50 protein-coding genes, 2 tRNA genes and 2 pseudogenes (2 of these 54 running past the window's edge) are annotated in these 57,433 nt (G+C 55.4%); 28 read left to right on the top strand and 26 right to left on the bottom strand.

From position 1 onward, the window contains the following. Positions 1-97, top strand: partial view of a helix-turn-helix transcriptional regulator gene (locus tag HPDFL43_RS03250; protein ID WP_007195814.1) — the end only. The gene continues 215 nt to the left of window position 1, outside the view; only the last 97 of its 312 coding nucleotides appear in the window; its start codon lies off the left edge, out of view; the stop codon is at positions 95-97. A gap of 481 nt (positions 98-578) precedes the next feature. Then, positions 579-917: a hypothetical protein gene (locus HPDFL43_RS03245; protein ID WP_007195812.1), complete on the top strand. Its 339-nt coding sequence runs from the start codon at positions 579-581 to the stop codon at positions 915-917. Between the two features lie 15 nt (positions 918-932). Here the strand turns inward: HPDFL43_RS03245 and HPDFL43_RS03240 are convergent, their stop codons facing one another. Further along, positions 933-1,472: an antirestriction protein ArdA gene (locus HPDFL43_RS03240; protein ID WP_007195811.1), complete on the bottom strand. Its 540-nt coding sequence runs from the start codon at positions 1,470-1,472 to the stop codon at positions 933-935. Positions 1,473-1,992: 520 nt separating this feature from the next. On the opposite strand from HPDFL43_RS03240, the gene HPDFL43_RS03235 reads away from it, so the two are divergent. The 6 genes from HPDFL43_RS03235 (at position 1,993) to HPDFL43_RS21585 (ending at position 16,774) form a co-directional block, all read left to right on the top strand. After that, positions 1,993-3,213: a Druantia anti-phage system protein DruA gene (locus HPDFL43_RS03235; protein ID WP_040448996.1), complete on the top strand. Its 1,221-nt coding sequence runs from the start codon at positions 1,993-1,995 to the stop codon at positions 3,211-3,213. 6 nt (positions 3,214-3,219) lie between these two features. Beyond that, positions 3,220-6,078, top strand: a complete 2,859-nt coding sequence (locus HPDFL43_RS03230) for a hypothetical protein (RefSeq protein ID WP_007195808.1) — start codon at positions 3,220-3,222, stop codon at positions 6,076-6,078. Continuing rightward, positions 6,075-7,172: a hypothetical protein gene (locus HPDFL43_RS21590; protein ID WP_084594557.1), complete on the top strand. Its 1,098-nt coding sequence runs from the start codon at positions 6,075-6,077 to the stop codon at positions 7,170-7,172. Before HPDFL43_RS03230 ends, HPDFL43_RS21590 begins: the two co-directional genes overlap by 4 nt. Then, on the top strand, positions 7,172-12,718 hold the full coding sequence (locus HPDFL43_RS03215) for a DEAD/DEAH box helicase (RefSeq protein ID WP_007195804.1): 5,547 nt from the start codon (positions 7,172-7,174) through the stop codon (positions 12,716-12,718). The genes HPDFL43_RS21590 and HPDFL43_RS03215 overlap by 1 nt, the downstream gene beginning before the upstream one ends. Positions 12,719-12,799: 81 nt before the next feature. After that, positions 12,800-14,773: a DEAD/DEAH box helicase gene (locus HPDFL43_RS03210; protein WP_007195803.1), complete on the top strand. Its 1,974-nt coding sequence runs from the start codon at positions 12,800-12,802 to the stop codon at positions 14,771-14,773. A 294-nt stretch (positions 14,774-15,067) separates the two neighbouring features. Further along, positions 15,068-16,774 carry an SIR2 family protein gene (locus HPDFL43_RS21585; protein ID WP_084594556.1) on the top strand — a complete coding sequence of 569 codons (1,707 nt, stop codon included), beginning with the start codon at positions 15,068-15,070 and terminating at the stop codon, positions 16,772-16,774. Positions 16,775-16,828: 54 nt separating this feature from the next. On the opposite strand, the gene HPDFL43_RS03200 is transcribed toward HPDFL43_RS21585, so the two are convergent. After that, complete coding sequence (locus HPDFL43_RS03200) at positions 16,829-17,407, bottom strand: recombinase family protein (RefSeq protein ID WP_007195802.1); 579 nt, start codon at positions 17,405-17,407, stop codon at positions 16,829-16,831. A gap of 176 nt (positions 17,408-17,583) precedes the next feature. Between HPDFL43_RS03200 and HPDFL43_RS03195 the strand changes: the two genes are divergently transcribed. Then, on the top strand, positions 17,584-17,940 hold the full coding sequence (locus HPDFL43_RS03195) for a hypothetical protein (protein ID WP_007195801.1): 357 nt from the start codon (positions 17,584-17,586) through the stop codon (positions 17,938-17,940). A 3-nt stretch (positions 17,941-17,943) separates the two neighbouring features. Here HPDFL43_RS03195 and HPDFL43_RS03190 read toward each other — a convergent pair whose 3' ends face one another. Together HPDFL43_RS03190 and HPDFL43_RS03185 are read right to left on the bottom strand one after the other, a co-directional pair. After that, on the bottom strand, positions 17,944-18,687 hold the full coding sequence (locus HPDFL43_RS03190) for a hypothetical protein (protein ID WP_007195800.1): 744 nt from the start codon (positions 18,685-18,687) through the stop codon (positions 17,944-17,946). A gap of 89 nt (positions 18,688-18,776) precedes the next feature. Then, the gene (locus HPDFL43_RS03185; protein WP_007195799.1) at positions 18,777-20,321 is read right to left on the bottom strand and encodes a hypothetical protein; all 1,545 of its coding nucleotides are present in this window, start codon (positions 20,319-20,321) and stop codon (positions 18,777-18,779) included. A 140-nt stretch (positions 20,322-20,461) separates the two neighbouring features. On the opposite strand from HPDFL43_RS03185, the gene HPDFL43_RS22145 reads away from it, so the two are divergent. From HPDFL43_RS22145 to HPDFL43_RS22210, 10 genes and pseudogenes are all read left to right on the top strand, one after another. Further along, positions 20,462-21,157 (top strand): helix-turn-helix domain-containing protein, encoded by a 696-nt coding sequence (locus tag HPDFL43_RS22145; protein ID WP_007195798.1) that lies wholly within the window; start codon positions 20,462-20,464, stop codon positions 21,155-21,157. A gap of 198 nt (positions 21,158-21,355) precedes the next feature. Then, complete coding sequence (locus tag HPDFL43_RS03175) at positions 21,356-22,651, top strand: hypothetical protein (RefSeq protein WP_156970172.1); 1,296 nt, start codon at positions 21,356-21,358, stop codon at positions 22,649-22,651. 13 nt (positions 22,652-22,664) lie between these two features. Continuing rightward, complete coding sequence (locus tag HPDFL43_RS03170; protein WP_156970171.1) at positions 22,665-23,624, top strand: hypothetical protein; 960 nt, start codon at positions 22,665-22,667, stop codon at positions 23,622-23,624. Between the two features lie 47 nt (positions 23,625-23,671). Beyond that, positions 23,672-24,556 (top strand): type IV secretory system conjugative DNA transfer family protein, encoded by an 885-nt coding sequence (locus HPDFL43_RS03165; protein ID WP_040448992.1) that lies wholly within the window; start codon positions 23,672-23,674, stop codon positions 24,554-24,556. Positions 24,557-24,581: 25 nt separating this feature from the next. Then, complete coding sequence (locus tag HPDFL43_RS03160) at positions 24,582-25,001, top strand: type IV secretory system conjugative DNA transfer family protein (RefSeq protein WP_040448991.1); 420 nt, start codon at positions 24,582-24,584, stop codon at positions 24,999-25,001. A gap of 23 nt (positions 25,002-25,024) precedes the next feature. Continuing rightward, the gene (locus tag HPDFL43_RS03155; RefSeq protein ID WP_084594555.1) at positions 25,025-25,726 is read left to right on the top strand and encodes a TraM recognition domain-containing protein; all 702 of its coding nucleotides are present in this window, start codon (positions 25,025-25,027) and stop codon (positions 25,724-25,726) included. Continuing rightward, on the top strand, positions 25,726-26,229 hold the full coding sequence (locus HPDFL43_RS03150; RefSeq protein ID WP_156970170.1) for a hypothetical protein: 504 nt from the start codon (positions 25,726-25,728) through the stop codon (positions 26,227-26,229). Before HPDFL43_RS03155 ends, HPDFL43_RS03150 begins: the two co-directional genes overlap by 1 nt. A gap of 120 nt (positions 26,230-26,349) precedes the next feature. Then, a complete protein-coding gene (locus tag HPDFL43_RS21225) occupies positions 26,350-26,778 on the top strand; it encodes a hypothetical protein (protein WP_052093148.1) in 429 nt (142 codons plus the stop codon). 181 nt (positions 26,779-26,959) lie between these two features. Further along, on the top strand, positions 26,960-27,400 hold the full coding sequence (locus HPDFL43_RS03140; protein ID WP_007200111.1) for a hypothetical protein: 441 nt from the start codon (positions 26,960-26,962) through the stop codon (positions 27,398-27,400). Positions 27,401-27,486: 86 nt separating this feature from the next. Next, positions 27,487-27,822: pseudogene (locus HPDFL43_RS22210) on the top strand (recombinase family protein); the annotation flags it as partial. A 57-nt stretch (positions 27,823-27,879) separates the two neighbouring features. Here HPDFL43_RS22210 and HPDFL43_RS22205 read toward each other — a convergent pair. Further along, positions 27,880-28,206 carry a hypothetical protein gene (locus tag HPDFL43_RS22205; protein ID WP_040448990.1) on the bottom strand — a complete coding sequence of 109 codons (327 nt, stop codon included), beginning with the start codon at positions 28,204-28,206 and terminating at the stop codon, positions 27,880-27,882. Between HPDFL43_RS22205 and HPDFL43_RS22200 the strand changes: the two are divergent. Next, a pseudogene (locus HPDFL43_RS22200) lies at positions 28,120-28,410 on the top strand (recombinase zinc beta ribbon domain-containing protein); the annotation flags it as partial. The gene HPDFL43_RS22205 and the pseudogene HPDFL43_RS22200 overlap by 87 nt on opposite strands. Here the strand turns inward: HPDFL43_RS22200 and HPDFL43_RS22195 are convergent. From HPDFL43_RS22195 to HPDFL43_RS03080, 11 genes are all read right to left on the bottom strand, one after another. Continuing rightward, entirely contained in the window at positions 28,351-28,728 is a 378-nt protein-coding gene (locus HPDFL43_RS22195; RefSeq protein ID WP_245271091.1) for a hypothetical protein, read from the bottom strand. The pseudogene HPDFL43_RS22200 and the gene HPDFL43_RS22195 overlap by 60 nt on opposite strands. 229 nt (positions 28,729-28,957) lie before the next feature. Then, positions 28,958-29,033 (bottom strand) — tRNA-Phe (locus HPDFL43_RS03125). A gap of 150 nt (positions 29,034-29,183) precedes the next feature. Next, positions 29,184-29,387 (bottom strand): DNA gyrase inhibitor YacG, encoded by a 204-nt coding sequence (gene yacG, locus HPDFL43_RS03120; protein WP_007200109.1) that lies wholly within the window; start codon positions 29,385-29,387, stop codon positions 29,184-29,186. A gap of 1 nt (position 29,388) precedes the next feature. Next, positions 29,389-30,009, bottom strand: coding sequence for a Maf-like protein (locus HPDFL43_RS03115; RefSeq protein WP_007200108.1), 621 nt, complete (start codon positions 30,007-30,009; stop codon positions 29,389-29,391). 21 nt (positions 30,010-30,030) lie between these two features. Beyond that, positions 30,031-30,249 (bottom strand): translation initiation factor IF-1, encoded by a 219-nt coding sequence (gene infA, locus HPDFL43_RS03110; protein WP_004435948.1) that lies wholly within the window; start codon positions 30,247-30,249, stop codon positions 30,031-30,033. 111 nt (positions 30,250-30,360) lie between these two features. Further along, positions 30,361-30,816 carry an arsenate-mycothiol transferase ArsC gene (locus HPDFL43_RS03105; protein ID WP_007200107.1) on the bottom strand — a complete coding sequence of 152 codons (456 nt, stop codon included), beginning with the start codon at positions 30,814-30,816 and terminating at the stop codon, positions 30,361-30,363. Positions 30,817-30,819: 3 nt separating this feature from the next. Further along, positions 30,820-31,296: a UPF0262 family protein gene (locus tag HPDFL43_RS03100; RefSeq protein ID WP_007200106.1), complete on the bottom strand. Its 477-nt coding sequence runs from the start codon at positions 31,294-31,296 to the stop codon at positions 30,820-30,822. Between the two features lie 8 nt (positions 31,297-31,304). Beyond that, positions 31,305-32,609 carry a histidinol dehydrogenase gene (gene hisD / locus HPDFL43_RS03095; protein ID WP_040448988.1) on the bottom strand — a complete coding sequence of 435 codons (1,305 nt, stop codon included), beginning with the start codon at positions 32,607-32,609 and terminating at the stop codon, positions 31,305-31,307. A gap of 33 nt (positions 32,610-32,642) precedes the next feature. Further along, positions 32,643-33,077: a DUF2948 family protein gene (locus HPDFL43_RS03090; protein ID WP_007200104.1), complete on the bottom strand. Its 435-nt coding sequence runs from the start codon at positions 33,075-33,077 to the stop codon at positions 32,643-32,645. Between the two features lie 120 nt (positions 33,078-33,197). Next, positions 33,198-34,487, bottom strand: a complete 1,290-nt coding sequence (gene murA / locus HPDFL43_RS03085) for a UDP-N-acetylglucosamine 1-carboxyvinyltransferase (RefSeq protein ID WP_007200103.1) — start codon at positions 34,485-34,487, stop codon at positions 33,198-33,200. Positions 34,488-34,606: 119 nt separating this feature from the next. Then, entirely contained in the window at positions 34,607-34,822 is a 216-nt protein-coding gene (locus HPDFL43_RS03080; RefSeq protein WP_425348822.1) for a hypothetical protein, read from the bottom strand. A gap of 218 nt (positions 34,823-35,040) precedes the next feature. Between HPDFL43_RS03080 and HPDFL43_RS03075 the strand changes: the two genes are divergently transcribed. Together HPDFL43_RS03075 and HPDFL43_RS03070 are read left to right on the top strand one after the other, a co-directional pair. Then, positions 35,041-35,115 (top strand) — tRNA-Thr (locus HPDFL43_RS03075). Between the two features lie 92 nt (positions 35,116-35,207). Continuing rightward, positions 35,208-36,785, top strand: a complete 1,578-nt coding sequence (locus HPDFL43_RS03070; protein ID WP_084594554.1) for a tyrosine-type recombinase/integrase — start codon at positions 35,208-35,210, stop codon at positions 36,783-36,785. A 17-nt stretch (positions 36,786-36,802) separates the two neighbouring features. On the opposite strand, the gene HPDFL43_RS03065 is transcribed toward HPDFL43_RS03070, so the two are convergent. Beyond that, entirely contained in the window at positions 36,803-37,570 is a 768-nt protein-coding gene (locus HPDFL43_RS03065) for a helix-turn-helix domain-containing protein (RefSeq protein WP_156970169.1), read from the bottom strand. Positions 37,571-37,760: 190 nt separating this feature from the next. On the opposite strand from HPDFL43_RS03065, the gene HPDFL43_RS03060 reads away from it, so the two are divergent. Then, positions 37,761-38,159 carry a hypothetical protein gene (locus HPDFL43_RS03060; RefSeq protein WP_007200099.1) on the top strand — a complete coding sequence of 133 codons (399 nt, stop codon included), beginning with the start codon at positions 37,761-37,763 and terminating at the stop codon, positions 38,157-38,159. Between the two features lie 753 nt (positions 38,160-38,912). On the opposite strand, the gene HPDFL43_RS03055 is transcribed toward HPDFL43_RS03060, so the two are convergent. After that, positions 38,913-39,746, bottom strand: a complete 834-nt coding sequence (locus HPDFL43_RS03055; RefSeq protein ID WP_007200098.1) for a protein NO VEIN domain-containing protein — start codon at positions 39,744-39,746, stop codon at positions 38,913-38,915. A gap of 300 nt (positions 39,747-40,046) precedes the next feature. Between HPDFL43_RS03055 and HPDFL43_RS03050 the strand changes: the two genes are divergently transcribed. Genes HPDFL43_RS03050 through HPDFL43_RS03035 form a run of 4 tightly spaced genes read left to right on the top strand, consistent with a single transcriptional unit; the run spans position 40,047 to position 46,569 of the window. Next, positions 40,047-41,537: a type I restriction-modification system subunit M gene (locus tag HPDFL43_RS03050; RefSeq protein ID WP_007200096.1), complete on the top strand. Its 1,491-nt coding sequence runs from the start codon at positions 40,047-40,049 to the stop codon at positions 41,535-41,537. Then, positions 41,527-42,801, top strand: coding sequence for a restriction endonuclease subunit S (locus HPDFL43_RS21215; RefSeq protein ID WP_007200095.1), 1,275 nt, complete (start codon positions 41,527-41,529; stop codon positions 42,799-42,801). The genes HPDFL43_RS03050 and HPDFL43_RS21215 overlap by 11 nt, the downstream gene beginning before the upstream one ends. Positions 42,802-42,808: 7 nt before the next feature. Next, the gene (locus HPDFL43_RS03040; RefSeq protein WP_007200094.1) at positions 42,809-45,823 is read left to right on the top strand and encodes a type I restriction endonuclease subunit R; all 3,015 of its coding nucleotides are present in this window, start codon (positions 42,809-42,811) and stop codon (positions 45,821-45,823) included. Between the two features lie 2 nt (positions 45,824-45,825). After that, on the top strand, positions 45,826-46,569 hold the full coding sequence (locus HPDFL43_RS03035; protein WP_007200093.1) for a M48 family metallopeptidase: 744 nt from the start codon (positions 45,826-45,828) through the stop codon (positions 46,567-46,569). 280 nt (positions 46,570-46,849) lie between these two features. Here HPDFL43_RS03035 and HPDFL43_RS03030 read toward each other — a convergent pair whose 3' ends face one another. The 8 genes from HPDFL43_RS03030 to mscL form a co-directional block, all read right to left on the bottom strand. After that, positions 46,850-48,085 carry a hypothetical protein gene (locus HPDFL43_RS03030; protein ID WP_007200092.1) on the bottom strand — a complete coding sequence of 412 codons (1,236 nt, stop codon included), beginning with the start codon at positions 48,083-48,085 and terminating at the stop codon, positions 46,850-46,852. A 366-nt stretch (positions 48,086-48,451) separates the two neighbouring features. After that, entirely contained in the window at positions 48,452-49,312 is an 861-nt protein-coding gene (locus tag HPDFL43_RS21210) for a DUF3102 domain-containing protein (RefSeq protein ID WP_007200091.1), read from the bottom strand. Between the two features lie 85 nt (positions 49,313-49,397). After that, complete coding sequence (locus HPDFL43_RS03020) at positions 49,398-49,898, bottom strand: hypothetical protein (protein ID WP_040448987.1); 501 nt, start codon at positions 49,896-49,898, stop codon at positions 49,398-49,400. Between the two features lie 379 nt (positions 49,899-50,277). Further along, positions 50,278-51,540 (bottom strand): type II toxin-antitoxin system HipA family toxin, encoded by a 1,263-nt coding sequence (locus HPDFL43_RS03015; protein ID WP_007200089.1) that lies wholly within the window; start codon positions 51,538-51,540, stop codon positions 50,278-50,280. After that, the gene (locus HPDFL43_RS03010; protein WP_007200088.1) at positions 51,537-51,770 is read right to left on the bottom strand and encodes a type II toxin-antitoxin system Y4mF family antitoxin; all 234 of its coding nucleotides are present in this window, start codon (positions 51,768-51,770) and stop codon (positions 51,537-51,539) included. Before HPDFL43_RS03010 ends, HPDFL43_RS03015 begins: the two co-directional genes overlap by 4 nt. Positions 51,771-52,631: 861 nt before the next feature. Beyond that, on the bottom strand, positions 52,632-53,624 hold the full coding sequence (gene galE / locus HPDFL43_RS03000) for a UDP-glucose 4-epimerase GalE (protein ID WP_007200086.1): 993 nt from the start codon (positions 53,622-53,624) through the stop codon (positions 52,632-52,634). A gap of 137 nt (positions 53,625-53,761) precedes the next feature. Continuing rightward, complete coding sequence (locus HPDFL43_RS02995; protein ID WP_007200085.1) at positions 53,762-54,928, bottom strand: pyridoxal phosphate-dependent aminotransferase; 1,167 nt, start codon at positions 54,926-54,928, stop codon at positions 53,762-53,764. Positions 54,929-55,139: 211 nt separating this feature from the next. After that, entirely contained in the window at positions 55,140-55,553 is a 414-nt protein-coding gene (gene mscL / locus HPDFL43_RS02990) for a large conductance mechanosensitive channel protein MscL (protein WP_007200084.1), read from the bottom strand. A gap of 216 nt (positions 55,554-55,769) precedes the next feature. On the opposite strand from mscL, the gene HPDFL43_RS02985 reads away from it, so the two are divergent. Next, positions 55,770-57,433, top strand: the start of a protein-coding gene (locus HPDFL43_RS02985) for a hybrid sensor histidine kinase/response regulator (RefSeq protein ID WP_007200082.1). The gene runs 1,837 nt beyond the window's last position; only the first 1,664 of its 3,501 coding nucleotides appear in the window; the start codon lies at positions 55,770-55,772; its stop codon lies beyond the right edge, outside the window.

Here is a 57,433-nt window from a genome sequence, read left to right as displayed (position 1 = left end):
TGTCTCTCCACGCTTGGCGACGCTGGAGGACTATGCGCGTGTGCTAGGATATTCCGTGACTGTTGGTTTCGAACCAGAGGTAGATCGGCAACAATAAGCAAACAGTGTTGATGTTTGCTTTTCTACGATGACTTCGCTATATTATTAGCCGATTAGTTGGGGTGCAAACGATATAAACTGCAGAGTTTTGTTATGTGGCTAAATAAATTAAAAATCTTTGTATTATGTATCGTCCTTTGTGGTTGCGTGACATCAAATACATGGAATTCAGTCTCTAAGAGACCCGTTTCTGATGCTGACCTAAAGTATGCAAGAGAAACAACTATAATCTGCACAAATCGAGCTTTTGCAAAATATGGCGACACGAGTTCAGAGAAACGGATTAGAACGACGGCGATAAGAGCCATTTCTGAATGCGAACCAGCGTTCGCTTTTCACGCAAATGAAATGGCTAGCAAAGTCTTGTTTGATCAAAATCAACAAAGATATATTGCACCAATCCCCAAAAGAATAAAAAACAAACTTATGCAAGAAATGCTAGCCGCCCTCCTTGAAGCATATAGCGTCGGAGATAAGATATGAAAAAAGTATTTGTATTTGGCTTTTCTTCATTTCTTTTTCTATCCAATACGCCTGGAGTTTATGCAGGAATCGGAGAGGAAGGCTATGAAGCCGTTGAAAGCGAAAACCAGCCAGTCACAGCTGAAGAATTGAGAAGGCTCGGCCCGGGTGGCGACCTGAATCAGGATGGCCCCAGGAACCCTGCAGAGCAGATAAGGGATTGGGTTAGAGATAGATTTGACGACGATGATGAGCCGGGGGATGTGCCGGATAACAGACCCGTGCCTCAGGAGCCCGAGAACCCGCCGGATTGGTTGGAGCCCTATCAGCCCAACGAGGTGCCCGAAGACTTGTAAGCCTGCATCTCAATGTTATCGGCTCCAGAACACATGAACGCACTCAACGCCGGTCTCGATGACCAGCACATCACTCATCGCCATGTCCCGCGCCATGGCGTCATAATCGATGTAATAGCGCAGAGATTCAGGGATCAAGACAGTTTCCTCTGTCAATTGCTCGGCGTATTCGGCGAGTGAGCGATATTCGCCGCAATAATCGTCCTCCAAGGCCGTTTCTGCCGCGTCGATGTCGCCATAATGCTTGAAGAGTTCTGCGCCCAGTTCGCCATGCTCGGCGATGAATGCCGCCAAAGCGGTAACCTCATCAATGCCTTGATATTCCGAGAGCGAAACACCATCGAAGCCTTCATAGTCGTGAATGGCGTATTCTTCGGCGTCTTCGATGGGTGAGGCTTTGAGCATCGCGGCGATTTCGCTGCGGATGTCGTCGGCGTCCTGATCGGCTTTGATCCAGCGCCCGTGCAAAATGCCGTTGTTATAAGCCGCCAGACAGGCAACATAAATCCGGATGTCGCTGTCATGTGTTGCTGTTTGAAATGCTGCGTGTGCCATGTGTTTTCCTTTCCGCTTAAATTGAAACAGGGGTGCGCATGCATCCCTGCCTCGTGGCGAACAGCGGGTGTGCAAACGGAAGGAAAAATCGACGCTGAGTGGAGCGGGCGCAGGGCGAGAGCCCGAGCCACGGTCAGTGTTCTATTTTTGCTGAAGTGCGCCCAGGGCAGCGCCCTAAGCTCAGGTCATGTGCTCAGCATCAAACGCGCAAGGGATGGACGCCGCATGGCCGAGACAGCGACGCTGGCTCGGTTCACGACAGCCCGGTTCCGCCGCAGGCGGGATGTGGACGAATTACGTTGCTTTACAATATCTGTTCCGGAAAACTGTTCCCTGACCAGCCAGGTAGAACGTTATTCATCAAGTTCGACCGACGCCAACGGCGAGACTTCATTGGAAATTACATTTCTCTTTTAATTTCAACATTGGTGTGTCATTTTTGATGTAAAATGAAAATATGAGAAGCGATGATGATCATGTTCTCTAATTCTTATATATTTAAGAGAATTATAATAAAAAAATGAATTCTGTTGTCACAATTAAATCAAGAGAAGCAATTCTAAAGCGTAAATTACGGCGTCATTTACACAGTATTGGATTTGCAAAAACAAAAAATGGAGAACTTATTTTCCAGGGAGAGGGAAAGGAGACCGTCCGTAATCTACACCGCGTCCAGCGCGAAGATCGTATAAAGGACAATAAAAATTTTCTTGAAGCAAGAGCGCCTAGACTTTTTCATCACTTTGCTGACGGAAAACATGTCGACCCATCTAGGATTTCTCCAGTTATTGAACGCGTCTCAACTGGAACGCAGCAAGGTGACTTGTTTCGTCTTGCATCACTTACTTGGTCTGTGCCGGTTTCAAATGGTTTCGGTAGGCGGCTGCGCTATCTTGTTTGGGATGAGAATAGCGGGAAGTTGATGGGACTGATTGCGATCGGCGATCCTGTTTTCAATCTTGCCGTTCGTGATAGGCTGATCGGCTGGACGTCCAAGGACCGAAGCGCAAGGCTGGTCAACATCATGGACGCCTATGTCCTTGGTGCAATACCTCCTTACAACCAATTGCTTGGCGGCAAGTTGGTGGCGTGTTTACTCCGAAGCCGTGAACTTTATGAAGATTTCAAGGCAGCCTATGGCGACACAACCGGAATAATATCTGGTGAAGGAAAGAAAGCGCGCCTGCTAGCGGTGACGACATCGTCTTCGATGGGTCGATCATCGGTGTATAACCGCGTGAAGCTCGACGGTGTCCAATATCTCGAATCAATTGGCTTCACCGGAGGATGGGGGCATTTTCATATCCCGGATTGCTTATTCGCAGAATTGCGCGATTATCTTCGAGATATTGATCATAGATATGCGGACCAGCACCGATTTGGTCAGGGCCCAAACTGGCGTATGCGGACAACCAGGGCGGCACTTGCGGAACTGGGCTTCAAAGAAGACATGCTTCGCCATGGCATCAAGCGCGAGGTATTCATCAGCCGACTCGCAGCGAACGCAGACGCAATTCTAAAATCAGGAACAGGCAAGCCCAATACAGATGCGCTTTTGTCGACCAAAGAGATTGCAGGGCTAGCAACAGAAAGATGGATGCAGCCGCGAGCGAAGCGACGGTCTGAATATCAAGACTGGACTGTTGAAGACTTAATGGGGCTCTTCGGAAGCCAAAGCCGCCAGATGCTATCCCGCCTTGAGCAACAAGGTTTTCACGAGAATTCCGCTGCGGTGATGTGATCTGATATGGGCGTTCCTCTCGATACATGGCAGGAACAAATGGAGGGCCACTTTTCGGACCTTAAGACAAGGCGCGACCGGACAGGATTTCCGATTTTCGCTTTGGAGCATGGCCTTTCAACAGGGAACCTAGAAGATATCGCCGGGAACTTGCGTCAGAATCTCATCCAAGGCGAGAGGATCGCGCCGCATTGGTTGCTTTGGACCATCTATGCAGCCGAGATGGGCTATTCCTACGAAGGAGGCGAATATTGGCAATCCTTCGAGGACGAGACTCCAGGTTGGGATTCTCGTGATCGCTACAAAATTTCTAGGTGTTTTAGGAAGTTCCAGGATTCGTACAACGGCGTCGCGCCGTCGGGACCGTGGGCTAAACACTTCAGTATCATTGCTTGGCCAATAACTCATGCTGTTCTTCCGCGTTTTCTCCAATGGCAGTTTGCGAGAACACTCTATGATCTACGTCATCGCCTTGCCCGACTAAGCGAAGTCGATCCTGGCACAATTGGTCGGCTCATAGCGTCCAATGCCTACCATGCCTCGACGCGGTTAGAGCAATTTCTCCAGCAGGAAGAGTTGGTCGGTCGTATTGTCCTTGCCCTTCTGCATCAAGACCAGGTTGAAGGAGAAAAACCACTTCTTCCTGCTACGTTGGACCGCATCGTCAGCGACCTTGAGCAGGCTGGGGACGCAAGAGCTTGGATCAAAGAAGCCAGCCGTGTCGTTTCGGATCGTTTCAAAGGTCTTGGTCGCGGAACTGACTCTCGAAATACAATTGCGAAAGGCGGGGCTACGCAGAGCGCCCCTCTGGATGTCCGCCCGATTATCCGCCCTGATCTTCGATTGCAGTATAAGGGAAAAGGAAGTTGGGATCTTCAGGTCGATATCCCGAGTTTCAGGGACGTTGGAGCACTCAATTCCGAGGTGCGCCAGTTTCTAAAACAGACGCGCTGCACCGTGAACGGGAGCCCAGGAAAAAAACCGCGAGGCTGGCTTCTTTCAGGACGTCGTCAGGCAGTGCTTCGAGATTGGCCTGATACTGACAAACCGATGGTCGCATTCGAAGCGAGTAATGGCACCGTCGATCACCTGCTCAGCAGCGAATGCCGCGTTAGTCCCGGCCCGGTTTGGCTCTTCCGGATCGGCAAGGATGGCCTGGCCAGAGAGATTGCAGGCCGCACCGTGCGGCCCGCTCATGATTATGTGATCGTGTCCAGAGAACCACTCGATTTTCCGTTCCCGGTCGAACAAAATTGCACAATCAACTGCGCCGGAATCCATGCCATTCATCTCAGTATTCCAGAGGCAATTCCTGAAGGATTGGCTCAAAAGCTATCGGCTTGGAAACTGGAAGTTGCGCGAACCATTCGGGTTTGGCCCGTGGGACTACCCGGTCGAAGATGGGACGGAGAAGGCCGCGGCGAATGGCTGACGACCGAAAGGCCCTGCCTCGGCATCGCTCCAGATCATAAGGTTGAGTCATTCGAGATTAGTCTAGACGGCATGCAAGCGCAAATAATTCAAGCCAGTGAACCTGGTCAGCCGAGTTTCATACAACTTCCGGAACTAACTTCCGGAACTCACTTTCTGAAAGTCAGTGCCCAAACAAAGAACAAGGAGGGAGCGGGTATCGCCTCGCATGAAGGATTTCTGGAGATCAGTGTTCGTGAACCCGAGCCCTGGGTCTCCGGCACTGCTCTTCATGCCGGACTGATTGTGACGCGCAATCCCTACGATGCAACGCTTGACGAGTTCTGGCAAAATGAGTTTGACCTCTCGGTGGCAGGACCGGAGGGGCGTCAAGTCACGCCGTATGTGTCGCTACACAACGCAGCCGAAGACGAGATATTCAGGCAGCAGGTGTGTGATGCTATCAATCTGCCCATCACGGCGGATGTCTGGAAGAAGCGTTTCAAAGACTTCATACAGCGCGAGAAATGTGAATGGCGCTATTTGGAAGCAGCATCTGGTATTCTTACATTAGATGGCGGCGAACTTGGTAACTGTGAGGTTCGTTTTGAAAACGAGGTGAAGCCTGTTCGGTGGGTGCTGCGCCACTGGGATGACGGCGTTTTCATTCGTCTTGTCGATGAAACAAATCAGGAAGAAATAGCGCCTGTCTGTAGATTTTTTGAAATGGAACTTCCCCGGAAAGGGCGACGAGTAAATGCAGAGAAGGCTTTGCGTGGCTTCAAAGTAGAGCCGCCCGGCGGATTATTTGCCGCGCAAATTGGAAAATCACGCGATTACGTTATAGTCAGTACAGGCTTATCGGGCTCACAGCTAGCCGGCCTTGGCGTCCAGCCCAGCCATGGCTCCATTTCGAGTGATCCAAAAGAGATTGTTAAACTGCTACGTGTCTTGAGATACTGGAAGAATGCTCGTGTTGCAGGTGATCTCGGCAACGCTCACCGATATCAAGTGATCAACACGTTGATGCAAGGTATCGTCGGCATCGTTGCAGGCTTTGATTGGGCGCGGGCGGAAGCCCGCTTAGTCGGAGCGCGTGAACCTCATGAAGCTCTTTCGCGACTTAGATCGCTAGTTAATCACAAGAGTGGCATGGCAAGCGTCATCATTAGAGATGCCTCCACGCAGACGGAAGGCCGAAAACAACTTATTGCTTGGTTTTCTAATTTGGCGAAGCGCTACCAGATCGCGGCCAACGATGACTCCTGTCAGTTTGCGATGGAGTTCGCTGGCCGACCTCATTCCCTTCCAACGCTCTATCCCACAGGTCTAGAAAATCATATCAGGGATGCAAAAACGAGCCAGACCCTCGTTCGAGCGGCAAGACTTGCGATCCTCTGCAATAGTTTAGCCGATGGCGGGGCCGGAAGACTTCTTAGGGAGACCGAGTCATGATCTCAGTCGTCACCCCTAAAAATATTTTGTGCTATTGTCGCTCGCTTCTGGAATTGCGGGGTGAAGACCACGGTATCAATGACAACTTTTTGGCAGCCATGCTCAGACGTACTGCCGGGTCTCTTTGTCCATGTTCGCGTGCTGTACTTCGCGCTGTTCTGGTAGAGAGTCTGGGCCATTTGGATGATGAGCCATCTACGCTGCCGACGCGAATTGAAGCACTTATTGATGACCTGATAGTCGTAGGCGATTTGCTCGAACTGACCGAGGTGACGACTGGAGAAGACGAAGCAAAGGGAACATGGGTTTTTGCAGCGCCGCCCTCTTTTGTTGAACGAAAGAGCGGCAACATCTTCCTGACCGGAATTGTTCCTGACCAAGATCGATGGCTGCCTGAAAACATCCGAAGTCGTATCTTCCTGTCGCGTGGAATACGATCCATCAGGCCGGACGATGGGGAAGACCTCGCCGTGAGGCTAGCTGGCGAAGGTCTCAGAAGATTACCGGAAAAAACGTGGCTCCGAGCGCCCAAGACGCTTCCATCGGAAAAAGCGCTCTCCAAAGCAAGTCAACAACTTGCCAAAAAACAACAATGCGCTCCGGTGCACGGGCTTGATATAATCGACCCGAAAACGAAACCGACTTATTACAAAGGGCGATGGACCTCCCTTAAGAATCACTCTGGTTTATTTGTCGCGCGACGTCCACAGGAGTTCGGTGCCCCCCTGTGGTGTTTGGTCGAAGCGGAGTCCGGCATGCTCAAGCGTGTCCTTGATCTGCCTTTCCGCGGGTATCGTTGGCGTGCGTGCGATGCTGCATGGCATCTGCAAATGGCAATAGACTGTGAACGCGGAGTGCCGCAGCGATATAAAGTCGATCATTGCGAAGATGGCATGTGTCGGCTGAGCTTTTACTCCCCAATTCCGCTTTGGGCGGAACGAAGACTTATGATCTTCGGCAGTAAATGCCGGGTCGAGAAAACGTTATTTTCCTATGAAATTCCGGTTGATGAAGCAGTCCAGGAAGAGGAGTTCTTGCAAGAGAACCTTTGGATTGTTCCCATTGATACTAATTCTGATATGATGAGCGCCTAATGCAAACAATCAAAAAAACTGTAGAAAGCCTACATGCTTCTCTCAAGGAATACATCGAGGCCACCTACCATATCAGCGCGCCATCCCTCATTGCGCAACGTCAATCGTTGTTAGATAAAGACGGCGTCATTCACCGCGTCCCTTTTCTTGAATCAACACCGAAATACCAATCGGGAAACAAATTCTCGGCAATGGCCGGGTTGCCAACCGCTGCACTAGAGTTGTTGGAGCGTCTGAGTACGCCAGAGAAGGATTTGCAGCGCCTTGTTTATGATCCGCCCTACATGCACCAAGGCGACTCACTGAAAGAATGCCTGATCAACGGTAAGAGCATTGTCATCATGACTGGAACGGGTTCGGGTAAGACTGAATCCTTCCTTCTGCCGATCCTCGGAAAATTTGCAAGAGAAGCTGAGGCGTATCCCAAAGTGTTCGCAGAACAAGCGGCAATGCGAGCGCTTGTCATGTATCCGATGAACGCACTCGTGAACGACCAACTTGGCCGACTACGGGCGATGCTGGGCGATCCGAGGCTGGTTGAGACCTTCAAGGGTTGGTGCGGAAGGCCGCCGAGATTTGCCCGGTACACAAGCCGGACGCCCTATGCCGGGGTTCGTACGGCGAGTAAGGATGGGCAGCGACTTAGTTCCTTTGGTGACTTCTATGTCGATGTGCTTCAGAGTGCTAAGAGTTCCGATCTTGAGAAGAGCAAGGAGGCAGGTGCACTTCTCACGGCACTCAAAGAAAGAGGAAAATGGCCAGCCAAACCAGACCTTGAGGCTTGGTTCGGTCAAAAAGGTAGCCGATGGGAAAGCAAGGGTAGTTTTGCTCGGGCTGTCACACTGCCAGACGACTCCGAACTCCTTACACGCCATGAAGTGCAGATTGCTCCGCCTGACCTTTTGGTCACGAACTACTCAATGCTCGAATACATGCTTATGCGGCCAATTGAGAGGCCAATCTTCGACAAAACTAAAGAGTGGCTTGAGAAGAACCCTGGCGAGACCTTCCTAGTCGTGCTTGATGAGGCTCACCTCTATCGTGGTGCTGCGGGTGCCGAAGTCGGGCTCTTGCTGAGAAGACTGCGGGACCGTCTTGGCATACCTGAGGAGCGACTTCAGGTCATTTGTGCGACTGCAAGTTTCGATGATCCGACTTATGCTCTCGAATTTGGCGCGCAACTCTCGGGTGTCCCTGCGAGTACCTTTGTTGCCGTAACAGGAACGCTCGACCTCAAATCAGATCATGATGCAGGGACGGATGCCGATGCGACCGCTCTCGCTGCAATTGACCTAAGAGCCTTCTATGAAGCGGAGACCGACGAAGCACGTCTGAGAAGTGTTGCATCACTTCTCGCATATCGTGGAGTTGATACTGAAGAACAGACGGAAAAGGCTCTTTATCAAGCACTTCGTGACTTCGGGCCTTTGGGAAGGCTTGTTAACGCAACCATGAAGGAGGCCATCCCGATAGCTGAACTTGGCGCGCTTATCTTCCCGGAAGGTGTTTCGGCAGATGTCACGGATCAGGCTGTCACAACCCTTCTGGCGCTAGGTAGTGTTGCAAGACCATCTTCGGGCCTTCCGGGGCTGTTGCCTTGCCGGGTTCATAACTTCTTTCGTGGATTGCCTGGCCTCTGGGTTTGTATGGACCCTGATTGCACCGAACTCGCAAATGAAGAACGCGGCGGCATCTGCGGGAAAATGTACTCCCAGCCTATGGACACCTGCGACTGCGGTGCGCGCGTCCTGGAACTATTCACATGCAGAAATTGCGGTACCGCGTATGGGCGGGCCTATACTGACGACATCGATGAGCCGCACGACCTTTGGTCAGAGCCGGGTAAGCCACAACGGATGGCAAGTGGAGAGAGCGCGCCGCTTGAGCCTATCGATTTGCTTCTAGAAGAATCCGCTCGTGAGGATGTCGCTGAGCCAGCGGATTACGACCTTGAGACAGGACAACTCAACCCAAATACAATTGGGCCGCGCACCAGAACAGTCTTCATCCGGCAAGGGCGCTTGGTTGACGCGGCAAGTAATGACGATGATGGCGGAAGCGCGCCGGAACCGCCCGGAAAGTTTGTTCCTTGCGCCGTTTGTGGCAAGACCGCTCGTTTTGGTCGAAGCTATGTTCAGGATCACCAGACCAAGGGCGATCAACCTTTCCAGGCGTTGCTGACACGTCAAATCCAGATTCAGCCACCTGGCCCCCAAGAGGCCACTCGTTTCGCACCTCTGCGTGGGCGCAAGGTACTTGCGTTCAGTGACTCCCGGCAAGTTGCGGCACGGCTGGCGCCCAACATTCAAATGTACTCGGAGCGAGACTCTCTTCGGCCACTGATCATCAGCGGATTCAAATGGCTACAGGACCAGGAATTATTGCGCCGACGTCTTGGGCTTGATGACCTATTTCTTGGTGTGCTTTTGGCATCGCAAAGGCTTAATGTTCGACTTCGGCCCGAGTTGCATGGGCACGAAAACTTTGATGCAGAGGATATCGTCGCGAAAGCAATCAATGAGGGCAATCTAGACGATCCAGTCGCTCTTTTGGACCTACTCGACGATGTGCATGCCAATAGTGCGCCTGAGGCTCTTTTGGGAAGTATGCTCACAACCCTTTCAGACCGCTTTTATGGGATGGAAGCGCTCGCACTGGCGTCGCTTTGCGAGAAGGACCGCCATCGCAAGAAGATCCTTGATCTACCACCTATTTCAAACCTCGCAGAGACTGACGAAGCGAAACTCGCCTTAGCAAGATTCTGGCTTCGTTGCTGGAACGGATTCAGCCTAGCAAAAATGCCAGGAACTTGGATCGACCGACCGGCCTCCGACGGCTACCGTGTGAGGTCGCGCAAAGAGAAGGCCAAGATCGAAGCTATCAATACCGTAATCACGGAGAAAGCTGCCCGGAAGCTATTCTGGGATCAATGGCATCCCGAACTCATCTCCACGTTCACAAAGTCCAAGGAAGGCGGGAACAGGTATCTCAACGGAAGCGAACTATCGTTACAGTTTGAGGGAGACTGGGTACATTGCACGAGTTGCAAGTCGGTCCATAGGCCAATACCCGGACATGATCGTTGCCTGGACTGTGGTAACCTTTCCGTGGACGCACTTGATCCAGATAGCGATCGCGTTTTCCTTGCCCGAAAAGGGTTTTACCGCAAACCTGTCACCGAGGCACTGCAAGAGCCGCCGCGACAACCAATGGCGCTGATCGCGGCGGAGCATACCGCGCAACTTAATGCTCCGCAGAACGAAGATGTGTTCTCTAAAGCAGAAGAACATGAACTGCTCTTTCAGGATATCGCGCTCGTGGGCAGCAGCCTCAGGTCTCGCTCTACAGCTATCGATATTCTCTCTAGTACAACGACGATGGAGGTTGGTATTGACCTTGGCGCTCTGACAGGCGTGGCGCTGAGGAACATGCCCCCTGGTCGTGCCAATTACCAGCAGCGTGCTGGACGTGCTGGTCGTCGTGGTAACGCCGTTGCGACGGTCTTGGCTTTTGGCAGCGCAGATAGCCATGACGAACATTATTTCTCGCGGCCAGATGAAATGATCCGCGGCAAAGTAATTGACCCGAAGCTGACACTGGATAACCCGGAGATTGCTCGGCGGCACATCCGTGCCTACCTTCTGCAAGGCTACCATCAGGATCGGTTGCCGACGGTTGACGCTAGCCAACCGCATGATCTTTTCTCTGTTCTTGGGAGCGTCTCGGCCTTCCGTATGCCGGACTCGGTGCTAAACCGCGATGATTTCGCGTCTTGGCTGATGGAGAATGAAGAATCGCTTCGCGGGCGGATTGCCTCTTGGCTGCCGACCGAACTCTCAGATGCAGATCGGACTGAATTACTCGGAGAATTTGTGGCGGACTGCCTGAAGGCTGTCGATGATGCGATTTCGTCGGACGCGACAAATGATGACGATAAAGATGGCGAAGGCGATGGGGGAGATGAGGAAGCTCCGGAGGAAGGGGAAGAGCGTCCGCAACAGGCCTCACAGCCCAATAAGCTTCTGGACCGTCTCCTCTATTGTGGGAAGCTGCCCCGCTACGCATTTCCTACGGACGTCGCGACATTCCACGTCTTTGACCGCGACCGTTCCTCACCCTTCCGCCACATCATGAAGTTTGCGCCATCACAGGGCTTGCCGATTGCGCTTTCGCAGTATGCTCCTGGCAAGCAGGTCTGGATTGCTGGCAAGTGCTATACCTCAGGTGCGATCTATTCTGTGATGAAGAATGATCTCGACGAGGCCTGGCAAGCCCGCAAGCTCTACATGCAATGCTCTGAGTGCGGGTACGCAAAGACCTACAAGCAAGGAGAGGTCGTTCGCCGTGATACATCGGACTGCGAAGCATGCGGCGAACCCTGCAGCTTCGGACCCGCGCGCTATTGGCTTCGGCCACTAGGTTTTGCTCATCCCGTCTTTGAAGAGGAAGTTACCTCACCTGATGAGATTCCGGAGACGAGCTATGCGACCCGAGCCAAGCTCACGATGGGGACGCCGCCGCGCGATGCAGCGGGATGGGTGCATGCCAATGACCGGATTCGCGGCCTGAGCACACGAGAACACCTTATGGTGTCTAACACCGGCCCTGAAGACGAAGGCTATACCTACTGCGTCAAATGTGGGCGTATCGAGTCCAGCACGACACCGAACCCCAGTCTTGCTGGTCCGCACCGCAAGCCTTTTCCGACCAAGGATGACGATCTGACGTGCAATGGTCTCAGTCCGACACGCCATCTTTTCCTCGGCACGGACTTTATCACAGATATTGGTCTCTTCTCGATGCGAGTGGAGAAACCCATCGAACTTCGGCCAGCGCATGACTCCACTAAAGTCGCACTTCGGACGGTTAGTGAGGCACTTGCGAAGGCGGCCTGTCAGTTGCTTGAAATCGAGCCTGGCGAACTAATGGCTGAGTTTCGACCTGCACTGACGACCAAGGGGAAGTCCGGAAAAGAAGTTGAAATTTTTCTTTACGACACACTGCCGGGCGGCGCTGGCTTCGCAAGCCAGATGGCGGAGCGTGGGCTTGAATTGTTCCAGAAGGCGCTGTCCATTCTCAAACACTGCCCTGAGAATTGCGATGGCTCGTGCTACCGATGCCTCCGCAGCTTTAAGAACAGGCTCGAACACAGGCTTCTTGACCGTCATGTCGGCGTCGAGCTTCTTGAGTACCTCTTGTCAGGCCAACAACCTGGCTTCAATCCACATCGGTTGAAGGCCTCCACTACGCTCTTGCTGAACGATCTCAAAAGACGCTGCGACGATGATATCTCCTTCGAGGCTGGAGCGAGCGTCACCTACGGCGAGGGCAAGACCATCGAAGTTCCTATTCTGGCTCAATCGGCAGGAAAATCGTTTGTTGTCGCTTTGTCAGGACCTCTGACGAGTGGCCACCCAACTGACGCAAACCTTGCTGACCTCAGAGATAACAGCACGAAATACCGCGTCATCGTCGAGAACGAGCTTGAAGTGCGCGGCAATCTTCCTTGGGTCAGTCGCAAAGTACTACAGCAGATTAGATCGTGAGAATTAAGATGGTCAGTCCTTTGCATTCTCGCTGTCATTCTCAAGAACGCCCGCCGGGCGCATTCGATTGCGTAGGTGCCGATGATTGAGATTGTTGGAGCAAACGAAGGACAGGAATATGAGGCGGCGGTTCACCTCCGAAAACTCATCCTCGCTGTATGGCCTGATCTGAGCCAAAATCCAGATGACCACGTCAAGCTCTTCGTGGGCCTAAAGCTCTATGGTCAAAAATACGAAGACATAGATGTCTTTGTTGTCGGCCATCTCTCAGAGCCCCGTGAGTTCGATGTGGAGATGAAATTCTACCCTCGGGATAACGATCCGGTACTCCCACGCAGAGCATTTGTTCGCAATTTCGCTTTGGCAGTTGAGGTAAAATCGCATGATGCCAGCGGAGTCCGCTTCGACGACAAACTTTTGTCAGTAAAGTATCCGCGCGGCTGGGAGTGTGTCACCGAGAAAGCCTTCAAGCAGGTGTTCGAACTCAAGAGCTATCTTGGGCGCGCAGGACTACCAAGCCCTTACGTGAAGGATTTGATCTTCATGACGGGCCTGCGCGAGTCCGACGTTCCAGAGCGTCCTCACAACGTTTTTGGAGTTGACGCCAGCTTCGAAACGATCCTGAACATTGTCGGACAGGTGGCGCAGCCCAAGGTGAGGGACCGGATCGCGAGAATTAGCTTTGGCCCGGACGAGAATTTTCTCGCGATTTTATCACCCGAAGCGACAGTTCTAAAGACAATTGAGCCTACTTCTATTGATCGCAGAAGAATGGACCGCATCGTCAAATCCGCTCTTCCCGATGAATGGCTTGAAGACCTTACCAACAAGCAGATAGTGCTCCGCGGACGCGGCGGCGTTGGGAAAACTGTCATCTTGCTACAGATGGCATATCGCGCTTTCGACAACGCTGGAATGCGCTCACTTGTTCTCACCTACAATAAGGCGCTTGTCGCTGACATGCGACGCACGATGGCGCTACTTGGTGTACCCCGTAATCTTGCGAGGGGCGGAATTGGGGTCGAGACCGTCCATTCCTTTATCGCGAGGCTGATGGGGGAACTTGGCATTATCGGCAACGATGACGACTTCCTAGACAACTATGAGAAGCACAAGCAGAGCCTCATCGATTATCTCCGCAGCGGTGCTGTATCCTCGGCCGATCTCAAGAGTCTGATAGAAGAGAATGCCGACGACTTCGCGTGGGACGTCATCTTTGTGGATGAAGGTCAGGATTGGCCTTCAGATGAGATCGAAACCTTGCGCACTGTTTTCACACCTGAGCAAATTGTGGTCGCGGATGGCGTCGATCAGTATGTGCGTGACTCCGTTGCCGATTGGGATGCTGGTCTTTCTCGCGAACTTCTCCGGCCCCGCCGACTGAGACGGTGTCTGCGGATGAAGGCTAATTTGGCACACTTTGTTGCTGATTGCGCCGACGCGCTTGGACTTGAGAATTGGGATTTGGAGGCGAACCCGGATGCGAATGGCGGGCGCATCATCATCCTCGAAGGCGATATCTCGCGTGATACCGCGATTTTCAAAAAGCTCAAAGCGGAGGCCGCGGAACTCGGCAACTATCCGGTCGATCTCCTTGCTTGCGTTCCACCCGCGCTTGTCGCCAGCGAAGAAGATGAGTCCCACTCAATTCCTGGCCGGGCAATTCAGCAAGACGGGGGCCTCGTCTGGGACGCGTGTTCAACGGATGTTAGAGAGAATTATCCAACGGACCGGGATGCCTTGCGCATTGTTCAGTATGATTCTTGTCGCGGTTTGGAAGGTTGGACAGTCATCAATTATGCCTTTGATGATTTTTACGATTACAAGAGAAGACAATTCTTGTCGTCGCCGCCAGACTTGGGGGGATTGTTTGACAGTGCGGAAGACCTGGCAGCCGCTTATGCCGCACAGTGGGCTATGATCCCAATCACGCGAGCCATGGACACACTAGTGATCAATGTTTCGAAAAAGCCCTCCCGCTTGAAGGACGCGTTGAGAGGGATTTTTGAGAAGCGGAGTGACTTCGTAGAGTGGCAAGTAGTTGCCGATCTTTAGATCAATAAAACAGCTTTATGATAGTCCGGTAGCTTTACCCTTAGACCTGTTTCGTCACACGGCAATAGCCGATGGGGATGCAACGGGGAACGGGAACGGTTCCCCTTGCCGAATGAAGCCCCAGCGCAATGAGCCAAAATGCGCGGCGGTAGTACCGCCGCGCACATCTTGCGTGTAACGCAGACACCCCAGGGTCAAAGACACGCCTACACCTTGGATGCGTTGGGAGTGCACGACACTCAAAACATAGCTATAGGTATGGACCTTTTTAATCGTGGCAATCATATCTAATTGATGACCAATAATTCGATGTTGAAATTAAACGATGCCTCAACGAAACGTTATCTGCGAAATACATTACGCAGCCAACCTTGTACTTTTCTGCTTGGGTCAGGTATTTCTCTCTTCAGCCCATCGAATTTACCGTCTGGTCAATCTCTCGTAGATGAAGTGAGTGACCTCTTAACCGAGTCAGAGAAGGGTCAGGCAACCTATCATCAGCTACGCGAATTCGTGCGATCATGTGTGTTTGAACATATCTTTGAGCACTACCCCGCCGTTGATAGAATCAAAAAGGAATACTTTTCTCAGTATTTCCTAAGAGGTGGATGCAACCCAATTCATGAAAGTATTGCGCGCATTAGCGCTCGCTGTAGAATACCGATCATCACAACGAACTATGACATGATGATAGAAAGGGCCTTTGATAAGCTGGCCCTGAAGAACGCATATCGTTCAATTGTTAGCTCATCGGCGCTACCCTTGGGTCAGCATATCCCGATATTTAAAGTGCACGGCTGTGCTTCAAATCCAGTCAGCATAGTTTTGCGAATGTCTGAAGAAGGTTTGCTTTCTGGTTGGAAAGGTGAATTATTCGAAAATCTTGTCGCGGGACGAACACTCATCGTGGTCGGTTACTCCGGTCTTGATTTGGAAATCTGTCCTGCCATCGAGGAGGCGCGGCCGGCATCCATATTTTGGAATGTTCTCCGTGAAAATGACATTTCACAGAATGCCCGTCATCTGGAAAATAACGCCGTACTGTCGAGGAATTTCACCTTCTTAGAAGGAGATATGAGGCATATTTTTCAAGTCAAAAAACAAATTGTGTCCGAGAAAACTCCACCGATAAAACCAGTCATTCACAGTCAAATCAGCCAACAAGAGATCGAAAATTGGCGTTTTGATTTCTTCAATTCTCTTGGAGCAGCACGATCGGCGCACAATACACTTCTGAGGACATATGGGCCTATCAGCCCCAAAAAAATTTCAGCAGTGTACTATCGCTACGGGCGCTATGTTTCGTCGCACCTAGAATTCACCAAATCAGTTCCGAACGGCGCATATGCGGAGCTCAGTATTTTGCTGAACCGGTGTACGCACCATCGAAATGCAGGAAAATTTTTTTCGCCGAGAATTTCCCTTCTTATGGCCATGAGACTCTGGTCAAAACTATCTTTTTCACACAAGCGTAAGCACTTTGATTTGTTTCAGTGGTGCATCATTTTATTGTATCCATTGAGAAAATCAGATGTTTATAAACGCAGTGCGCAGAGGCTTGCTAGATACTATTTAAAAAATGGTATTTGGGGAGGATTTTACAATCTTCAAATTGAGTTGAAAGAGCAAGGTAATATTGATTTTCTTCCGCCCCCCATGCAGGCGCACAAAAACGCGCTTGAAGGCTATGAGCAAATTGGAAACATATCGGCCTACATTGATGAATTTTCGAGAAATTCATATAGAGGCGTGAAATCTAAATCAGAATTTTATGAGCGAATGAAAATTGCCGAAATATTTGGGCTTTATCCGAATATTTATAAGATATGCTACGCGGCTTTATGTGCAAGAAAAACGTTTTTCTTATATGAGAGGTATGTTTTATATGGAAAATTCATTCATTCAATGAGCAAATGCGAATATTCGTTGGTTTGCCGGCTCATGTTAATCGCGCGCGGAACGCTCGCGCTCTTGCACTTAAGGCGCAAAAAAATCACATAGCTGGCTGCTCAAAGGCCAAGAACGCGACGCAGATCGTAAAAATCTGAAATCTATTCATGCCACTGCACGATGTAACGTCATCCTAGACACGCCGAAACGGCTGGCAATCTGCGCTCTGGAATAGCGGTTACCTTTGATCATCCGTTTTGCCTCGATGATCTGCTGGTCCGTCATTGCACGCGGACGGCCAAGACGTTTTCCGGCCTTTCGTGCGGCTTCCAAACCGCTGCGGGTGTTCTCGGCAATCACCTCGCGCTGCATCTCGGCAATCGCGGCCAGAATGTTGAACACCAGCTTGCCGCTCGGCGTGCTGGTGTCGATGCCTTCGGTGAGGGAGATAAAGCCGATACCGTGCCGCTCAAAGTGCCGGAGTAGTTCGGCCAGATTCAAGACACTGCGCCCCATGCGGTCGAGCCGAAAGGTGATCACCGTGTCGCCTGGCTTCAGGATTGAGATCATCTGATCCAGCCCCTTACGGCTGGCCTTTGCCCCGCTCGCCTTGTCTTCGAAAATCCTGTCAACGCCTATGGCTTTCAGCGCATCGCGTTGGGCGCGTAGGCGCTGGTCTTTCGTGGACACGCGCGCATAGCCATAGATGCACCCCGTCCTGCTTTCTAATGGGTTGATCAACATCGCCGCCCTCCAAATCGATCCCGTTTGGTGGTCGCAATAACGATCCTTTTCGTGACGGCGTGTTTGAAGCGGTGAAACTTGATTTCAGACCGCCAAAAGGGCGGAAATGAGTCAGAACATGCGGTTTTTGATGTATCCATCGTGTTTTGCCTTTCTTGTAACAGAATTGATCGACAATGTTACAAGTAAAGACGCTAGCGCTGGCAAGCCTGATCGCGCTTTCTGCCACACAAGGGTATGCACAAAGCCAGCCTGAACCGTCCCCGCAAATGGCAGAGTTTTTCGCGTTTGATCGGGAAGCACAGGAGGCTTTCATCGGCAACGGGATCAATATGATTGGCGTAGTCGCGTCTCAGACTGCGTCGGACATCGCGCGCTGCATGAACTCTTGGTACTCGGCTGATTCTGAATCGCAGCGTGAGAAACACGCTGAAATCATCGATGCGATGAGGCGATTGCCCCAATACCAGCCTGCCGCCATCGTTCTGGCGGTTGTCGAGAAACACTGTGGAAAGTTTGAGCGCGACGAATAGCGTCTAAACTTCCGGCACGGCGATAGCTGTTGGATCAACGCTGAGCGGGACCTCACTTGGGATGCTGGCACTGTTTAGAAGCGCATAATCGCTCTCGGTTTGCGCAACGATGCCGTCGATTTCGTCTTCCAGCTCGTGCACGCGCTCGCGGCTCGGCTGATCGGACAGTTCTTCGCGAATATCGCCTAAGCGAATTTCGTTTGTGCGGGCGCGATCCAAAACATCAAGAGCGGCATCGGTTCGCTCTTCCTGCGCTCTGATGGTTTCAAGGTCCGGCTCATCGCCGCGCCAGATGATCGTCGCGGCGTCTTCGTCTGAGATGCGGCGTCCGCTTTCGATGGCATAGATATGTCCGTCTTCTGCGCGAGCCACCCGCGTACCATCAGGCAATTGCGCCGCCTGGGCTTCAAGCTCATCAAGTCTCGCCTGTTCGGCCTCAAAGCGCTCGGTGGCCAGCGTTATCAAGTCTTCAACGGCGGCTTCTGCTTCGCCCAAGCGCCCATAGGTGCGCGACAGCAGTTCTTCGTAGGAAACCGTGGTGAGAATGATGTCTAGGGCATCACTGCCCGCATCCTTCCCGCGCTTGTTGATTGGAAGAGCATCGGAGCCAAGGGCAGCAAGCTGGCTCGCATTGCGGCCATTGTCGAAACCAGAGCGCGCGGCGTTCAGACCGTCAAGCTCAATCGCCTGACGTTCACCGGCGAGATCGCGTGATCTGTCATTAAAATCAGCAAGATAGCTGCGCATACACCCTCATTGTTTTGATACTCCATTGTACCAAATTTTGAGGGCGCAGTGCAAATTCTCTCGCAATGAACTCAATTCAACGTTCAAACCTATATGTATTTTATTAAGTTATTTTTCATTGCCAGGCTTTTTGAGATAGGACTGAGCTCGTCAACCACAATATTCGTATCGATAATCATCTGATGGCTTTCCAGAAACAAGACGCTGGCATAAAGCCACATCTCTAGAAATTCGGGCATAGGCACATCAAGAAACTTCGAAACGCTCACAATCCATTGATGCAGCATCTCTTCATCTCGCTGAGAACGTGGCATTGCCCTACCTGAGCGGAAGTCTAGTTTTCCATCCAATCCCCACGCGAAAACAAATGCCAATACATGTGAACCAGCGTCATTGTTCAGGAGGATGTGCTCGGATGTTCGATTTCCGACACCCGCTTCGAAATCGAAAATCTCGATAATGCTAAAAACGTCCCACAAAACGCCTTCGATCAGGTGGAAGGTTTGACCAAGGGGCTCACCAAATCGCGCGAGTTCAGCAATTACTCCAAGCGACTCTTCGAAATCGTAATGCTGCAGGCCGTGGAGGTAATCCTCCGAGGCTCGGACTGTCTCTTTGCATAGCTGGGCAAGGCGCAACTTGGCGGAAGGATGTTCATCGGATGCACCTCGGACCATGTGCTCCCTGTCAAGCAACGAGATCGCCATCCCAATCGAAGACGAGATGAGCCTCAATCGCCAGATGTGACTGTTTGCAAGGTCAGGATGTAAAAAGGGAAGAGGGGCGTTCTGGTCAAGAAAGATCGTTAACACCCTTTTGCACGCTGATCGGTCGGCTTGCCACTCCATCGCAATGCAATGCTCACCTCGCCAATCATCAGTGACATTGTCTGACAGATGCCCTAAACGCAGATGAGCCTCTTCGTGGCAAAACATCCAAGTCAGCGCGATGTTCACCATCGCCTGAGCGAGCGCCAACCGATCTTCAGACATTGGGAGTTTCCGGTAGAAGAGCGCGAGGTTGTCGGGTTCTATTCCATGAGCACGGGCGTATTCGAGATACTCCAGCGTGTCAGGCGTCTTGTTTTCTCGTGGATTATAATCAAAGTAACGATGTCTCGGAACCCAAGGAGCCTCCGGCTCATAGCAAAAAAACCTAGAGATTGCTGCGTGCTGTCGATGGTCGTAAGGTCGGACATTGAAGAAATTTTCTGAGCTCGCTGCTCGCCAAGCCAAGTCTTGCAAAGCATGTATCGTACCGATTGAAATTTCTATCTCAGCATGGCCGTCGTCTGCATTTGCATAAGCGAAGAAGTCCAGATCACCCGTCACTTTCCATGAAAGACTAATTGGGTCGTCGACATCTCCCGGTGTGCGCGTTTGGATAAATATCTTGTCGAGTTGATGTTCATAGTAAGCCTTAGTCAGTCGTTGATACTCATCTAAATCAAGCAGCGATTCACCATGTTCAATTTGGCCTTTTGCATCTAAGGATAGCAATAAATAGGGTGGCAGGAATTTTTGAAATTCACCTGCATTCGCGACAAATTTCTGCTTTGAACGCATTCCCAAATCTCGTAGAAACGCATTGTATTTCTCGATTTCGGCGATTTCTTCTGGGGTTGGCTCTTTCATGCGCGCCTCATAGTTCGTACGGTTTGGTGATGCATCCTCTTTCTTAGGGATAATTCGCCGCTCCGACAAACCGGTGCATCGCGTATGTGCGGATTGTGTTAAGAGCCTACGCTGAGACCGCGCGGGGACTTTGCATTTTCATGACCGATGCCGAAAAGATTATTGCGACGCTTGCAAGCAAGCCGGAATTGGCAGATCGGCACGCGGATATTTTGGTTCGGCTTCTTCAACAAAGACCAGAGACCAAAGCGTCGGGACGAGGGCGCGGTATGGGGCTGTCGCGAAATCGGCCTGTGAGCCAAGACCTAGACACCGGAGCTGGCGGTAGCATTGCTTTTCAAAGTCACGACATCAAAAGAATTATTTCATTTCTTCTCGATTTTGATATAATATATAGTATTGAAATGAAAGATGAGTTGTCTCTTGAGACGTATCGATCATTTGTTTCAAACAAAATAAAATCAGTTTTTAAATTTGAAGTAGATACTCCATTACTCAGAAACGCTCTTAGGGACATTTCAGATCAACTTATTAAAGTGGCGCGCCCCACAGCGCCTCAGCCTATGCCTTCGGGCAAACCACCGGCAAAGCCGGACACTACACAGACAATTTTTTCCGTTGCCGCCGATCCGAAGGAAATTGGCGCAAAGCTCAAGGCTGCGCGATTGGAAGCTGGGGTTACGCAAGCCGTTGTTGCCGAAGCCATGGGAACCAAAGAAAATGCGATCCGGCGTCTTGAGCGCGGCGAACACAGCCCTTCAATTGATACCATTAGAAAATACGCAGAAGCTATCGGTTACGATGTAGGGTTGAGTTTCTCCCCTTTCGACTCATAACCAAACAAATTTGTTGTCCCCCATTGACCGAACAAATTTGTTTGGCTATACTCTGCTTAACATCATATCCCTGATGTCCTGAACCCGCCGATCTGACGGCCACGCTGCGATCCTTGCGATTCTGCGAACCCTTCCGTTCGGCCTCAATCCTGACCCGGCCTTGATACGGCGAGTCAGACGACAATGGAGTTGCGTCCAATGACCAGACATCCTTCCGGCGACGACTTTCACAAGGCTGCTATGGCCGGTGATGTGAAGCTGTTTGTTGCGCAGCGTGTCCAAGAGGCTGCCGAGTTTTTCAGTCAAGAGATTGCGGAGTATCAAAGCGATTGCGCTGAACTCAAGGGACGTGCTGACCATTCAATTCCCGATGTGATGTCCCTCAGCGATCTTGCATGCGCCGAGTTGCAGGCTGAAGCCAACCTTCAGGCCGCAACGATTACTGCGCTGGATACGGCAACCGAAAAAGCTGACTGCGACCTTCGAGCCTTTCAGTATGAGCACGGGATCACGCGCGCACCTGTTGAGGCCGACCGCACACTCGCATTTGCGTTGTTGCTGCTGTTTCTCTTCATCGAGGGAGCCATCAACACGGTCTTTTTCTACGGCGCGGGGTTTGCCCCTGGGATCGCGCCTGCCGCTGCGCTTGGCTTTTCGATAGCGGGTGTTACGACTTTGCTCTCTGCCGGTCTGGGCGGCGGGTTCTTCGGGCGGTTCTGGAATTACGGCATCCATGCGCCTGCGGAAACGCCAGACATGCGAAAAGCGCGCCGTTTTGGCCGCTTCGGGTCGCTCCTAACAGGCACGGCTATTGCCCTTGTGTTGAGCATCGCTGCGCTTGTTCGCACCACGGGGCAACCTGACACTCTTCAAATCTCGCCTGACGTGTTCGCTGCTGCGCTTACCAACATGCACAGTATCATGCTGATGCTTTCGGGCACGGCCTTTGCCATCTTGTCATGGCGCACGGCACTCTCGGCCTTTGAAGACCCCTATCCGGGTTTCTCCCGTGCGAGCGCAAAGAGCGCCAGCGCTGCGGCTGATCGTAAGGCTGCGAGTGACACAGCGTTTGACACAGTCAAAGCAATTCAGATCAAAGCCATGGATGACCTGGCCGATTGCGCCGATCCAATTGCCGATGCCCGCCGTGAACCGGATGAAGATTTCGAAGCGCTGAGCGATGAATATCATCGCCTACATGGCCTGATTGATCAGCGCGAAGCTGAAATCCGTGAGCAGGCTGCATCCTTCCTGCAAGCCCAGCATATCATCGCCAAGACCACATCAGAGTTTTCGGTTGAAGGCATCAAGCTGGATGATCTGCGCGCAAAAATCTCCCCGCCGGTGCGCCCTGTCTTTGGTGACCTGGGTGAGTTTCGCAGCAAATACAAACCGGCTGTGAACGCGCTCACTGTTGCCTATAGCGCCGCTCTCGCGCGTCTTGATCTTGCCGAACCGGCTCCATCCAAGCCTTCCCCATCGTCTCAAGCCTGAAAGGAACATGGCCATGGCTTTTTCGATTTCAATTGGCGGCTCCGCATCGGACTCGCGTGCTGATCGCCGAAACCGTAACTCTCGGCACGGTGGTCGCTCCGGATCACGTTCCGGTAAACCCAAAGCACAGAAATCATCCCTTCTGCTTGTGTTGTCGATTGCAGGTGGTCTGATCCTCGCATCATCCAGTCTTGGCTATCTCGTCTGGCAGGACATGAATGCGCTCAAACCCGATGAGCATGCCTGCTATCCGCAAAGCGATCAGGCGCAAACCGTGATGTTTGTCGATAGCTCGAACCCGCGTGCGGATACGCAGCAAGCCCGTGACATCTGGACGTTTGTTTCAGACCACTATTTCAGGCGCGCCGAAGCCAATGAGCGGATCAGGCTTTACAACACGGAGGTTGATCAAATCGGCTCTATTCCCGATGCTGTGGTCGAGACCTGCGTTCCGGCCTCAACCAATTCTGAATTGGAAGCGCTTGGCGCGCCGAGCGTCAATCCGGCTTATCTCGCCACGCAGAAGCAACGCATTTTCGATCAAGAGATTGCGCCTGCACTGACGACGATCACGGATCCTGCGCCTGCAAACCCGCAAGCCTTCGAAAGCCCGATCCTGGAGCAGCTTCAAGGGCTATCCCGCTTGCCAGAGTTTCAGAACGGCGAGGGGCGCAAATCCTTGATCGTGGTCTCGGATTTGATCCAATCCACTTTGGAAATCCGTGCCTGCCGTGAGCCCGGTCACTTACCGCGCTTTGAGAACTTCAAAGGCGGTGAGCATTGGGCGCGGGTTCGCCCCGCTTCTCTGGCTGGCGTGGATGTCACCATCTTGATGCTGATCCGCCCTGAATATGGACCGCACTGCTCGGGCGAGGATGAACTTATCCGCTGGTGGGAAAGCTACTTCGAAGAGGCAGGCGCTCAAAGCGTGCAGATCACCCGTCTGCGCTTCGATGTCTCTGGCGGGCGCTAATAGCGCCCGCATACCCTGCACGCCTTGGCCAGAAAAGGACAAACCACATGTCTGATTCAAGCTCCCGCACAGCGGCGCATGGCGGTCTGTTTGGCCGCGCGCCGCAACTCATCATCCTCATGGGCTTGTGCGCCTATGCGATCAGTGAATTCGGGCCGGTGTTTTACGGGGCTGCATTTGCCTCCGATCCCAACTGGCCATCCTTTATCGCAGCCAGCCTCGCCGTTGCTGCGGGCATGACCCTTCTGGGAGATACCTGCCGCTGGATTGCCGGCCAATATGAACTGAGCGCCAGCCGCACGCCTGCCGGTCACAAGGGCAAAGCCCGCTTTGCGGAAGTGTTTGAGATTGAGCATGAGCTGACCACCGACGGCTGGGGGCCGTATTGGGGATCGGTCGATGGGCGCGCCATCACAAGCGAATTTGCTTCCAATGCCCTTGTGATCGGGCCTCCCAACTCTTTTAAGACGGTTGGCACCATTGTTCCCACGATTTTGAGCATTCGCGGCCCCAAGGTCGTCAAAGACTTCAAATCAGAGTTGGCGTGTGTCCTCGCAAAGCCTCTTCAGGATCGCGGGGAGAAAGTCGTGATCCTGAACATCGCGGACATCAATGCTGATCTGCTTGGGGCTTCCGCGACATACAACCCACTGAACCTGATTGCGGATAATTTCTTTCGCAGCGGCGGCCTGCGCGATGTCAGCAATGATGTCAGCCAGTTCTCGCACCAAATATGCCCAGAGCCGGTGGGCGGGGGTGGCGACAATCGCTTCTTTGATTTTGGCTCACGTGATCTGGCCGCCTACACGTTCCTGACATCGGTACTAATTGACGGCCATGGCGCAACCCTCGGCGATGTAACCAGCCTGCTCGATGACCGGCAGCGCTTGCTGCTGTCATGCGCTGTGGGGCTGTGGGCGCTTGCCCAATGACGTGTCTGAGACCGGCTTTTCTCAAATGAATTTCGAGGCCAGCCCGTGGTTCTCCCTTCACGCCGAGTCAGATCGCAATGACTTCATCGCCTACTTCAGAGGCGTCTCCATGCAAGTCTCGGATTTGCTCTCTCAAACCGAAAGCAAGTCTGCGGAGTCTTTTCTGACCGGAGCGCGGCAACATTTGGAGCGTTTCAACCGCTCAACGCGGGCCTTCAATGTTACGCGCTCAAGCAGCTTCCGGTTCTCCGATCTCAAAGACAGCAAGCAGCCCATCACAGTGTTCATCATTGCCGATCCGGCGCGCATGAAAGCGCAAGAGAAGGTTCTGAGCCTCATCGATTCCTGCATGTACTCAGAGTTTCTGCGCCACCCAAATGCCCATGCCCGCGTTTATGTGATTTCCGATGAAACCTCCAACTTCAAGATCGAAGGCCTGATCTAGGCCAGAGCGAAAGGAGCCCCGCAATGGGACATATTTCATATTCAAGGGGGTACGGCGTTGCCAATATCTTCGTGCTACAAAACGATACCGCGTTTGAGAAGACCTACGGCAAAGGCTCATTCGAAACCCTCTGGAATAATTGTGAGATCGTGTTGGCGTTGCCGGGGCAACGCGGCTCTTCGGTCCTGAGCCTTCTGGAGAAGTTCGCCGGTCGCACCTCCTATGTCGCGGAAAACAAAAGCGGCAACACGGCCTATGCTGAGGATGGGTTCTCACGCGCAAGTTTTTCAGAAGACGGCAAACCGGTCTTTGATGCCGATGAAATACGCCGTACGAAAAAGGGGCTCCTGTTTTTAAGGGGCAACTTTCCCCTACAGGTGGATGTGGCAGCATACGCGGCAATTGATCCGATCCGCGATGTCGCGGAAATCAATCCCTTTCACGGCAAGCCTTTTCTCCAACCCGTACAGACCTGGTTCAAGGCCAGTCCGAATTGGCCGCTGAAACGCATTGCCTTAACACTCAAGCGGTTTTGGAAACGAACGTTCCATCGCCATTTGTGCGTTGATCCGGCCATACGCAAACGCCGTCTGGAGCGCCGCGCCATGATCTTCAAGGCGCTGGCTGCGCTCTGCTCCCTGTGGTGGATTTTCGCGCTCGGCTATCTCTATCTCTACACCAACATCCTGCATCGGCTTGCTGGTTCGCTCGTGGGAGGTCTGTGATGGGTAAACCAGTTCCACATAATTCCGGCAGTGTAGCGCAGCATTACGATGGGCCTTGGATGTCTGCCGATGTGCTTGCGGCATTGCCCCAGTTGAAGCGCGATTATCAGCGTGAGGCTGATCCTGAGCGCGAGGAAATGCGCCTTCATCTGCAAAAGCCCGAAGCACAGCGCAGGCAAGAAAGCGTGCAGCATGAGGCGCAGCTTAAATCGCAAGCGCCTCGACATCCCGACAAGCCTGCTCATGGTGAGCGTGATCAAACAGAACAAGGCTCTGGCGAGCAGAGTTCAGGAGAGCGCAGTGAGGGACGTGGCTCGGCCATGGTTGGAAAAGACCAACCCAAACCCGCCTTGCGTCCACCAGAGCGTATCGCTCGCCCGGTCAATGAAACCACCTTCAAAACCGCATGGCTGGCAGAGCAGCGTGACGCCGCGATGGCACAAGCAAGATCTTATCAGCCAGATCACACGCATGAGCGCCAGATGAACGAACCGGAACGGTAAATACAATCGCATGCAGAACTCTCGTTCTAAATCAACACACTATAGGTTTTTGTTCCTATTTTGTTCTTTTTGTGATATCGTCTTCCCCTTTTGCCAACTCTAACAGAAAAGGAAAACATCATGGCAAACACACCCCAAGACCATCAAACAGGTGGCAGCGGCAACGCCCCAGTTGAGCGTTTCAATGACGGCGCTGTTAAAGCATCCATCTTCCGCAATGTCAGCAAAGAAGGCCGTCCCTTCTACAATGTGACCTTCGCGCGCATCTATACCGATCCGCAGACAGGCCAGATTGCAGAGACGCAATCCTTCTCGGGCACGGATATATTGAAAGTCCGACGTTTGGCTGATCAAGCCTATCACGCCGTAGATCGCCTGAGAAAACAGGAGCGTTCGCAGAACAGCGATCCGCAAAACGGGCACAAGGGCTCTCAAAGCCTGTCCGAACAGCGCGACATGCTGATGAACGACACGGCGCAAAACCGTCAAGGTTCTGCACAAAGTCCGCAGCATGGCCAAGATCAAAGCCAGCCGGAACTCGAACAATAACCTTCAAGGTTATCCACGCTTTGGGCGCGCGGAAAACCACGAAAGCTTTGAATGAGGATAAGCGGTTTTGCTATTCTGGGATCATCTCAGACATGCAGCAAAAACCGCCCCTCACTCAAGGAAAGGAGAGATGAGCCCATGGATTCAAGCTGACAATTAAAAACGGAAAGATACCCAAACCATGACACAAAGGACACCACCGCACACAGACATCGCCGACACCTTTGCGGCGGCAAACGAAACACAAAAGACCAGCGTAGCTCCTGCGCCCGCAAAGCCGAGCCTCGGCATTGATGCCGAGTACTATCAGAGCTTTCTGGATGACTATGACATCCCGGAGGCTCAAAAGCGCGAATTGATCGAAGCACTTTGGGCGATTATCGTTCAATTCATCGATCTGGGTTTTGGGGTTCACCCCATCACCAGCGTTCAGGATAATCGCCGCACTGACGATACGCTCCGCGCCCTGAAGGCAGTTGCGCGCGATTTTGCTTCTGAAACGTTCGAAAATGATGCCGCTATCGATCCTGTTCTGATCGAAGAACTGATCATTGCCGATCAAGCCGAAGCCACGCCACCCCATACTCAAAATGATACGCAATCGGAAAGGAGCGAGACGTGAATTTCCAAAACAACGATATTGATTACAGCGATGCCAGCGTGACCTATCAAGCGGTTGTTTATACCCGCGTCTCGGATCGCTCCCAGATGATTGGGGCTTCGGGCCTTGATAGCCAGGAAACCAGAGGCCGCGAATATGCGCGGCACTTGGGTATTCCGGTGGTCAAAGTCTTTTCTGATCAGGCGATCTCGGGCAAAATCCTCGACCGCCCGGATGTGCAGGACATGCTGCGCTTTTTACGGCAAGTGCCAAAAGACACCCGCTATGTCGTGATCATTGATGACATTAGCCGCCTCGCGCGCGATGTCCGCGTCTTTTTTGATTTGCGCGATGCCATCCACAAAACCGGCGCGCTGCTCGAAAGCCCGACCATGAAGTTCAAGCACGCCCGTGATGCGGACGGGAACTACTATGAAGGCATTCAGGCGCTTGGCGCTCAGTACTATCGTGAAAAAATCGCAGAAACCACGCGCAATCGCTCATGGGCGCGGCTTATGAAGGGCTATTGGACGTTCCATGCCCCCATCGGCTACAAATATATTCGCAGCAGAACGGAAGGCGGGCTTTTGGTGCGTGACGAACCCGTTGCCTCCATCGTCACTGAAGCGCTTGAAGGGTATGCCTCTGGCCGTTTCGTGATCCAAGCCGAAGTCCAGCGCTTTTTGGAAGACCAGCCTGCCTTCATGCGCCGCAAACCCAACGGCAAAGTCAGGCCGCAGGTGGTTTCGGATTTGCTCAGCCAGCCGCTCTATGCGGGCTATCTGGAATCCAAGATCTGGGATGTGCCGTTTCGCAAAGCCCTTCATGAGCCGCTGATTTCTCTGGAGACGTATGAGAAGATCAAGGCGCGACGGCACTCCGCCGCTTATGCGCCTGCCCGCAAAGACATTCGGGAGGATTTTCCACTGCGCGGGTTTGTAACATGCGGGGATTGTGAGAAGCCGCTCACCTCATGCTGGTCGAAATCCGGCACGGGCAAGCGCTATGCCTATTATCTCTGCCACAACAAGGCCTGTGGCAGCTATGGCAAGTCCATCAAGCGCGATCAGCTTGAAGGGGACTTCGAGGCGCTCCTGTCCTCTATGCGTCCGGCAGCGCCCGTGGTGCGCATGATTGCGGCCATGGTCAAACAAGCCTGGGCAAACCAGAACGCCCGCATGGAAGACATGCGTGCTGAGCTGCGAAAGCAGATCGTATCCATTGAGAAAAAAATTGATGCTGCAACGGATCGCTTTGTGAGTATCGATAGCGACATCACAGCAAAGTCGCTGGAACGGAAAATCGAATCTCTGGAAAAAGAGCGTCTGCAAGCTCAGGATCGGCTGCAAAATGGAGCTAAATCCAAGGCCACCCCACACCAGATTTTAGAACTCGCGCTAACATTCCTCGCAAGCCCTTGTAAAATATGGGAAAGCGGCAATCTTGCCTTGCAAAAATTGACGCTGAGATTGGCGTTTTCGGAAGGTTTGGCATACTGCCGAAATGAGGGGTTTAGAACTCCAAAAACCACCTTACCTTTCAAGGCCTTAAGTGGTTTTGACACCTCAAAGTGTAAAATGGTGCCCGGAGGCGGATTTGAACCACCGACACGCGGATTTTCAATCCGCTGCTCTACCAACTGAGCTATCCGGGCACTGATCCCGAGCGCGCTGCCGCGGCCTCGAGGCGCTTGACCGGCGGGAAATTTCCCGTCGAAAGCGAGCGCGTTATAGCATCTTGAAAGGTCCTGTCCAGCATCCTTTTGACGCTTTTTTGACAGCCGGGCAAAAACTCTGCGCGCGGCTCAGCCGCGGTCGTCGAAATCCTCGTCATGGTTGTCCTCGACCTCGGTGACCGGGATCGCGTAGCTTCCTCCCAGCCAGCGGTTGAGATCGATATTCCTGCACCGCTCGGAACAGAAGGGATAGCTCTCGCGGGTCGAGGGCCGCTTGCACTCGGGGCACGGTTGGGTCTTGCGAAGCGGGGTCACCTTGGCGTCTCCGACCATCTCAGCCCTCCAGCCATTTGAAGTGAACATCATACCCTTCGCCTGTGAGCAGGGCGACGCTCTCGTAAAGCGGCAGGCCAACGACATTGGTGTAGGAGCCGACAAGCTTGACCACGAAGCTGCCCGCCAGGCCCTGAATGGCATAGCCGCCGGCCTTGCCGCGCCATTCGCCTGAAGCCAGATAGCTCTCGATCTCGGTGCTGGAGAGGCGCTTGAAGCGAACCCGGGTCTCGATGATCTTCTGGCGTATGGTGCGGTCGGGCGTGACAAGGCAAACGCCGGTGAACACCCGGTGATTGCGGCCCGAAAGCAGGTAGAGCGCGTTGGACGCCTCGTCGATCAATTCGGCCTTGGGCAGGATACGGCGGCCGACAGCGACCACGGTGTCGGCGGCGAGAATATGGGCGCCGCGCCAGGCAGGGTCGTCACGGGTTGCCGCAAGGGCCGCTTCCGCCTTCTCGCGTGACAGCCTTCTCGCCAGCGAGCGCGGATGTTCGGAGCGCTGCGGGGTCTCGTCGAGGTCCATCGGCATCAGCCGGTCAGGCGTGATGCCGGCCTGGGCAAGCAACTCAAGCCGGCGCGGCGAACCGGAGGCTAGGATCAGTTTTTGCGAGCGGACCATGGGATGGCGTCACACCCTCGCCTACTTGAAGCGATAGGTGATGCGGCCCTTGGTCAGGTCGTAAGGCGTCATCTCGACGAGCACCTTGTCACCGGCCAGCACGCGGATACGGTTCTTGCGCATCCGTCCCGCAGTGTGCGCGATGATTTCATGCTCGTTCTCGAGCTTGACCCTAAAGGTTGCATTCGGCAGCAGTTCAGTGACCACGCCGGGAAATTCAAGGACTTCTTCTTTCGCCATTCAGTGTCTGTCTTTCTTTCAAATAGGGCGGCGCAGAATGCACAGGCCCCGAATTTTGCCGGAACCTACACAAAGACTCCGGATTTGTGAACACAATAGATTGAATGCAGTTCAGCCTGGTCCGGCCAGTCGCTGCCGGATCTTGTTCATGAGCATGTCGCGCACCTCGCGATAGGCGTCAAGTATGCGCTCGCGGGTGCCCGTGGCGACAGTCGGGTCCGGCGTCGGCCAGTAGACCACGTCAACGGCGTTGCTGCGGGTGAGTTCCAACGCCTGGTGATGGGCCTCGGGCGCCAGAGTGACGATCAGGTCGAAGTAATCGTCTTCCAGCTCATCAAGCGTTTGCGGCTGGCGGTTGCCCAGACTCAAACCGATCTCGTCAAGCACGGTGTCGACAAAGGGATCGCGCTCACCGGGCCTGACACCGGCCGAGGCGACATAGGTGCCCGGCGGGAGCAGCGATCGGGCAATGGCTTCGGCCATGGGCGAGCGAATGGCGTTCATGCCGCACACGAACAGCACCGCGCCGGGTGCGCTGTTGCCGGAGACAGAGGCCGGGCCCGCCACGCTCTAGCCGCGCCAGTGCAGCACGCAGACCAGCGTGAACAGCCGCCGCGCGGTGTCGAAATCCATTTTGATCTTTCCCTCCAGCCTGTCCATCAAGGTCTGGGATCCTTCATTGTGGATCCCGCGCCGCCCCATATCGATGGCCTCGATCTGGCTCGGCGTCGAAGAACGGATCGCCTCATAGTAGCTCTCGCAGATCATGAAGTAGTCCTTCACGATGCGCCGGAACGGCGTCAGCGAGAGAATGTGCGTGGCGATTGCCTCGTCACCCTGACTGGAAATAGAGAACACCAGTTTTGAATCAACAAGCGACAGTTTGAGCTTGTAAGGGCCCTTGTCATGACCCACCGGCTCAAAGCTGTTCTCCTCGATCAGGTCGAAGATGGCGACAGCGCGCTCATGCTCCACATCGGGCGTCGCACGCCCGATAGTCTCGTCGAGAACGACGTCCGAGAGCCTTTGCGTGTCCGCCGTGGTCATGCGCCCTGTTAACTCCCCTCCCGGCGATTCATCCGTATCGATACCGAGCGCGCATGGGCATCAAGCCCTTCGGCGCGCGCCAATGTTATGGCAGCCGAACCCAGGGACTGCAACTGCTCCGGCCCGAGCTTGAGCACCGATGTGCGCTTGACATAGTCGAGCACCGAGAGGCCGGAGGAAAACCGCGCCGAGCGTGCGGTGGGAAGCACATGGTTGGATCCGCCGACATAATCGCCGATCACTTCGGGCGTGTGGGCACCGATGAAAATCGCGCCGGCATTGCGAATGCGCCCGGCAAGTTCTTCGGCGTTCAGCGTGGCGATCTCGAGATGTTCGGCAGCGATGCGGTCGGCCAGCGGGATCGAGGTATCCCAGTCCGGGACCAGGATGACCGCGCCGAAATCGGCCCAGCTCTTGCGCGCAGTGTCCGCCCGGCTCAGCGTTGAAAGCTGGCGCTCGACGGCCTCCACGACGGCGTCGCCAAAGGCTTCGTCAGTGGTCATCAGGATCGATTGCGCACCGATGTCGTGCTCCGACTGAGCCAGGAGATCCGCTGCGATCCAGTCCGGGTTGTTGTCCGGATCCGCCATCACAAGAACCTCGGAAGGTCCGGCGATCATGTCGATGCCAACGGTGCCAAAGACCTGGCGCTTTGCAGCGGCCACCCATGCGTTGCCAGGGCCCATGATCTTGGCCACGGGCTTGATGGTTTGAGTGCCATAGGCAAGGGCTGCAATCGCCTGGGCGCCACCGATGCGGTAGATTTCGGTGACACCGGCAATCTTTGCAGCTGCCAGCACCACCGGGTTGAGTGCACCGTCGCGGGCCGGCACCACCATGACGATGCGTTCGACACCGGCCACCTTGGCCGGGACCGCATTCATCAGCACCGAGCTCGGATAGCTGGCGGTGCCTCCGGGCACATAAAGGCCGACCGCCTCGATCGCCGTCCAGCGGGAGCCCAGCTCGACGCCGAGCGCATCGGTGTAGCGGTCATCGCGCGGCATCTGCCTTGCATGGTGGCTTGAGATGCGGTCATGGGCGAGCTGCAGCGCGGCGATCACATCCGGGTCGGTCGCCGAAAAAGCGGCGTCAATCTCTTCGGACCGAACAGCAAGGCCCGTTGCGCGTGTGTCGAGCCCGTCAAAGCGCAGGCTGAACTCGTGCAATGCCTCGTCCCCACGCGCGCGGACCTCCTTGATGATGGCGCGCACATCTGTCTCGACGTCCTCGGAAACCTCGCGCTTGGTGGTCAGGAATGCGGCAAAACGGGTCTCGAAATCCGCCTGCCGGTAATCTAGCCTCAATACCACTGTCCTGCCCCTTCAATTCCGGTCTTGATGGTCTCAGCCGCTGACCGGGTGGCGCGGCCGGAACTTGGTTTCCCACCCGCCGCCGACATCGGCGAGTTGCACTTCGATACAATCAACCTCGAGCTGGATCGCCGCCCCGCCGGACAACACCAGCTCGATCGCGCCCGCCGGTGCTTCCGCTCCCGGGACAAAGCGCACCGCGAGCAGCGAATGCACCGTGTCTGTGTCCTTGAGATCAACCCCGCGTGAGCGGACCGACCCCACCTGCTTCATCACCAGAACCGCGCGCCGCCGCTCGAATGTCTTGCCGGAGCGCTCTTCCCAGACGAAGCGGTTGGCCTCGAGCGTGAAGCTGCGATCCTTGCCATGGAATGCGGTGTCACCGGTTTTGAAAACGGCGTCCTGCAGACAGGCGGAAATGACAGCCAGATCCGTTTCGTCAAGCGCGATCAGTTTAAGACTGTCCATTTTATCCTCGGAATGTGCTGTTTTCGGCCTTCAGGCATCATCGCCTGTTGCATTGCAAAGTAAGTATGGCCGGGCCAATGCGCAATGCGGCGAAAGAGGCAGCTGGCGATTGCTGCCCGATCAGCCGCTGATGCGTTCGACCACCGCGCCGCAATTGGTGAGCTTCTCCTCGAGCCGCTCGAAACCGCGATCGAGGTGATAGACCCGGTTGACGGTGGTTTCGCCTTCCGCCGCAAGCCCGGCGATCACCAGAGACACCGACGCGCGCAGGTCCGTCGCCATCACGGGTGCGCCGTGCAGCGTGGGGACGCCTGTCACCGTTGCCGTCTGACCCGACAGCGATATCCTGGCACCGAGGCGGGCGAGCTCCTGCACATGCATGAAGCGGTTTTCGAAGATCGTTTCAGTGATGTGCGACACACCGTTGGCACGAGTCATCAGACCCATGAATTGCGCCTGCAGATCGGTCGGGAACCCCGGGAACGGATCGGTGGTCACATCGACCGGCAATATATCACCGCCGTTGCGCCTGACGCGGATGCCATCGCCTTCCGGCGAGATCTCGACACCGGCGCGGCTGACTGCCAGCAGCGCATTCTGGAGAAGATCCATCGAGGTGTTTTCCAACAGCACGTCGCCGCCGGTCATGGCCACGGCCATCGCATAGGTTCCGGTCTCGATGCGGTCCGGCAGCACCTTGTGGCGTGCACCGGACAAAGACGCCACGCCGTCAATCACCAGGGTCGACGTCCCCGCGCCCGAGATTTTCGCGCCCATGGCGATCAGGCATTTGGCCAGATCGGCGACCTCGGGCTCCTGTGCGGCATTCTCGATCACGGTCTGGCCCTTGGCGAGCGTCGCGGCCATCATCAAAACATGGGTGGCGCCGACCGAGACCTTGGGAAACACGTAGCGTCCGCCGATCAGACCCCTGGGCGCACGGGCGTTGATGTAGCCGTTCTCGATCTCGATCTCGGCGCCCAGATGTTCAAGCCCGTCGATAAAGAGATCGACCGGGCGGGTGCCGATGGCACAGCCGCCGGGCAATGAAACCCGTGCTTCACCCATGCGGGCAAGCAACGGCCCAATCACCCAGAAGCTGGCGCGCATCTTCGAGACCAGCTCATACGGTGCGGTGGTGTCGACAATGGTGCGGGCAGTGAAATGAACCGTTCTGGCGTAGGCTTCACCCTGGCGTTCGCGCCGGCCGACAACGCTGATGTCCACACCATGATTGCCGAGAATCCGCTGCAGCTGCTCGACATCGGCCAGATGCGGAAGATTTTCCAAAGTCAACGTGTCGTCGGTCAAGAGCGAGGCGATCATCAGCGGCAGAGCCGCGTTTTTCGCGCCGGAAATCGGAATAACGCCATTGAGCGGGTTTCCGCCAACGATCCTGATGCGATCCATGCTGTCCTCTTGGGGTTTTGATCCGGGCCTGCATCGAGGGTGCAGGCAGGTCCTGAGAAATTCCTGCGCGGTGTTTAGACCATCTCAAAGAATGCGGCAACAAGAGGACGCAGGTCCGGTTAATCCGCAGATTTGGGATCATCCGTGACTACCGGCAGGCCATCGGTCTCGTCAGCCTCTCCCTCCCGGCGGGCGCGGTGCTGGGCTTTGCGCCGCTGGAGATTGGCGCGAAGCTGCTCGGCCAGGCGTTGCGCCTTGCGCTCTGCCTGACGTTGGGCTTCGGTTTTCCTGGTCGAGGGCGTGTCACCGGTCATGATGGAAGCGAAATAGCGCAAATGAAGCCGCAGGTGAAGGCCGCCAACAGATCGCCTTGCTGGCCCGTGCCGCGCCAATTTCAAACTCGGTTGAACAATTGCCCGTTTGTGCTTGCACTGATGCAAAACCTATGGCAATAGCGGGCCGCTTCAGCAGTTTGGAGGCCTTCGGCGAGATCGAAAGCGTCCCCCGAACCCCAATCGGCCACCCCAGAGCCGAAAGTGGACTGAAGATCAGGGCTGCCGTAGCTCAGGGGTAGAGCACTCCCTTGGTAAGGGAGAGGTCGAGAGTTCAAATCTCTCCGGCAGCACCACGTTATCCTATTGAAATCATTCAAGGCCTTGCAATAAAAGGCTTTCTGTCCAATCTTCCGTTACAAAGTTCGTTACAAACGGAAGATTGCATATGACTCGTCAGCCCAGATATTTGCTCAACCGCGATGGCCGCTATTTTGCCCGGCTTGTGATCCCGAAAGAGCTTCGACCATTCCTCAACAACAAGACTGAACTCCGTGAAGCGCTCGGTGCTGACCGTCGTGTTGCCCTCGCGAAGCTTCACCCTGCCGTCGCGGTCCTTCAAGGTCAGATCGCGCGAGCTGAACGCGAAGCGCAGATCGCAACCGGCGCACCCGTTGAACCCGGTCGCTACCCCCTTCCCGTCGAACAGATCGCCTATCGTAACTACAACGACCGCCTCGCCTTCGACACCGAACTTCGCAACATGGATAATCGCCATGCCATGGGCTTTGTCGATGACCGGCTAGTCGAACTGTTGCGCGATGGCATCGCAGGACGGCTCTCCGACGATCAGCTTGAAACGCTTATCGGAAAGCGGATTGATCGCTATCGCCGTCTAGGCAACACAAGTGTCGTCAAGGGAAGCGCAGAGTGGCGCACACTGGCCCGAGCCATGTGCGTCTCAGAATTAGAGGCGCTTGCCCGCGTGGCAGAGCGCGACGAAGGCGACTTTAGCGGCCAGCCAAAACACCCCCTGCTTGCGAGCGTCGAACCGGAACAAGAGAAAGAGGAAGCACCGCCGGTTATGGTTCGCGACCTGTTCAAGCGATACATCGCCGAACTCCAGGCCAACGGAAAAGGCACCGCAACAGAGAAACGCTGGCGTCCGGTAATCGAAGACCTGATCGCTTTCACCCGGACAACGAACGCTCGCAAGATCACGAAAAAGACCATCCTTGAATGGAAGGATGCGAAGATGAAAACGCTTTCGCCCCGGACCGTCAAAAACGTTTACCTGGCCGCAGTGAATGCCGTCTTCAATTGGGCCGTGTCGAATGACGAACTGTCCGAGAACCCTGCCAGCGCCGTCAAGCTACGCGTTGCGCAGAAGGTGCAGAACCGACCGAAGGGCTTCACCCGCGAAGAAGCTACCGCGATCTTGAAATTCACTCTCGCCTATGTGCCGAAACAGACCGGCAATCCGCAGACTGAAGAGAAACCGCAGACCAGCGCAGCCAAGAAGTGGGCACCGCTCATATGCGCCCTCACCGGCGCGCGGATTTCAGAAATCACGCAATTGCGAAAAAGCGACGTGAGGATGGAAGGCGACATTCCCGTAATACGGATCACGCCGGACGCCGGGACAGTCAAGACCCGCAAATATCGCGACGTGCCACTGCACAAGCAGATTGTCGAAAAGGGCTTTCTCAATTTCGTTGATGCCTCGCCGGACGGGCCCCTGTTCTACCCGCCGATGAAGGGTAAGCGAACTGCAGACCCCGCGAATACGGTATCGGGACGAATTGCGAAATGGCTGCAGAAAGAGAATCTTGTTCCTGATGAAGTTCAACCGAACCACGGTTGGCGTCACGCCCTTAAAACAACAGGCCGCGAAGTTGAAATCGACACTCGAATCCTCGACGCCATTACCGGCCACGCCGGGCGAACAGCTAGCGACGACTATGGCGACGTGACGGTGATAGCCAAGATGAAGGCTATCGCCAAATTGCCTGACTTTCCGGTTTAGATCGGAACCAAGCAGGTTCACTCCCCCGGCTCTTCTTCTTCCACTTTTTTATCTAGTTCGTAGCCATGACGCCAGTTCGGAGCAGCTTCGACCGCAGCCTTATACCGCCAGCGTTGTTTCGTGCGTGTCCTGACCCAACGGATCGACATGCGCTTCTTCTCTTCGAGAGCCTCCTTTATTGCTTGGTGCTGCTGCGAAGTTGGCTTCCATGGCACCACGTGCAATCCGGAGGTTTCGATCTCCTCCAACATGAAACGCAGTGCTAGGATTAGATCCTTTTCGCCAACGGCTATTCCTCTGTCCGATAGTCCTGTTCGGAACCCTCTCTTTAGAATTCGCCAAAAATCGATGTCGACCTGGGACGCGCCGGACTTGCTTTCTGCGTCACCTTGGATGTGGTTCAGGTTCTGCGCTTCGGGTTCGAGATCGATACAACTTTCTTGCAGCGCGTCTTTATTGCTCTGGTCGCGTGGGTCGCCCTCGCTCGATGTGTTCCGGGCGCTTCTTGCGTCTCCGAAAACTTTTGCAATGTATTGGACCGCGCATTCTGAGCCATACTGGCAGAGAACCACTCCGGTAAAGTTTTCTGGCTCGATCTCAAGAGCTTCTACAATCGGTTCGATCAGTTCGAGCGGAAGGTAATGTCGTCCTGCACACAGGTTCTTCATTTTCGTGCCGTTCACACCAATGCGCCCTGCCAGTTCAGTATATGTCAGACCGGATTCTGATAGATGTTCGAAGATTATCTGCCCGACTCTGGTTGCGGCGTATTGGTTCCTTTCCAATTCCATCTCCTATGAAAGCATCACCGCAAATTAATATACACATTAAATTTTTTCCAAACAATATACTACACAACCTTTTTAATAAATAATAAGTAATCGGTTACTTAATACATAATTATATTTGGATATTGATTAGACCCAAGATATTAACGCTATATTTTGTTTTGTAGATCAAACAAAGAGAGTTGATATGATTGAAGAACATAAGATTGCGGTTTCAGCATTGATTCAAAAGAATCTGGCTGAGTGTCCTTACAGCTTAAACGAAGTCGCCATGCTCTCTGGTTTCCAGAGACCGGAGGTGCTGGAGGGCGTTTTGCGCGGCGACTTCAGGGTTCCTCTGGACAAGGTATTGCCATTGGCCAAGGCACTCGGCTGCGATGAGAAGCTGCTGTTCAAGCTGGTGATGAACAGTTGGTTCGGGGTTGATTTCGTCAAGACGATTGAAGATGTTTTTGGCGGTAACGTCCTCTCGGTGGCAGAGAACGGATGGATTGATTTTCTGCGTGAATTCCACTCCGAGAATGTTCCCGAATTGACCACGCAGATGCGTCGTCGCCTTCGACTGCTGTTAAAGTTGCCTGGTTGATCGCGCCGTCCTTTCACGGCCCATGGTCGCCCAGGTGGGCGCTGGCTCACTGGGCTTCCATCCAACTTGGTAAGGGAGGATAGGACGCCGGAAGCTTGCGGTGACGGAAGGCATCCCCATCGCGAAGACACATAATTTCTAGGACTTCGATGTGTCTGAGCAACCTTCCCTTGACCGACATCACAAGCGACCAAGGAGGCTACCGGTCACCGGATGAAAGCGGACAGAAAGGATCTGCGCACCAGGAGATCGTCCACATGCATCAGCCACTTGGCAGAGGGCAAACAGTCGTGGCTTGTGGGGACAGCCGCCTTCGCTCACAAAGACAGATAGCCCTCTACTCTGACAGACTTTCTCTCTGTGCGACCTCGGCTGGTGCGAATACGTTTTCGACGTTGGCAACCAAGGTGTTCCCACATCGGGGACATCAGGCTGACTTTGAAAAGCTCACGGATGGCAGCTTCATGTTGCAAAGAGTCCCATGAACATCGGGGCGTCCCAACCAATGCAACCTGATCGTGTCCTGAAACGTTTACCCGACAGCGAAAAACGCTGAACTCATGGATTCATGTAAACTTTTGGGAAAGATAGCGACAACGTTGAGGGCATTTCCGCAACGATTTCGGATTTCATGACAAGTTTACGCACAACTTCTAATTGGTATTTGTAAAGGTAGAGTCCATGCAGCCTTTACATAAGCGTCGCCGAAGCGTGCGTTATGTAAACGTCCAACTGCTTAGGCAGCCCTTCGGTTCAGCCAAAGCTGGCCTGGAATGCTGTGGCCATTAGGGTAACGTGCGCTTCCAGCGGCGGTGCGAGTTCGAATGCTTTCGGCTCGCTGGAAAAGTTCCACAGGCGCAGAAGACGCCAGTGTGAGCGGCGCTCCTCGGCAACAGCAAGCTCATTGCGGCTGATGTGGAAGGGGGTGCGTTCCCATCCATTCGTGGTCTTGACCTCTAGGAGCCTTGGCTGGCCGGCCTGGTCAAAACTGGCAATGTCGTAGCCTGCGCCATCGCCGACCTCTTCAGATACCCAGCAAACGTTCTCCGCCAAGTCCGGGCGACCTGATGCCTTCAGCATGGCCTGCTCATGTGCAACAACTAGCTGTTCACCGGCGCGTCCCAGCTTGCGATTGCGTTCATCCCTGCCTGCCACGTCGAATTTGCGGGCGACGTGCAGCATCTGTTCAAGTTCCTGTGGTGGGGGCTGGTTGGACATCGTGGGAGGTGGTCCGATCCAGAGTGTCGCAGGTTCGTGCAGCTGAGATGTCGAAAGTGCGACAGGAACGCGCTCCAGCCATTCATGATTCTGCTTTTGCCAGCGCACGACTGCATCAACCAGCGACATCTGAAATCTGGCGGCTGGTTTGTAGCCGGGTATCCAGTCCTCGCCGAGCGCGATCAATACCGCACTGATATTTTGATACTTGAACTCAATCGAGCCGCGGGAACGACCGATCCGCTGCTGCAGACGTCGGTTGTGATCCGCCTTGACATAGGGGTGGCCTGCCGCGTCGAGCTTCAACATCTGGAAATAGTCTGCAACGATCAGGTCGTTTTCCGCATCTGTCCAGGATCCCTCAGCCATTGCTGAACGTTATAGGCCACGGATTTGGCTGTCATTTCATTTTTTTGGGGGGGGGGGGGGGGGAGCCATATGAACAACATCGGGGTGGGGCAATTTTTCGTATACAAAAGAGTGGCTGTCCACGATGACCAGCGCCAGGACTGAGGCTGCCCGCTCCAAAGTGCTGTTCCTCATACCATTACCCCTACAAACGAAAGATTGCAGTCGACTCTTATTGCGCGCTTCAAAGATGTCCAGCTAAATTGCCCTGGCGCTCTGATTTGATACTGTGGGCGCAAAGCATGGCGAGGAACGCATAACGTGACCACACTCACCCTATCGCAGCTGGAGAGCCATCTCTGGCGTGCGGCGGATATCTTACGCGGATCGATCGATTCCGGCGACTACAAGCACTACATTTTCGGTCTGCTGTTCTTCAAGCGGCTCTCGGATGTCTGGCAGGAGGAGTATGAGGAGCGGCTGGAGCGTTATGGCGACGCCGAGATTGCCGCCGATCCCGAAGAGCATCGCTTCGATATCCCCAAGGGGCATTTCTGGACGGATGTGCGCAAGCACACCACCGATATCGGCACGCATCTGAACGCCGCCTTCCGCGCCATCGAAGACGCGAACATGAAGCTGCGTGGCGTATTTCAGGATGTCGATTTCAACAACAAGGAGCGCTTTCCCGATGCCATGCTGGAAAAGCTGCTGCAGCATTTTGAGACCTATCGCCTGCGCAAGTCCGATGTCGAGCCGGATGTGCTCGGCCAGGCCTATGAATATCTGATCGCGCAGTTTGCTGACGATGCCGGCAAGAAGGGCGGCGAGTTCTACACGCCGAAAATGGTGGTGCGGCTGATCGTCGAGTGCCTGAAGCCGGAGGAGGGGATGTCGATCTACGACCCCACCTGCGGTTCGGGCGGCATGCTGCTGGAAGCCGTGCATCACCTTGAGCGGCAGGGCAAGAACCCGAAGAGCCTGTCGCTGTTCGGCCAGGAGAAGAACCTCAACACCTGGGCCATCTGCCAGATGAACCTGTTCCTGCACGACATCGACGACGCGAAAGTCGCGCGCGGCGATACGCTGCTAGAGCCGAAGCACCTGACGGGCGAGGGCGTGAAGGCGATCCGCACCTTCGACCGGGTGCTCGCCAACCCGCCGTTTTCGCTGAAAAGCTGGGGCCATGATGTCTGGAGCCAGGGCGATGCCTATGGCCGGGACCGCTATGGCTGCCCGCCGAAGAGCTATGGCGACCTGGCCTTCGTGCAGCACATGGTGGCGAGCCTGAAGGAAGACGGCGTTTGCGGCGTGGTGCTGCCGCATGGCGTGCTGTTTCGCGGCGGCGCGGAGGGCCGGATCCGCGAGGGGCTGATCCGTGACGACCTGGTCGAGGCCGTGATCGGTCTTGCGCCCAACCTATTCTACGGCGCGGGCATTCCGGCCTGCATCCTGATCCTGCGCAAACAGAAGCCGGAAGCGCGCAAGGGCAAGATCCTCATCGTCAACGGTGCCGAGCAGAAAGTAGACGGCAAGAACCAGAACCTGCTTTCGGAGACCAATGTCGCAACGCTGGCGAAAGCCTATGACGACTTTGCCGATGCCGAGCGGCTAGCGCGGGTAGTGCCGTTGCGCGAAATCGAAGCGAGTGATTTCAACCTCAATATCAGCCGATATGTGCATCTGGGCGAAGAGGCAGACGAGGTTGATGTCGCGGCAGAAGTGGAAAGGCTGATCGAGCTTCAAGCCGAGCGGGATGCGGCGGAAGCGAGGATGATGGGCTTTCTGCGGGAGCTTGGTTATGTCGCGTGAGGTGGCAGAGGGGTGGAGGCCGACCACTTTCAGCGACATTGCATCCGACGTGTCAGCAAGAAATCGCAGCCGTGATGAGATCCCGGTTCTAAGCGTCACCAAATACGACGGCTTCGTCCCTTCTGAGGAATATTTCAAGAAAAAGGTGTTTAGCGCAGACACCGAGAACTACAAGATCGTTCGAAGGGGACAATTTGCTTACGCGACGATTCACCTCGATGAGGGCTCAATCGATCGTCTCACTCGTTTCGACGTGGGGCTCATCAGCCCCATGTATACAGTGTTTGAGATCGACGAACGTCAGGCGGATCCGGACTTCATTCTTCGTCTTTTCAAATTCTATGCCATGAATGGTCAGTTTGATGCGCTTGGAAATGGTGGCGTTAATCGCCGTAAGTCGATCTCTTTCTCGACTTTAGGAAAGCTCTCAATTCCTCTCCCCCCACTCCACGAACAGCGCCGCATCGCCGAAATCCTGTCCAGCGTCGATGAGGCCATTGCGGCAACGCGGGCGGTGATCGAGCAGACCAGAAAGGTCAAGCAGGGCGTGATGGAACGCCTGCTCACCAAAGGCATCGGCCACACGCGCTTCAAGCAGACCGAGAGCGGGGAGATACCGGAGGGGTGGAAGGTTGCAACGCTTGAGGAGCTCCTTGCCGACATCACAAACCCGATGCGTAGCGGCCCGTTTGGAAGTGCGCTGAAAAGCGAAGAGCTTGTGGATTCTGGCGTTCCGTTCCTCGGGATCGACAACATCCAAGTTGAGCAGTTCGTTTGCAACTACAAGCGCTTCCTTTCTGAAGACAAATTTCGGCAACTACGACGGTTCGCCGTGAATCCGAATGATGTCGTGATCACGATCATGGGAACCGTGGGGCGCTGCTGCGTCATTCCGCCGGATATTGGCGAGGCCGTCTCATCAAAGCATATTTGGGCGATGAGCCTGCACCATGAAAAATACATTCCTGAGCTGGCGTGCTGGCAAATGAACTTCGCGCCATGGATCGTCAGCAAATTTACCACTTCCGCTCAAGGCGGCATCATGAGCGCGATCAACTCAGGCATTTTGAGGAAGCTGGTATTCCCTGTGCCCGGCTTAGAAGAACAGCGTCGGATCCTCCAGGTATGGCAGTCGTTTCAAAGCGAGCTTCAGGTGGAGCAAGCCAAACTGCATAATCTGGAGAGCCTCAAATCCGACCTGATGTCCGACCTCCTTACTGGCCGCAAGCGTGTCGCCGACACCCTTCCCATGGCAGCGGAGTGATCGCATCATGAGCCAGGGCCCTGAATGGCATTTCGCGGAGCGACCGACCATCGAGCATCTGCAAGCCATGGGCTACGGCTTGGTGCCACCGGCGGAGCATGCGGGTTTGCGCGATGGCGAGAACCAGGTTCTATTTCGGCCGCACCTGATCGAGGCGCTGATGCGCATCAACGGGATCAACCGGCCGTCCGCCGAGGCGGCCTATGGCGAGCTTGCCGCGATCAGCGAAAACGAGACCTGGCTCAAGGTGCTGCGCGGCGACTATGCCCGCAAGGTGACCGGCCAGGAGACTTGGCAGACGCTGCGGGTGATCGATTTTCTTGAGCCCGGCAACAACCGGTTTGTCGTCACGCATCAGCTCAGGGTAAAAGCGGAGAACACGCGCCGGCCGGACCTAGTGGTTTATGTCAACGGCATTCCGCTGGTGGTGATCGAGGCTAAGAGCCCGCTCAACATCAAGGACAAGACCGGCGAGGCCTTCGAGCAGATAAGGCAATATGAGCGCGACATTCCGCGGCTGTTCTTCTCCAACGTCTTCAACATCGTCACCGACGGGGCGCTGGTGCTTTATGGCGCCACTGGCGCGAGCTCGAAATATTTCGGCGAATGGCGCGACCCTTGGCCGAAGAGCGATGCCGATTTCCCCGACAGCCTTGCCAAGGGGCTCTGGTGTCTGCTGGAGCCGGGCCGGCTGCTCGATCTCATTGCCCATTACGTGGTGTTCGAGAAGACCGAGGACGGCACGGTCAAGAAGATCTGCCGCTACCAGCAGTTCCGCGCCGTCAACCGGATCGTCGAGCGCGTGCTGGAGGGCAAGCATCGCCAGGGCCTGATCTGGCACACCCAGGGCAGCGGCAAGTCGCTGACCATGGTCTTTGCCGCGTTGAAGCTGAAGACGCACCGGACAATCGTCTCAGAGGCGCTCACCAACCCCAACATCCTGGTGCTGACAGACCGCGTGGACCTGCACACGCAGATCAGCGGCACCTTCGTGGCCTGTGGCCTGCCCAACCCGACGCCAATCGACAGCATCAAGGATCTGCATGCACTGATCCGCAGCGGCAAGGACGGGCACACGGCGCTATCGACCATCTTCAAGTTTCAAGGATCGAAGGAGCCGGTCGAGAATTCCGAGAACTGGATCGTCATGGTGGACGAGGCGCACCGCACCCAGGAAAAGGACCTCGGCGCCTATTTGCGCGCGACACTGCCAAAGGCTCGCTTCTTCGGCTTTACCGGCACGCCGGTGAAAAAGGACGACAAGAACACCTATGCGAACTTCGGCGTGGTCGGTGAAAGCTATCTCGACAAATACGGCATCGACGACGCGGTGGCCGACGGCGCGACCGTGCCGATCTATTATACCGGCCGCAAGACCGATTGGCACATCGATGAAGCCAAGATCGACATTCTTTTCGACACCTGGTTTGCCGAATTTGACGACGACAAGCTGAACGAGATCAAGAAGCGTGGGGTCAGGATCGAAGACCTGGTCAGGCACCCGCGCCGGATCGAACTGATCGCCTATGACATCTGGACCCATTTCAAGGCCTATGCGCAGCCGGATGGCTTCAAGGCGCAGATCGTTGCCATCGATCGCGAGGCAGTGATCCTCTACAGGCAGGCGCTGACACGGGTAATCGCCGAGGATCTGCAAGCCGGGGGACTGGACGTCGCGACGGCGCTGGCGCGCGCCGACGCCATGTCGGCCTGCGTCTATTCCATCAACCAGGAAGACGGCAAGCCGAGCGAGGACGCGCACAGGCAGGCGATCCGGGACGGGCTGAAGGCGCATCATGTCGACGCCGAAGCCGAGAAGCAGGTGAAGCAGGCATTCGGGCGCAAGGGCGAGGATCCGCAGTTCCTCATCGTCTGCGACAAGCTGCTCACCGGCTTCGACTGCCCGATCGAAAGCGTGATGTATCTCGACAAGCCACTAAAGGAGCACGGCCTGCTGCAGGCGATCGCCCGCACCAACCGCGTCTCGGACCGGAAGAAACGCAACGGCCTCATCGTGGATTACATCGGCGTCTCGGCGAACCTGGAGGAGGCGCTGGCGAGCTATCGCGCCGATGACGTGAAGAACGCCATGCGCGACCTCGACGATCTCAGAAACCAGCTGCGCACGGCCCATGCCGTGGTGGCCGTGATGCTGAAGCCGGTCAAACGCAAGGCATTCGACAAGGATGGCCTGAAGGCTGAATTCGACGCCTTCATCAAGGCCCTGGGCAGCGAGGACAAGTGGTTCGAGTTCAAGGCGCGGGCGCGCAGCTTCATTGCGCTCTACGAGACGCTGAGCCCGGATCCAAGCGTTCTGGAGTTCACCGCGGATCTGAAATGGGTGGCGACCTTCCTGCTTTACGGCACCCAGCATTTCGAGAAGCGCCAGGCCTTCGACCAGATGAACTACAGCGAGAAAATCCGCGAGATGCTGAACCAGCATCTGGAGGCGACCGGCTTAAGCGTGACGGTCAAGCTGCGCCACATCACCGATCCGGATTTCTGGGAGGACTTCGAAACCGACGGCAAGACTGACGAAGACCTGATGACGGCCGCGATCCGCAAGACGACGGAGCTCCGAAAGACCGTCAGCGAGCGGATCGATGCCAGCCCGCACCAATACGGCAAGTTCTCTGAACGCCTGCGCCAGCTGCTCGAGAAGCTCGAAAGCGCGCAGCTGAGCTGGTCGGACAAGTTGAAGGCGGCCGAGGAGCTGGCCAGGGATCTCGCCGCGGAAGACGAAGCGTATGTCGATGCCGGTCTCTCGCCCGGCGCTTATGGCATCCTGCAGATCCTCAACGACTTCGATGCCTGCGCGGATGGGGAAGACCTCGCGATCCGCCTGGAGGGCCTCTACACCGACCCGGCGACCGCACCGGCCGGATGGTGGGAGAAGGACGGCCTGCGCAAGAGCCTGCGTCAACAGGTCCGCGCCATGGCGCATCTGGCCGGCCTGACCGAGCTCAGGGAAATCCCTGACCAGGTCGAGGCCTATGCGCTCAAGCACTTCGCGGGGCACTAGCCATGCCGGTGTTCCAGATCGGTGAGCGCGAGATCGAATACACGCTCCGGCGCTCCTCAAAGGCCAGCAAGGCGAGCCTCAGTGTCACGCCGAAGTCATTCGAGCTGCTTGTCCCGGATGCGGCGACCGAGAGCCAGATCGAGGCGGTTCTGCAACGCCGCCGCGCCTGGATCCTTGAGACCGTCACGCACATGCAGGAACGGGCGAAGTCGCAGACTAGGGTCTACCAGTTTGTCACCGGAGCGAAGATCCCCTATCGCGGCCGGATGACCAGGATGAGCATCGAGCCCTTCGACGGCAACCTCGTCGAGGTCGCCTTTCGCAACGGGTTCCAGATCCGCAAGCCGGAAGCGCTCTCGCCTGGCTCTGCCGACGCGTTGATCGAGATGGCGCTGCGCCTGTGGTTGAAGCGCCGCGTGCGGGATGACGCCAGGGCCTTCGTCCGCCGGCATGGCGAACCGAATGGCCTCAAACCTCGCGGCATCCAGATCAAGGAGCAGAAGCACATGTGGGGCAGCTGCGGCCAGGACAGGCAGATCAATCTTAACTGGCATCTGATCTTCGCACCGAAGCCTGTGCTCGAATACGCCGTCGTCCACGAGATGTGCCACCTAAAGCACCGCAATCACGCACCGGAGTTCTGGAGCATGGTCGGGCAGATTCTGCCGGACTGGGAACAGCGGAAGGCCTGGCTGGACGAGAACGAACACATGCTTGGCTGGGAGAAGGTGGCGCCTTCGCTATGAACGCGGAGCCCAAAAGCCATGGCGTCAACGTCCTTAAGCCCTGCACATTCGATTTGCGCCCGGACGGGAGCCACCTATTCGTCGCACGATGAGTTCGGTCGGGGGCGGATTTGGAAACTTTTTCTGACTAGCCAGCTTACTACAGGCCTTGGATTGTGACGCTGGAACGCCGAAGACAGCTGGATAATGATCAATCAGCGATGTCCCCGACCTAGTAACTTCTATTAGGCGTCTCTCCTCCTCTCCCTCTCTCACTATCACTCTTCCGCTTCCTGGTCCCTCAGGCCTCACGGTCAAACCCGGCGACGACCCGCAGGCCGAGATTGCGCAATGCTGTCCTGGTGCAATCGTTCAGTTCCTCATAGGCTACGAACGAACCCACCAGCCCTCGTCCAGTCCTGTCCGCTCCTGGTAGACGTAGTCCTCGTCGATGAAGATCCCGCAGCGCCTGTCGCTTGATTTCGGTTTTTTGCTCAGCGAGTGCGTCATCCATCGCTTTCAAGCTCAGTCCCCCACTTTTGCTGAACTTGATGGCGCGTTGTCGATCTTGCCAAATGAGGAGTGCTGATTTCCTTCCCGGACCCAGGGCAGCGGCTCCAGTGAAAGTCGGCAGGAAGAACCTAAAATACCGTCCTTGCAGGCGCGTGAAGTTCAGGCGGTTGAGGTCGCTGAGGAGCGTAATGCCGAGGGCCTCCACCTCCGGCCGGTCGAGAGTAACTTCAATCCTGGCACGCTTCTCTGCTTCACCCAGCACGACGCACGTTCCGGCCGAGACATTCTGCCGGTCGATGATCTTGTCCATCACGCGCCAGCTCACGTTCGCTTCCTTCGCACCAATCTCAAGCGTCCCATCCGTGAACGGCGCTCGGTCTCGTTCAGTCTCTATTAGGAAGCGCTTGTTTCCCTCTGCGGTAAGGTGTTTCGAGTCATAGATGAGTCGGGTGACGCTGCTCTGGTCACGACCCCAAACGGTTCTCGGACGATCTCGAATGTTCGTGATCACATCCAGGTCGACCAGGAGATGGTTCATAAGCACGCGTGCGATCTTGGCGCGTTCCACTTCGCTGGAAACCTTCGGCGTGAAGTCGACGCTGATCTCGATGCTCCTCACGATGGGTGGCCTATCCATCCCAAACCGTGCCTCGATTACAGCCATAGCTTTCAGGACAGTTGCCATGTCCGGCTCCTGGAACATTACATCGAAGCCGTTGGAGGAATCGTTAGGCCTGCCGTGCCGGTTCAGCACGAAGGGCGTTCGACCAAGAAGCCCAACAATCTCTGACTGGAGCCACCGGAATTGGGTGTTTTTTTTCAGGGATATGCCAACGGCAAGCCAATCGATAACTGCGCGGGTCTTGAACTTCCTGAGGTCGATGTCTGGGCAAAGGGCGTATCGTCCGGCCAGGCGCTTCTGTCCGTTGGGAAGTTCAACGCGTGAATAGGCAAGGTGCCCAACGATCGCCGGCACTTTCCTGGCGAACAGTGGAATGGACAGCAACGGCTGAGGTGCGGTCATTTTTTCTCTCTTGGGCTTGAGCGCAATCTTCCGGTGAGGGCCATCTCAATGGCACCCGGGCGTGTGGCTAAATCTTCTGGATGGTCGGTTCACGGCTCAAGCCTCAGGAGGCCCGTAGAGCGGCGTCAACAGCGCCGGCTCCAACGCGCTGCTCAGGCCTGTGACAAGCGTCAGTGGTCTTCCCTGGCGGGTTCTGGGCACAGATAGCTGAGAAGAGGCTACCCAAACGGAGATTGGTGCTTCAACGGAACAATATCCAGCAACTGGATACCGCGAGACGCGGCATCTGATGTTTTTTTGCGAAGGACAGGACTACCCGCTGAGACTATCGGCGGGTAGCAATGTTGCCTTGCCCCGTCCGGCTCATCAGTCTTGAAGGGCCTTCCTCAACGCTGAGTAATCGGTCTCCAGAATGGCGTCACGCAGCGGCAAGAACTTGATGCCGAACTTCTCCTTGAGGTCGTCGACGACCTTCTTGGCGCGAAGCTCATGTGATTGAGCCACAGGAGGCACCGGAGCGTCATATTCATCGCGGCTCTCGTTCGCCGGCACTTCGATTGCTGAAGTTTTATCCAGTGATGCCAAAGCCTCATCCAGCGACGCTAAAACCTCATCCTGCTTTGAGATTTCTGGAGACTTCACGGGATTGGCAGTGTGAGTGTTCTCGTCCGAACTCTCCTTCTGTCGAGCTTCGGTCTTGATCTTGGCAATCCGCTTCTCGATCTGCTTGGGGTCAGGTGTCTCACCACGCGTAATTTCGTCAATCACCAACTGCCTGAGGGTGTCCGGCGTTTTCTTTGCTGCAAGCTTGTAAATCGTTGACAGGGGCAGAAGATCGATGACCTGCGGTGTTGATCCGAACGCGGTTGCCGAGTTCATGTAATTCTGCGCAGTCCGCTCTGTCCAACCGAAGTGGAATTCCAGCCACTTGCCGAACTTGCCGTGCTCTAGCTTCTTCTTGATGATTAAGAGCTCACTGCCGATGGCGATGGTGTGCGCCGAAAGACGATTCCGAATTCGCCAGGCGGTTGCTTCCGCTTCCTTCGCCACTGCCGCCGAGATACCGGAGTAGTCAAACGCATGGACCTGGGTAGTTCCACGCTTCTTCTTGGGGAGCGCCAGGAGGTTGTTGGCAAGCTCAACCCGCTGCTCCGCAGGTGCCTCAATGGAGGGTGTGAGGTCGAGTTCTTTAAGTTCCATGCCGTTCGAATAAGAAAGTTCAGACATCAAATTTTTCCTTGGAATTGATTTTCAACGCAAAACCGAAATCATTGCGGTTTTGCCACTTCGGTTAAATGACGAGGGTCGCGGATCAGCTCGCGGCCCTGGTTTGAGGCAGGGTTCGCCTGACGCGCTTGCTCAGTTTGTGGCGCATCCTCTTGAGGCTCTCCAGCTCATCCAATGCCGCCTTTGAATTCGGCCCGGTCAGGCCTGACTTCTGGACCTCGTTGATCCGAGCTTCGATTTCATTCCGTTTGAAGTCAGAGATGTCGCGCGCAAGTGTCTCGACAACGTCCTCCAGCACGCTCAGAACAAGCTCGGCTTTGCCGAGAGAGTTAAAGGCCGCGGCCTTATCGTCTTCGTCGATCTCCGATGGATCGAGCGGCTCGATGCCGTCATCCTGGCTAAAGTCCCACCATTTCCTGCCGAGGATCAGGTAGTGGACCGCAAAGCCTGTCCGATTATCCTGTTCGAAGAAATCAGAAAACGTTCTCCGAAAGACCGATGTGTTCAGTTTTCGCTCTTGCGCAGATACTCGGTCTTTTTCTCGTTTCCGTGCTTCTCTTTTGTATTCAGCCCAACTCTTTCGCATGTCCGTCTCCTTTCGTTGGACGGACAATGTCCAAGTTCGTTGGACATTACAAGTCCAATATCATGTCCAATGGGTGATGGCTGAGATCGTGCCAGGCCTCGTCCGTAGTTTGGGGGAGTAAGTTGAGCATGCGAAACAGGCCGCGGGTAATTTAGGGCCGTGATTAGGAATCATGGGGCTGAGCAGCGACTCAGCACTGTGTTGCCAGTTCACGTCAGACTCCGCCGGCGGATCCCTAGGATTGCTGCCATTCCTCGCCTCGGCTCCCTTTGCTAAGCTCAGCGGTGTTTCACAGGAGGCGCCCGATGACGGTCCAGGAAGGCACGGTGCACTCGCCTGTGGCGTCAATAGTCATTCAAGCCTTTTTTTTCGGAACCACTCACCGGGCTTCCCTTTCCAATGCCCTGCGCACCAGATTGCATCGCGTCTCGATGACCTGCCTGACCCCCTTCAGGATCGGATGAAAGGCACCGCTGTCCGCCACCTCTTCGAACAATGCTTCCGCTTCGGTCGCGACGGCATCGGCCATGGCCATCAGTTCGCCGGCCAGCATTCGTCTCGAAGCCCTGGTTGACGGCACCAGTGATGCCCAGTGCTCCAACAGGATCGTGTCCGGCAACGATCTGCCCCCCATCGCCATCGCGAGCTTCTGAGAAATGCGCGGATAGGCAGCCGTGCAGACTGCATCGTAGACCGGGGCCAGGTCCGGCACCTTCCCGCGGTAGAGCAGGGCGTAGTTCTTTGCATGGGCGTCGGCATTGCCGATCAGGTAGTGGAAGATCAACATCCGCTGAAAGCGAAGGATCTCGGCCGCAGGTCGACCGGTCGTCCGTCGGATGAGGTCCTGGCACTGGCTGATACCCGGCCCGCCTTCCTCTTCGTATTTGAGCTCGGGAGGCACGCTCAGCGCCTGGCAGAAGTCTTCCTGGTGTATGCGTTCGATCCGGCCATCGCCGTGCGTGATGCGGTCGTAGCGTTCCACCAGGAAGTAGTCGCTCTTTCCGGCGACGCCTTTTGACACAAGGGGAACATCGAGGCCGAGGCGGCGCGCGAGGCTCATGCAGAAAACTTCGTTCTCGACTATGCCATCAAGTTCCACGTTGAACGGCTTGAGGATGTGGGTCGTCGGCCGTCCGGCCTTGGGAAGCGTGATCTGGCCATCGATAATGGCGACGGCGAGCTTGTCCTGAGCCCCAGCCAAGGAGAGGCGCACGTCCTCTTCCCCGCCAAGCAGCGGCCGCTGTCTCAGCAGAGCCAGGATCTCCTCCAGCCGCTTGTCATCGAGAAGCTCGACGTCGTCTGATGTCGGAGCCGGTGGACTCTGATCTGACGGAAGGAGCGACAAAGCGCCCGCGCATTCTCCTCCGATGATCTCGAGCAGGCCGAACGCGTTTCCCGAGGAGACACCGAGCGCAGCGGCCAGGCGACGTCTCGCTTTTTCATCCGGCAGGAGACCCGAAAAGAAAGGGCGAGCGATGCGATCGCCGAAGGGTTCATCTTGTAGCGGCAAGGAAACCGACAGCGCGGCGGGGTCAGTGGCAAGATAGTCGCTATCATAGGTGAAGGTGAGCGACCCCTCATCGCCCTGCATGAGTTCACCCGCCTTCCGGTCCTTCAGATAGACGTCCAGTGAGCGGCTCATGAATTCGCTCCACGAGCCGCGACGCTCACCGTCAAGCCGAGTGTCTGAAGCACGGCCAGAGCCAGCCCGAGGCGACAGCTCTCCTTGCCGCTCTCAAGCTCACGCACGAACCGGACACCGACGCCTGCGACGGCTGCGAGCTGTTCCTGGGTCAGTTGTTGACGCTTTCGTTCAGAGCGAATGAGTTGACCGAGTGCCAGGCTATCTGAGATTGTCAGCATATGAATCATCCCTTTCGGGACGATTTAAGCACATTCACAGCCGAATTACACCAAAAAGAACCGATCGGGACTTTTTCAGCTCGATTGTCGGTGATCATCACGTAATGACACCGATCGGGACTCTAGGCAACCATTTGCGTGCAACGCAGACGATTACATCAGTTGACCGGCTCGTTGACGAGGAGGCATACTACCTCACGTATCTGCCATCGACGAGATCTCGACTGCAACCCCGATATCAAACGACCAAAAAGCCGTCCGTCACAACGTTACAATCGCCCCTCTATCTTATTGATATCATTAACACTACCAAGATTTCAAATCTCTCCGGCAGCACCAGTTTACTCGTCTATAAACGCTCTTCTGGCACGACTTAAGCAAGCATCGGCTGGCCAATGTCGGCGATGTTTCTCGAGGATGCTATTTCTCATCAAACCGCAAGAGTCCCAGCCTTGCAGCCTTTGCGATTGCAGCCACCCCGATTTGGGCAATTGAGCTTGATGACTGCCGTTGAGATGATGGAAGACACTTCAGCAGGGCTGAGTTCGCACTCAAGCCCTACCTCCAGCTCCGATTTTGCTTCCGCAACGCCGCGAAGGCAATTCAGCTCAATTGTTGTCAGGAGATTGAAACCGACAGATTTTTCCATGGCCAGATACTTCCAACAGCGGGATCGGAATAACCCCATCGCTGGAGACTAGACATGAAAACTAAGTCTTCTTTGATTTGGATCACATTTTTTGAATATATAAAAACCAAGCTTTCAGTTTTTTGAAAACGAAGGGTGCAGCAATCCGATACTCTCCGGCCGCATGCATCTAAATCCTGTCGCCCGTGTTTGATCTGACCGCCACTATGGCGGATCCCGCATTATCCGTGGTTCTTGCGCCGCAGATAATCTTCCCAGGCCAGCGCGCTGGACACGATCTCGTCGAGGTCGTTATGTCGGGGTTCCCAGCTGAGAGCTTCACGGGCGCGGGTGGAATTGGCTACCGAGGTGATGATGTCGCCGGTCCGGCGCGGGGCATGGCGCACCTCGAAATCCCGGCCGCTCACCCGCCTGACCGATTCCAAAACCTCGTTGACGGTATAACCGCGTCCATAGCCGCAATTGGCGACCAGGCTCTGACCTCCCTTTCGGAGATAGCCAAGCGCATCGACATGGGCCGCGACGAGATCTGTGACATGAATGAAATCACGCACGCAGGTGCCGTCGCGCGTGGGGTAATCGGTGCCGAACACCTCCATCGCATCGCGCTTGCCCATCGCGGTTTCAGTGGCAACCTTGATCAGATTGACTGCACCGCGGGTCGATTGCCCGGTCCGGCCCTTGGGGTCTGCACCCGAAACGTTGAAATAGCGCAGTGCCACATAGCGGAAGTCATGCACGACCGCCGCATCGGCCAGCATGGTTTCGGTCATCAGCTTCGACGTCCCGTAGGGCGACTGCGGACGGGTGGGCGCAGTTTCGGTTATGGGATGGTCATTGTCCGGCGTGCCATAGACTGCAGCCGTTGAGGAAAAGACGAAGTTGCGAACACCGGTCTCGATTGCGGCGCGCACGAGTCCAAAGGAGTTGACGGTGTTGTTCTGGTAGTAGGCCAGGGGATCAGCGAGCGATTCCGGCACGGAAATCGAGCCTGCAAAGTGAATGATCGAATCAACGCTGTGGGTCCTGATGATATCGGCGACCGCTGCGGTGTCACCAATATCGGCCTGGATAAGCTTTGCCTCAGGCGCAACCGCCCAGGCGAAACCGGTGGACAGCCGGTCGACAACGACCACGTCCTCATTGGCGTCAACCAGCGCCCAAACCATATGGCTGCCGATGTATCCCGCTCCGCCGGTGACCAGAACCGTCATGCCTTTACCTCTACCGCGTGTCCAGGCCCACATTATGAGCCTGAAGTTTCAAGAAAGGCTGAACGGCGGCGCCACACTATGGGTGAGGTCCGGGGGCGGGGCGCTTCAGGTTCTGGTTTGCATCGCCTGGTCCGAAGCTAGAGAGCGGAAATGTAGCTCGCCAGGCGGTTTGCGGCTTCTTCGATATGGTCGAGCCGGCGCAGGAAGCAGGCGCGCAGAAAGCTCTCGCCACCGCGGTCAAACGCGGTGCCCGGCGCAAGTCCGACACCGGCGCGATCCACGATGTCGATTGCCGCGGCTTTTGTGTCGCTGACCCCGTCGATGCGGAAGAATGCATAGAAAGCGCCATCGGGCTTTTGTGTCACCACGCGGTTGGTGCTGGTCAGGGCGTCGCAAAACAGATCGCGCGCGCTTGCAGCCTTTGCAACCTGCGCATCGACATAGTCATCGCCCGACTGAAGGGCAGCGAGTGCGCCCTTTTGCATGAATTGGGCCACGCCGGAGGTCTGGTATTGTACGGAGTTCTCCAGCACCTGGATGATCGACGGCGGCGCCATGATCCAGCCGACTCGCCAACCGGTCATCGACCAGTTCTTGGAGAAGGTGTTGACGAACAGGATCCGGTCATTGTCGTCCATGACATCGAGGAAGGACGGTGCCCGTCCGGCGGCGTAGAAAAACCGCGTGTAGATCTCGTCGGCGATGATCCAAAGGCCGTGCTTGCGGGCGAGTTCGAGGATCGCGACCAGATCCTCCCGCGTCGCGGTCCAGCCGGTCGGATTGGACGGGGAGTTGATGAACAGCGCTCTTGTGCGCGGCGTGATCACCGAAGCGATGCGGCCCGGATCAAGGCTCCAACGTCCATCGATGTAATCGAGTTCGGCTGCCACCGGCACGCCACCTGACAACCTCAGCGCAGCGGCGAAATTGGGCCAGGCGGGCGTGAGTTGAACCACCTCGTCGCCCGGGTCCACCACAGCCTCTATGGCGATCTTGATCGCCTGCATGCCCGAGCCGGTGACGCAAAAGGAATCGAGCGGCAACTGGCGGCCAAAATGGCGGGAATGATAGTCAACGAGCGCCTGGCGCAACTCGGGAATGCCGCGCTGCCAGGTATAGAAGGTTTCGCCCGAGAGCAGTGCATCAGCGGCGGGCCGGGCGATGAAGTCGGGGGTGGACTGGTCGCCTTCTCCTGCCCAAAGCGGAATCAGCCCTGGCTTGAGACGTCCATGATTGACCACGGCAACGATGCCGCTCTCAGGGGCTTCAAAGGCGCGGCGGCTAAGACTGTCGAACTGATTCATGAATTTACTCCGTGCGCCAGTTGTACCGGAAATTTCCGCTGCCACCATCCATGTGGGCCTGATCGATCCATCGATAATGCTGATGGGTAGAACCCTGGCATGTGTCAGCATCCGTTCCGACGCAAGATCCCGGCCTGTTGGCCGGGATCAAGAGAAGTCTGAAGACTTTGAAACCAAACCTCGCCGGTGTTTAACCGGCAAGGTGCACATGTCACTTCTTCAGCAGATCGCGAATTTCGGTCAGCAACGCCACATCCGCAGGCGGCGCGGCGGGTGCTGCGGGCGCCTCTTCTTCCTTCTTGCGCATGGAGTTCACTGCCCTGACCATCAGGAAAATGATCCAGGCGAGGATCAGGAAGTTGATCAGAACCGTCAGGAAGTTGCCGTAGGCCAGAACAGCACCCTGCTCGCGGGCCGCGTCCAGGGTGGTGGCGGAGACGCCTGCGGCAAGCGGAATGAAAAAGTTGGAAAAATCCAAACCGCCAAAAATCGCACCGACAATCGGCATGATGATGTCATCAACCAGCGAACTCACGATAAGGCCGAAAGCGCCGCCGATAATCACCCCGACAGCCAGGTCCATGACATTGCCCTTGGCGATAAACGCCTTGAACTCGTTCAACATCTTACTTTGCTCCATTGGACGCGGCGTTTCTCATTGGTCCCCCTCGGCGCGCGCCTCGCCCGGCAGGTAGGTGCTAACTATCACATTTGAGGGGTTTATCGACAGATAGAAAATCCTGATCTTCACCCAGGCGCGATCCCAACCAAAGGCTGTCTTGTGCAACGCCATTCACACACTATGCTGCACTCCCGGAGGATTTGAGGGGAGCAGTCAAATATGATGCCCGGCTGGCTGGTGTTCGGATCAGCTCTTTTCTATTTGTTGCTGCTGTTCGCCATTGCAACCTATGGCGACCGCTCGACCCGGCAAAGGCTGCGGCGGACCGCGGGCCGGCCGATCATCTATTCGCTCAGCCTGGCGATCTACTGCACCTCATGGACCTATTTCGGCGGCGTCGGCCTGGCTGCCTCGCGCGGGCTTGAGTTCACGGCGATCTACATCGGCCCGATCCTGATGTTCACGCTGGGAATGCCAATCCTCACACGCATCGTGAACCTGGCCAAGGCGGAAAAGCTGACCTCGATTGCCGATTTCATGGCGGCTCGCTATGGCAAAAGCCCGATGGTTGCAGCCATGGTCGCATTGATCGCCGTGATCGGAACCATTCCCTATATCGCGCTGCAGCTCAAAGCCGTCTCGTCATCGGTCGCGGTGATGGTCGATGCGGAACAATTGAGCCGGGTGACCGAAACCTTCTTTCTTTCTGACATCTCCTTTTTCGTGACACTGGTGCTGGCCGCGTTCGCCGCCATTTTCGGCACCCGTCACACCGATGCGACGGAACACCAGGACGGCCTCATTCTCGCCATTGCGATGGAATCCGTGGTCAAGCTGCTGGCCTTCACACTGATCGGATTGTCGGTCGTTTTCGTAATGTTTGACGGTCCCTGGGAATTGCTCAACGCGGCCAGCGAAAACGCCAGCGTGATGGCGGCGCTCAGTCATGAAACCCCTTTGCAACGCTGGGTGCTACTGGTCGTTCTGTCAGCCTTCGCAATCATCATGCTGCCGCGCCAGTTTCACGTCACCGTGGTGGAAAACAGGACACCGGGAGAGCTTAAGCTCGCGGGATGGCTGCTGCCACTGTATCTGGTCGCGATCAATATCTTCGTGCTGCCGGTGGCTGTCGCCGGGCTGCTGCAATTCGGGTCGGGAGAAGCCAGCGATCTATTCGTTCTGACGCTTCCCATGGCCAACAATATGCCGATGGTCACCCTGATCACCTTCATCGGGGGCTTCTCGGCCGCAACGGCGATGGTGATCGTGGCGTCGGTTGCCGTTGCGATCATGGTCTCCAACGACATCATCGTGCCCGTGGTGCTCAGACGGCGCAACCGGCGCGGCCAAAGCGGCGATTTTGCCGGGCTGATCCTGTTTATCCGGCGGACCGCGATTGTCGGGATCCTGTTGCTCGGCTTCGCCTATTACCGCGCCGCCGATATCAATGCCGGTCTCGCCTCCATCGGGCTGTTGTCATTTGCGGCAATCGCCCAACTGGCACCCGCCTTCTTTGGCGGCCTGTTCTGGCGGCAGGCCAATGCGCGCGGCGCGATCGCGGGCCTCTCGGGAGGGATCGCGATCTGGGCCTATATGCTCCTGGTTCCGAGCCTGGGCGGCCCCGACAACAGCATTGTTGCACTCACCATTCTCGAATTCATCATCCCTGGAACCCAGAGCTTCTCCGGCCCCGGCGCGGATCCGCTGTTCAATGCGGTGGTTCTCAGCCTGATCGTGAACTGTGCCCTCTATGTCATTGGCTCACTATCACGGCGGCCCAAATCGATTGAGCGGATCCAGTCGGCGGTGTTCATTCCCCACAGCCGGCGGCTGACCACATCGGGGCGCAGTTGGAAAACCAAGGTCACCGTTGCCGATCTCAA

Source organism: Hoeflea phototrophica DFL-43 (assembly GCF_000154705.2).
Classification (GTDB): domain Bacteria; phylum Pseudomonadota; class Alphaproteobacteria; order Rhizobiales; family Rhizobiaceae; genus Hoeflea; species Hoeflea phototrophica.
Note: the sequence above shows the minus strand (reverse complement) of the source record. Positions and strands in the feature narration are given on the sequence as shown.

What these genes read in the sequence shown, in the direction of transcription:
- HPDFL43_RS03245 (WP_007195812.1), top strand. Translation starts at nt 579, where the DNA reads ATGAAAAAAGTATTTGTATTTGGCTTTTCTTCATTTCTTTTTCTATCC.
- HPDFL43_RS03240 (WP_007195811.1), bottom strand. Translation starts at nt 1,472, where the DNA reads ATGGCACACGCAGCATTTCAAACAGCAACACATGACAGCGACATCCGG.
- HPDFL43_RS03235 (WP_040448996.1), top strand. Translation starts at nt 1,993, where the DNA reads ATGAATTCTGTTGTCACAATTAAATCAAGAGAAGCAATTCTAAAGCGT.
- HPDFL43_RS03230 (WP_007195808.1), top strand. Translation starts at nt 3,220, where the DNA reads ATGGGCGTTCCTCTCGATACATGGCAGGAACAAATGGAGGGCCACTTT.
- HPDFL43_RS21590 (WP_084594557.1), top strand. Translation starts at nt 6,075, where the DNA reads ATGATCTCAGTCGTCACCCCTAAAAATATTTTGTGCTATTGTCGCTCG.
- HPDFL43_RS03215 (WP_007195804.1), top strand. Translation starts at nt 7,172, where the DNA reads ATGCAAACAATCAAAAAAACTGTAGAAAGCCTACATGCTTCTCTCAAG.
- HPDFL43_RS03210 (WP_007195803.1), top strand. Translation starts at nt 12,800, where the DNA reads ATGATTGAGATTGTTGGAGCAAACGAAGGACAGGAATATGAGGCGGCG.
- HPDFL43_RS21585 (WP_084594556.1), top strand. Translation starts at nt 15,068, where the DNA reads ATGACCAATAATTCGATGTTGAAATTAAACGATGCCTCAACGAAACGT.
- HPDFL43_RS03200 (WP_007195802.1), bottom strand. Translation starts at nt 17,407, where the DNA reads ATGTTGATCAACCCATTAGAAAGCAGGACGGGGTGCATCTATGGCTAT.
- HPDFL43_RS03195 (WP_007195801.1), top strand. Translation starts at nt 17,584, where the DNA reads ATGTTACAAGTAAAGACGCTAGCGCTGGCAAGCCTGATCGCGCTTTCT.
- HPDFL43_RS03190 (WP_007195800.1), bottom strand. Translation starts at nt 18,687, where the DNA reads ATGCGCAGCTATCTTGCTGATTTTAATGACAGATCACGCGATCTCGCC.
- HPDFL43_RS03185 (WP_007195799.1), bottom strand. Translation starts at nt 20,321, where the DNA reads ATGAAAGAGCCAACCCCAGAAGAAATCGCCGAAATCGAGAAATACAAT.
- HPDFL43_RS22145 (WP_007195798.1), top strand. Translation starts at nt 20,462, where the DNA reads ATGACCGATGCCGAAAAGATTATTGCGACGCTTGCAAGCAAGCCGGAA.
- HPDFL43_RS03175 (WP_156970172.1), top strand. Translation starts at nt 21,356, where the DNA reads ATGACCAGACATCCTTCCGGCGACGACTTTCACAAGGCTGCTATGGCC.
- HPDFL43_RS03170 (WP_156970171.1), top strand. Translation starts at nt 22,665, where the DNA reads ATGGCTTTTTCGATTTCAATTGGCGGCTCCGCATCGGACTCGCGTGCT.
- HPDFL43_RS03165 (WP_040448992.1), top strand. Translation starts at nt 23,672, where the DNA reads ATGTCTGATTCAAGCTCCCGCACAGCGGCGCATGGCGGTCTGTTTGGC.
- HPDFL43_RS03160 (WP_040448991.1), top strand. Translation starts at nt 24,582, where the DNA reads ATGAATTTCGAGGCCAGCCCGTGGTTCTCCCTTCACGCCGAGTCAGAT.
- HPDFL43_RS03155 (WP_084594555.1), top strand. Translation starts at nt 25,025, where the DNA reads ATGGGACATATTTCATATTCAAGGGGGTACGGCGTTGCCAATATCTTC.
- HPDFL43_RS03150 (WP_156970170.1), top strand. Translation starts at nt 25,726, where the DNA reads ATGGGTAAACCAGTTCCACATAATTCCGGCAGTGTAGCGCAGCATTAC.
- HPDFL43_RS21225 (WP_052093148.1), top strand. Translation starts at nt 26,350, where the DNA reads ATGGCAAACACACCCCAAGACCATCAAACAGGTGGCAGCGGCAACGCC.
- HPDFL43_RS03140 (WP_007200111.1), top strand. Translation starts at nt 26,960, where the DNA reads ATGACACAAAGGACACCACCGCACACAGACATCGCCGACACCTTTGCG.
- HPDFL43_RS22205 (WP_040448990.1), bottom strand. Translation starts at nt 28,206, where the DNA reads ATGAAGGGCTTTGCGAAACGGCACATCCCAGATCTTGGATTCCAGATA.
- yacG (WP_007200109.1), bottom strand. Translation starts at nt 29,387, where the DNA reads ATGGTCGGAGACGCCAAGGTGACCCCGCTTCGCAAGACCCAACCGTGC.
- HPDFL43_RS03115 (WP_007200108.1), bottom strand. Translation starts at nt 30,009, where the DNA reads ATGGTCCGCTCGCAAAAACTGATCCTAGCCTCCGGTTCGCCGCGCCGG.
- infA (WP_004435948.1), bottom strand. Translation starts at nt 30,249, where the DNA reads ATGGCGAAAGAAGAAGTCCTTGAATTTCCCGGCGTGGTCACTGAACTG.
- HPDFL43_RS03100 (WP_007200106.1), bottom strand. Translation starts at nt 31,296, where the DNA reads ATGACCACGGCGGACACGCAAAGGCTCTCGGACGTCGTTCTCGACGAG.
- HPDFL43_RS03090 (WP_007200104.1), bottom strand. Translation starts at nt 33,077, where the DNA reads ATGGACAGTCTTAAACTGATCGCGCTTGACGAAACGGATCTGGCTGTC.
- murA (WP_007200103.1), bottom strand. Translation starts at nt 34,487, where the DNA reads ATGGATCGCATCAGGATCGTTGGCGGAAACCCGCTCAATGGCGTTATT.
- HPDFL43_RS03070 (WP_084594554.1), top strand. Translation starts at nt 35,208, where the DNA reads ATGACTCGTCAGCCCAGATATTTGCTCAACCGCGATGGCCGCTATTTT.
- HPDFL43_RS03060 (WP_007200099.1), top strand. Translation starts at nt 37,761, where the DNA reads ATGATTGAAGAACATAAGATTGCGGTTTCAGCATTGATTCAAAAGAAT.
- HPDFL43_RS03055 (WP_007200098.1), bottom strand. Translation starts at nt 39,746, where the DNA reads ATGGCTGAGGGATCCTGGACAGATGCGGAAAACGACCTGATCGTTGCA.
- HPDFL43_RS21215 (WP_007200095.1), top strand. Translation starts at nt 41,527, where the DNA reads ATGTCGCGTGAGGTGGCAGAGGGGTGGAGGCCGACCACTTTCAGCGAC.
- HPDFL43_RS03040 (WP_007200094.1), top strand. Translation starts at nt 42,809, where the DNA reads ATGAGCCAGGGCCCTGAATGGCATTTCGCGGAGCGACCGACCATCGAG.
- HPDFL43_RS03035 (WP_007200093.1), top strand. Translation starts at nt 45,826, where the DNA reads ATGCCGGTGTTCCAGATCGGTGAGCGCGAGATCGAATACACGCTCCGG.
- HPDFL43_RS03030 (WP_007200092.1), bottom strand. Translation starts at nt 48,085, where the DNA reads ATGACCGCACCTCAGCCGTTGCTGTCCATTCCACTGTTCGCCAGGAAA.
- HPDFL43_RS21210 (WP_007200091.1), bottom strand. Translation starts at nt 49,312, where the DNA reads ATGTCTGAACTTTCTTATTCGAACGGCATGGAACTTAAAGAACTCGAC.
- HPDFL43_RS03020 (WP_040448987.1), bottom strand. Translation starts at nt 49,898, where the DNA reads ATGCGAAAGAGTTGGGCTGAATACAAAAGAGAAGCACGGAAACGAGAA.
- HPDFL43_RS03015 (WP_007200089.1), bottom strand. Translation starts at nt 51,540, where the DNA reads ATGAGCCGCTCACTGGACGTCTATCTGAAGGACCGGAAGGCGGGTGAA.
- HPDFL43_RS03010 (WP_007200088.1), bottom strand. Translation starts at nt 51,770, where the DNA reads ATGATTCATATGCTGACAATCTCAGATAGCCTGGCACTCGGTCAACTC.
- galE (WP_007200086.1), bottom strand. Translation starts at nt 53,624, where the DNA reads ATGACGGTTCTGGTCACCGGCGGAGCGGGATACATCGGCAGCCATATG.
- HPDFL43_RS02995 (WP_007200085.1), bottom strand. Translation starts at nt 54,928, where the DNA reads ATGAATCAGTTCGACAGTCTTAGCCGCCGCGCCTTTGAAGCCCCTGAG.
- mscL (WP_007200084.1), bottom strand. Translation starts at nt 55,553, where the DNA reads ATGTTGAACGAGTTCAAGGCGTTTATCGCCAAGGGCAATGTCATGGAC.